Annotated in this window: 39 protein-coding genes and 1 pseudogene; 17 read left to right on the top strand and 23 right to left on the bottom strand. The window is 64.2% G+C overall.

Translation table 11 applies throughout. The features are described 5' to 3' along the window. Positions 1 to 5: 5 nt before the first annotated feature. The 3 genes and pseudogenes from A5906_RS29855 to A5906_RS29865 all read right to left on the bottom strand — a co-directional run bounded on the left by A5906_RS29855 (position 6) and on the right by A5906_RS29865 (position 3104). Positions 6 to 998, bottom strand: a complete 993-nt coding sequence (locus tag A5906_RS29855; RefSeq protein ID WP_080138771.1) for a Bug family tripartite tricarboxylate transporter substrate binding protein — start codon at positions 996 to 998, stop codon at positions 6 to 8. Positions 999 to 1046: 48 nt separating this feature from the next. Further along, positions 1047 to 2301 (bottom strand): annotated as a pseudogene (locus A5906_RS29860) (CaiB/BaiF CoA transferase family protein). A gap of 8 nt (positions 2302 to 2309) precedes the next feature. Continuing rightward, complete coding sequence (locus tag A5906_RS29865; protein WP_080138772.1) at positions 2310 to 3104, bottom strand: enoyl-CoA hydratase/isomerase family protein; 795 nt, start codon at positions 3102 to 3104, stop codon at positions 2310 to 2312. A gap of 110 nt (positions 3105 to 3214) precedes the next feature. On the opposite strand from A5906_RS29865, the gene A5906_RS29870 reads away from it, so the two are divergent. From A5906_RS29870 to A5906_RS29880, 3 genes are all read left to right on the top strand, one after another. Further along, the gene (locus tag A5906_RS29870) at positions 3215 to 3880 is read left to right on the top strand and encodes a GntR family transcriptional regulator (protein WP_080138773.1); all 666 of its coding nucleotides are present in this window, start codon (positions 3215 to 3217) and stop codon (positions 3878 to 3880) included. A gap of 191 nt (positions 3881 to 4071) precedes the next feature. After that, positions 4072 to 5043, top strand: a complete 972-nt coding sequence (locus A5906_RS29875; protein WP_080138774.1) for an MBL fold metallo-hydrolase — start codon at positions 4072 to 4074, stop codon at positions 5041 to 5043. 252 nt (positions 5044 to 5295) lie between these two features. Next, entirely contained in the window at positions 5296 to 6048 is a 753-nt protein-coding gene (locus tag A5906_RS29880) for an SDR family oxidoreductase (RefSeq protein ID WP_080138775.1), read from the top strand. Positions 6049 to 6181: 133 nt separating this feature from the next. Here the strand turns inward: A5906_RS29880 and A5906_RS29885 are convergent, their stop codons facing one another. Together A5906_RS29885 and A5906_RS29890 are read right to left on the bottom strand one after the other, a co-directional pair. Further along, the gene (locus tag A5906_RS29885; protein WP_161495450.1) at positions 6182 to 9334 is read right to left on the bottom strand and encodes an ATP-binding protein; all 3153 of its coding nucleotides are present in this window, start codon (positions 9332 to 9334) and stop codon (positions 6182 to 6184) included. Positions 9335 to 9450: 116 nt separating this feature from the next. After that, complete coding sequence (locus tag A5906_RS29890; protein ID WP_136615569.1) at positions 9451 to 10854, bottom strand: FAD-binding protein; 1404 nt, start codon at positions 10852 to 10854, stop codon at positions 9451 to 9453. 326 nt (positions 10855 to 11180) lie between these two features. Between A5906_RS29890 and A5906_RS29895 the strand changes: the two genes are divergently transcribed. Both A5906_RS29895 and A5906_RS29900 read left to right on the top strand, forming a co-directional pair. Beyond that, the gene (locus A5906_RS29895) at positions 11181 to 12995 is read left to right on the top strand and encodes a peroxidase family protein (protein WP_080138778.1); all 1815 of its coding nucleotides are present in this window, start codon (positions 11181 to 11183) and stop codon (positions 12993 to 12995) included. Positions 12996 to 12998: 3 nt separating this feature from the next. Beyond that, the gene (locus A5906_RS29900; protein WP_080138779.1) at positions 12999 to 13898 is read left to right on the top strand and encodes a hypothetical protein; all 900 of its coding nucleotides are present in this window, start codon (positions 12999 to 13001) and stop codon (positions 13896 to 13898) included. 37 nt (positions 13899 to 13935) lie between these two features. On the opposite strand, the gene A5906_RS29905 is transcribed toward A5906_RS29900, so the two are convergent. Continuing rightward, positions 13936 to 14664, bottom strand: coding sequence for a haloacid dehalogenase type II (locus tag A5906_RS29905; RefSeq protein WP_080138780.1), 729 nt, complete (start codon positions 14662 to 14664; stop codon positions 13936 to 13938). Between the two features lie 154 nt (positions 14665 to 14818). Here A5906_RS29905 and A5906_RS29910 point away from each other — a divergent pair, with 154 nt between their 5' ends. Then, a complete protein-coding gene (locus A5906_RS29910) occupies positions 14819 to 16006 on the top strand; it encodes a hypothetical protein (RefSeq protein WP_080138781.1) in 1188 nt (395 codons plus the stop codon). A gap of 76 nt (positions 16007 to 16082) precedes the next feature. Here the strand turns inward: A5906_RS29910 and glpX are convergent, their stop codons facing one another. The 4 genes from glpX to A5906_RS29930 form a co-directional block, all read right to left on the bottom strand. Further along, the gene (gene glpX / locus A5906_RS29915) at positions 16083 to 17084 is read right to left on the bottom strand and encodes a class II fructose-bisphosphatase (protein ID WP_080138782.1); all 1002 of its coding nucleotides are present in this window, start codon (positions 17082 to 17084) and stop codon (positions 16083 to 16085) included. Positions 17085 to 17221: 137 nt separating this feature from the next. Next, a complete protein-coding gene (locus A5906_RS29920) occupies positions 17222 to 18538 on the bottom strand; it encodes a homoserine dehydrogenase (RefSeq protein WP_080138783.1) in 1317 nt (438 codons plus the stop codon). A gap of 29 nt (positions 18539 to 18567) precedes the next feature. Further along, positions 18568 to 19788: an LL-diaminopimelate aminotransferase gene (locus A5906_RS29925; RefSeq protein WP_080138784.1), complete on the bottom strand. Its 1221-nt coding sequence runs from the start codon at positions 19786 to 19788 to the stop codon at positions 18568 to 18570. Between the two features lie 214 nt (positions 19789 to 20002). Then, positions 20003 to 20278, bottom strand: coding sequence for a hypothetical protein (locus A5906_RS29930; protein WP_080138785.1), 276 nt, complete (start codon positions 20276 to 20278; stop codon positions 20003 to 20005). Between the two features lie 254 nt (positions 20279 to 20532). On the opposite strand from A5906_RS29930, the gene A5906_RS29935 reads away from it, so the two are divergent. The 3 genes from A5906_RS29935 (at position 20533) to A5906_RS29945 (ending at position 23642) form a co-directional block, all read left to right on the top strand. After that, entirely contained in the window at positions 20533 to 22356 is a 1824-nt protein-coding gene (locus tag A5906_RS29935) for a PHA/PHB synthase family protein (protein WP_080138786.1), read from the top strand. A gap of 64 nt (positions 22357 to 22420) precedes the next feature. Then, complete coding sequence (locus A5906_RS29940) at positions 22421 to 22819, top strand: MAPEG family protein (RefSeq protein WP_080138787.1); 399 nt, start codon at positions 22421 to 22423, stop codon at positions 22817 to 22819. Positions 22820 to 23318: 499 nt separating this feature from the next. Continuing rightward, positions 23319 to 23642 carry a hypothetical protein gene (locus A5906_RS29945; RefSeq protein WP_136615570.1) on the top strand — a complete coding sequence of 108 codons (324 nt, stop codon included), beginning with the start codon at positions 23319 to 23321 and terminating at the stop codon, positions 23640 to 23642. 61 nt (positions 23643 to 23703) lie between these two features. Here A5906_RS29945 and argC read toward each other — a convergent pair whose 3' ends face one another. The 3 genes from argC to A5906_RS29960 form a co-directional block, all read right to left on the bottom strand. Beyond that, positions 23704 to 24687: an N-acetyl-gamma-glutamyl-phosphate reductase gene (argC, locus tag A5906_RS29950; protein WP_080138789.1), complete on the bottom strand. Its 984-nt coding sequence runs from the start codon at positions 24685 to 24687 to the stop codon at positions 23704 to 23706. Continuing rightward, complete coding sequence (locus A5906_RS29955; protein ID WP_080138790.1) at positions 24684 to 25352, bottom strand: FMN-binding negative transcriptional regulator; 669 nt, start codon at positions 25350 to 25352, stop codon at positions 24684 to 24686. The genes argC and A5906_RS29955 overlap by 4 nt, the downstream gene beginning before the upstream one ends. Positions 25353 to 25575: 223 nt before the next feature. After that, a complete protein-coding gene (locus tag A5906_RS29960; protein WP_080138791.1) occupies positions 25576 to 26106 on the bottom strand; it encodes a DedA family protein in 531 nt (176 codons plus the stop codon). 272 nt (positions 26107 to 26378) lie between these two features. On the opposite strand from A5906_RS29960, the gene parE reads away from it, so the two are divergent. The 4 genes from parE (at position 26379) to A5906_RS29980 (ending at position 30907) form a co-directional block, all read left to right on the top strand. After that, positions 26379 to 28424: a DNA topoisomerase IV subunit B gene (gene parE / locus A5906_RS29965; protein WP_080138792.1), complete on the top strand. Its 2046-nt coding sequence runs from the start codon at positions 26379 to 26381 to the stop codon at positions 28422 to 28424. 400 nt (positions 28425 to 28824) lie between these two features. Beyond that, positions 28825 to 29616, top strand: a complete 792-nt coding sequence (locus A5906_RS29970) for an outer membrane protein (RefSeq protein WP_080138793.1) — start codon at positions 28825 to 28827, stop codon at positions 29614 to 29616. Between the two features lie 314 nt (positions 29617 to 29930). Continuing rightward, complete coding sequence (locus tag A5906_RS29975) at positions 29931 to 30116, top strand: hypothetical protein (RefSeq protein ID WP_018641722.1); 186 nt, start codon at positions 29931 to 29933, stop codon at positions 30114 to 30116. A 20-nt stretch (positions 30117 to 30136) separates the two neighbouring features. Further along, entirely contained in the window at positions 30137 to 30907 is a 771-nt protein-coding gene (locus A5906_RS29980) for an SDR family NAD(P)-dependent oxidoreductase (protein ID WP_080138794.1), read from the top strand. 97 nt (positions 30908 to 31004) lie between these two features. Here the strand turns inward: A5906_RS29980 and A5906_RS29985 are convergent, their stop codons facing one another. After that, entirely contained in the window at positions 31005 to 31766 is a 762-nt protein-coding gene (locus tag A5906_RS29985; protein WP_080138795.1) for an outer membrane protein, read from the bottom strand. A 178-nt stretch (positions 31767 to 31944) separates the two neighbouring features. Beyond that, a complete protein-coding gene (locus A5906_RS29990) occupies positions 31945 to 33180 on the bottom strand; it encodes an FAD-dependent oxidoreductase (RefSeq protein WP_080138796.1) in 1236 nt (411 codons plus the stop codon). 119 nt (positions 33181 to 33299) lie between these two features. On the opposite strand from A5906_RS29990, the gene A5906_RS29995 reads away from it, so the two are divergent. Continuing rightward, entirely contained in the window at positions 33300 to 33584 is a 285-nt protein-coding gene (locus A5906_RS29995) for a hypothetical protein (RefSeq protein WP_080138797.1), read from the top strand. A 133-nt stretch (positions 33585 to 33717) separates the two neighbouring features. Here the strand turns inward: A5906_RS29995 and A5906_RS30000 are convergent, their stop codons facing one another. Then, positions 33718 to 35232 carry a caspase family protein gene (locus tag A5906_RS30000; protein ID WP_080138798.1) on the bottom strand — a complete coding sequence of 505 codons (1515 nt, stop codon included), beginning with the start codon at positions 35230 to 35232 and terminating at the stop codon, positions 33718 to 33720. Between the two features lie 199 nt (positions 35233 to 35431). Between A5906_RS30000 and A5906_RS30005 the strand changes: the two genes are divergently transcribed. The 3 genes from A5906_RS30005 (at position 35432) to A5906_RS30015 (ending at position 39437) form a co-directional block, all read left to right on the top strand. After that, positions 35432 to 36397, top strand: coding sequence for an AraC family transcriptional regulator (locus A5906_RS30005; RefSeq protein WP_080138799.1), 966 nt, complete (start codon positions 35432 to 35434; stop codon positions 36395 to 36397). Positions 36398 to 36697: 300 nt separating this feature from the next. Then, entirely contained in the window at positions 36698 to 38206 is a 1509-nt protein-coding gene (locus A5906_RS30010; protein ID WP_080138800.1) for a DEAD/DEAH box helicase, read from the top strand. 163 nt (positions 38207 to 38369) lie between these two features. Next, a complete protein-coding gene (locus tag A5906_RS30015) occupies positions 38370 to 39437 on the top strand; it encodes a GGDEF domain-containing protein (protein ID WP_080138801.1) in 1068 nt (355 codons plus the stop codon). 96 nt (positions 39438 to 39533) lie between these two features. On the opposite strand, the gene A5906_RS30020 is transcribed toward A5906_RS30015, so the two are convergent. The 7 genes from A5906_RS30020 to sufB form a co-directional block, all read right to left on the bottom strand. Further along, complete coding sequence (locus tag A5906_RS30020) at positions 39534 to 39968, bottom strand: TfoX/Sxy family protein (RefSeq protein WP_080138802.1); 435 nt, start codon at positions 39966 to 39968, stop codon at positions 39534 to 39536. 181 nt (positions 39969 to 40149) lie between these two features. Beyond that, the gene (locus tag A5906_RS30025; RefSeq protein ID WP_080138803.1) at positions 40150 to 40548 is read right to left on the bottom strand and encodes a HesB/IscA family protein; all 399 of its coding nucleotides are present in this window, start codon (positions 40546 to 40548) and stop codon (positions 40150 to 40152) included. A gap of 64 nt (positions 40549 to 40612) precedes the next feature. Next, complete coding sequence (locus A5906_RS30030; protein WP_063683732.1) at positions 40613 to 40984, bottom strand: SUF system Fe-S cluster assembly protein; 372 nt, start codon at positions 40982 to 40984, stop codon at positions 40613 to 40615. Next, complete coding sequence (locus tag A5906_RS30035; protein ID WP_080138804.1) at positions 40981 to 42228, bottom strand: cysteine desulfurase; 1248 nt, start codon at positions 42226 to 42228, stop codon at positions 40981 to 40983. Before A5906_RS30035 ends, A5906_RS30030 begins: the two co-directional genes overlap by 4 nt. After that, positions 42225 to 43547, bottom strand: a complete 1323-nt coding sequence (sufD, locus tag A5906_RS30040) for a Fe-S cluster assembly protein SufD (RefSeq protein ID WP_080138805.1) — start codon at positions 43545 to 43547, stop codon at positions 42225 to 42227. The genes A5906_RS30035 and sufD overlap by 4 nt, the downstream gene beginning before the upstream one ends. 12 nt (positions 43548 to 43559) lie before the next feature. After that, the gene (sufC, locus tag A5906_RS30045) at positions 43560 to 44309 is read right to left on the bottom strand and encodes a Fe-S cluster assembly ATPase SufC (protein ID WP_080138806.1); all 750 of its coding nucleotides are present in this window, start codon (positions 44307 to 44309) and stop codon (positions 43560 to 43562) included. 61 nt (positions 44310 to 44370) lie between these two features. Next, the coding region (gene sufB, locus A5906_RS30050; protein WP_080136157.1) for a Fe-S cluster assembly protein SufB at positions 44371 to 45717 on the bottom strand (1347 nt) is incomplete at its 5' end.

Raw genomic sequence — 45717 nt, forward strand, 5'->3', positions numbered from 1 at the left:
CCGCCTCACTTGACGAGCCAGCCCTGCTCGCCCGCGACCTGCTTGACGTGATCGAGGTCCTCCTTGATGAACCTGTCGAACTCGGCACCGGTCAGGAAGGTGTCGACCTGGGAGGTCTTTTCGATGTAGTCCTTCCACTCCGGCGTTGCCTGCACCTTCTTCATCAGATCGACATAGAACGCGGCCTGCTCCGGCGTGACCTTGCCGGGCAGCCATACCGTGCGCGGCTGCTCATATTGCTTGATGTCGAGGCCCTGCTCGACGCAGGTCGGAACATCGCTCCAGCCTTCGGTCGCGGTGACCTTGGGCCCTTGCGGCAACCGCTTGGGGCTGAACACGCAAAGCGGCCGCTGCGTGCCGCCGCGCCACTGGCCGATGCTTTCGCTGGGGTTGTTGACGTGGGAATCGAGATGTCCGCCAGCGAGCTGCACCGCGGTTTCGGCACCGCTCTTGAAGGGAATGTAGGTCAGCTTGACCTTGCCGGCCTTCTCGATCATGCGCGTCAGCACCTCGTCGGTGTCCTTGGACTGCGCGCCGCCCATCCTGAATTCGCCCGATGCGGCCGCCTTCAGATAATCGCCCGCATTCTTGTAGGGCGCATCCTGCTTGACCCAGAGCAGGAACTCGTCCTGCGCCATCGCAGCGATCGGGGTGAGATCGGTGTAGTTGAAAGCGACCTTGGAGACGAGCGGCTGCTGCCAGGCATTCGAGGTGCCGAAGATCACCTTGTAGGGATCGCCTGCGGAGGCCTTGCCGTAGACATAGCCTTCCGCGCCGCTGCCGCCGCCCTTGTTGACGACGACGATCGGTTGCTCCGTCAGCTTGTGCTTGGTGATGATGTTCTGCACCGCGCGCGCGAGATTGTCGGTGCCGCCGCCGGGCCCGGCGGTGGCGACGAACTCGATCGGCTTTTGCGGTTGCCAGGCGGCGAGCGCCGGCATGGTGCCGGCGAGCACGGTCGCGGCTGCGGAGAACAGAAATGTTGACGTCCGACCCATGTTTTCCTCCAGCTGATTTTCTTTTGTTCTTGTCGTATCGACGTCCGGTCAGGCGACGCGTTCCTCGCGCTCCCATGGCCGCCGCAACGATCGCGCCTTCTTTTTCGAGCGCTTCGATTTGTGTCTGGTCGAACCCGTACTCGGCCAGCACTTCGCGCGTATGCTCACCATAGAGGGGCGCGCCGGACAGCACTTTGCCTGGGGTCTCCGAAAACTTCACGGGAAGCCCGATCGTCTTCACGGGGCCGAGCGTGGAGTGATCGACCTCGACGACCATCTCACGCGCCAGCGTCTGCGGGTCGCTGAGCGCCTCCAGCATGTCGTGAACGGGCCCGCACGGCACACCCTTCTCGTCCAGCGCCGCCAGCCAATGCGCCCGCGACCTGGTGCGGAAGCGCTCGCTGAGGACCGTCTCGAGCTCCTTCAGGTTCGCCATGCGGTCGGAGCCGGTGACGAAGCGCGGATCGGCGGCGAGCTCGCTCGCGTCGAGCGCTTCCAGCATCAGCAGCCAATGCTTCTTGTTGGCGCCGCCGACCACGAGCCAGCCGTCGGAGGCCTCGAAGGCCTGGTACGGCGCGTTGAGCGGATGGGCCGAGCCCATCGCGCGCGGCGCGGTGCCCGCGGCGAGCGCGATAGTGGATTGCCAATAGGTCTGCACCAGCGCGGCCTCGTAGAGCGAGGTCTCGACCCACTGCCCTTCGCCGGTCTTGAGGCGATGGGTGTAGGCGGCCAAAATGCCCATGCTTGCGAGCAGACCCGCGGTGATGTCCGACAGCGGCGGACCGCATTTGACGGGCGGTCCATCCGGGCGCTCGCCGGTGAAGCTCATGATCCCGCTCATCGCCTGTGCGACGAGGTCAAAGCCTCGGCGGTCCTTGTAGGGACCGGTGCGGCCGAAGCCGGACAGTGAGCAGTAGATCAGCGCTGGATATTGCTTGTGCAGCTCCTCATAGCCGAAGCCGAGGCGCTCCATGGCGCCGGGCGCAAAATTCTCGACCAGCACGTCGGCCTCCGCGACCAGCCGGCGCAGCACCTGCTTGCCGCCGTCGGTCTTGAGATCCAGCACGATGCCGCGCTTGTTGCGGTTCATCATCAGGAAGGAGGCCGCCTCCTCGCCGATCTTCGGCGGCACGGAGTGACGGGTGTCGTCGCCGTTGGGTGATTTCTCGATCTTGATGACGTCGGCGCCCATGTCGGCGAGCATCAGGGTGCAGGTCGGCCCCGCCATCACATGGGTGAGATCGACGACCTTGAGGCCGGCCAGCGGTCCCGAACGGCGAGAGATGGATTGCGAATGTTGCATCGGGCGTCCTATTGGCCGCGCCATTGCGGCGCGCGCTTGTTGAGGAAAGCATCGAGCCCTTCGCGAAAATCCTGGCTCGTGTAGCACATCAGGATGAGGTCTTCGCCTTCGTCCGGGGTCAGCCGCCTTTGCAGGCGGGCGACCGCCTGCTTGGTCGCGTTGAGCGTCAGCGGCGCATGGCTGGCGAGCAGCCGGGCAACCTCCTCACTGCGCCTGTCGAGTGCTGGGATGTCATCGACGACCTCCCCGAGCAGCCCGATGCCGGCGGCTTCGGCGGCCTCGACCAGGCGCGCAGTGAAGATCAGATCCTTGACGCGGGCGGCGCCGATCAGCGCGGTGAGACGGCTGACATTGGACATCGACAGGCAGTTGCCGAGCGTCCTGGCGATGGGAAAACCGATTTTCGCGCTTTGCGTGCCGATGCGGAGGTCGCAGGCTGCGGCGATGCCGGCGCCGCCGCCGGTGCAGAAGCCGTTGATCGCGGCAATGGTCGGCACGCGGCATTGCTCCAGCGTGGTGAGCACCCGATCGATCCGGTTCTCGTAATCGATCGCGTCCTGCGGCGTCTTGAACTCGCGGAACTGGTTGATGTCGGTGCCGGCGGCGAAGGCCTTGTCGCCGGCCCCGCGCAGCACCAGGACCTTGATCGATTGATCATCGTTGGCTTCCTTGCAGATCGCCGCGAGGCGTTCGTACATGGCGAAGGTGAAGGCGTTGCGCGCCTGCGGGCGGTTGAAGGTGATCCGCCCGATGCCGTCGTTGCATTCAAAAACGAGGTCGTCCGCCTCCGCTGCCAGGTCCATTTCCTCTTGTTTTTTACATTTTTGAATGCAAAATTTGGGATAAGCAAGCTGGAACTTGCAGATTTCGACTAGTTACCGCGTTTTTGCATTCAAACGGGAGCGGCGGTGCCATGCTTCACGAGGACGTCGTCGGCCGTATCCGCGCCATCCTGCTCGACGGTGAGATCCCGCCGGGCGCGCGGATTCCCGAGCGCGAGCTGTGCGAACGGCTGCAGATCTCGCGCACGCCGCTGCGCGAGGCGCTGAAGGTGCTCGCCGCCGAAGGCCTCGTGCAGCTCCTGCCCCATCGCGGCTCGCGCGCGGCAAAACTGACCGACAAGGACATGCGCGACCTGTTCGAGGTCTGCCAGGGCCTCGAAGCGCTCGCCGGCGAACTCGCCTGCGAGCGCATCAGCGACGCCGAGATCGGTGCGATCGCAGCGGCCCATGACGAGATGGTGCGGCATTATCGCGAGGGCGATCTGATCCAGTATTATCGCGGCAATCGCGCCATCCACGAAGCCATCGTCGCCGCCGCCGGAAACCCCGCGCTGGCCGGGCTCTATACGTCGGTGACCGCGCGCATCCGCCGCGCGCGCTACGTCACCCCGATGACGCCGCAGCGCTGGGCGCTCGCCGTGAAGGAGCACGAGGCGATCCTGAACGCGCTGCAGCGGCGCGACGGCGCCGGCCTCTCGCATATTCTGCGTGCGCATCTGCGCCACAAGCGCGAGGAGGTTCTGCAGGCCGGCTTCGCCGAGATGGAAGCGAGCGACCTCGGCTTGCGGATCGCATAAGATTTTTGCAGCGACGATCCAGGGAACACAATCGCGACACAATCGCTGATTGTTCCTTGCTCATTCCACCATCACCGCCAATCCGTTTCCTCTTGCGAGCCTGTCCGAACCGGCGCAGCATCGCGCGGCCGGCCCAAGGCCGCATCACGCGCGAACAATCGTGCGGATCAAAACAGAAAATGGAGGAACGAATGACACTTGATGTCTCACGCCGGTCCCTGCTCGCGCTCGGTGCCGGCCTTGGTGCCAGCGCACTGCTTGGCAGCAGCGCGATGGCACGCGCGCCGAAGCTCGGCACCCAGACGCCCTACTGGCATCGCTTCATTCTCGGCGATGCCGAAGTGACCGTCGTCTCCGACGGACCGCTGCCGCTCGGCGATCCGTCCGGCACCTTCACCGGCGTTCCCAAGGAAGAGGTGAAGAAGATGCTGGCGGACAATTTCCTGTCGCCTGACAACGTCGTACTCGAGCAGAACTCGCCGATCGTGAACACCGGCGACAAGCTGATCCTGTTCGACACCGGCATGGGCTCATCCAAGATGTTCGGCTCCAGCACCGGGCGACAGCAGAAGAGCATGACCGAGGCGGGCATCAAGCCGGGGGATATCGACGCCGTGGTCTGCTCGCACGCCCATATCGACCATATCGGCGGGATCGTGGATGACGGCGGCAAGCCGCTGTTCCCGAACGCGCAGATCTACATCTCGCAGACCGATTTCGACTTCTGGACCGACGAAGGCAAGCTGGGGAGCGCGGCCAAGGACTTCGTCGTGCACGCCCGCAAGAACCTGCTGCCGGTCCGCGACCGCATCGTGTTCTTCAAGGACGGCCAGGAATTCCTGCCCGGCGTGCAGGCGATCGCGGCGCCCGGCCATACCGTCGGCCACACCATCTTCATGGTCTCCTCGGCCGGCAAGTCGTTCGCTTTCCTCGGCGACCTCTCGCACCATTCGGTGCTGCTGCTGGAGCGGCCGCGGATGGAATTCTCCTACGACACCGACCCAAAGCAGGCGGCGGAATCGCGCGTAAAACTGCTGACCATGCTGGCGGCGAACAAGACGCCGGTGATGTCCTATCACTTCGCCTGGCCCGGCTACGGCCATGTCGCCAAGGCCGGTGAAGGGTTCCACTATTATCCCGAACCGATGCAGATGACGCTGTAGCCGGCGACATCACGCCCGGGTCGCTCATGTGCGGCCCGGGCGCGTTACCTGATCCGCGTGCGCGACTAGGGGAATGGTCCCTGACCAATTCCCCTCGTCGAGCATTTTCCGGAGCATTTTTCGGCAAGGCAGGCCCGTTCCAGGCAAGAGCCCGCCCCATTGCTCGGCTAAGTCTCCGCTCGCATCATTCATCGCCGCGAGAGCGCAACGCCCCTTGCGCACTCCGGCTCGAAAATGCCGAGGAGACATGCCATGAAGATCGTCGTGATCGGCGGTACCGGTTTGATCGGATCCAAGCTCGTGGCGAAGCTGAAGCAGCAGGGTCATGAAGCCGTGGCCGCCTCGCCGAAATCGGGCGTGAATGCCGTCACCGGAGAAGGTCTCGCGGCCGCGCTGGCCGGCGCCGACGTCGTGGTCGACGTTGCCAACGCACCGTCCTGGGAACCCGCTGCCGTGCTCGAATTCTTCCAGCGTTCGAGCCAGAACCTCGCGGCGGCAGAAGCCGCAGCCGGCGTGACGCATCACGTCGCGTTGTCGATCGTCGGCACAGATCGCTCGCCCGACATCGCCTATTTCCGGGCCAAGCTGGCGCAGGAGGGCATCGTCAAGGCCTCGTCAGTGCCCTACTCGATCGTGCGCGCCACCCAGTTCTTCGAATTCCTCGGCGCCATTGGCGACGCGGGAGCGATCGACGGCAAGATCGTCGTTCCATCGGCGGCGTTCCAGCCGATCGCATCCGACGACGTGGTCGCTTGCCTCGCGGAGGTCGCGGCCGGACGGCCGCTGAACGGCACGATCGATATCGCAGGACCTGAAAAGGCGCCGTTCAACGAGTTCGTTGCGCGCCGCCTGAAAGCAGCCGGCGACAGCCGCCCCGTGGTGGGTGACGCCAAGGCCGGATATTACGGCTCCCCCATCGACGACACCTCGCTGGTCCCGCTCGGCGAGGCCAGGCTCGGGACAACGCCGCTCGTCGCATGGCTCGCGAAAGTGAGCCAGCCGTAGGCCGCCAAACCTCGGCGCGATGCAATTTCGCATTCGCCCGATTGTCCTTGCCGATGCGACATCACTGCTTCGAGGATCAGGCCGGCCGACGCGCGTCGAGGGCGGCGCGCCGGTCGATCCAGGATCTGAGCGCTCAGCTGCGCGAGCGGTCCTCGAGCTCGCGCAACAGCCGTTTGGCATCCGAGCGATCGCCGCCGTCAGGTTGGCCGGTGAAGAACTGCAATTCTTGCTGCAGCAGTGCACGTGCACGGTCCGTCTCGCCCCTGGCGGCGAGCAGGCTCGCCAGCCCCTCGGCGGCGCGCAAGCCAAATCCCCGCTGACCGCGCCGATGGGCGAGCGCCATGGCCAGCTCGAAATTCTGCTCTGCAAGCGCGACGTCGTTGATTTGCGCATGGGAAGCAAACCGCCCTTCCAGACGCAGGCACTCGACCTCGTACCAATAGTTGCCGCCCCGTCCGAAGACATCGCGCACCTGATCGAGGCAACGCCGGGCGTCCGCCAGCCTGTCGGCACGGATATAGGCCTCTGCCAGCCAGCAAAGATAGGTCGGCAGCCAGTACACGAGGTGCGCCGTCTGCAGGAAGTCGCGCTGCTTCTCCAGCACATCGATGCCCTCCGCGAGGCGACCGCTTTCGACGTCAGCCCAGCCGAGAAATGTCCGCGCCACCGAGACCCAGAGCGGCAGTTCCCGCCTGATCGCGCCCTCGAGCGTCCGCTGTGCGAGCGCCCGAACCGTCTTCACGTCCCGCTCCAGCGTATAGAGCATGCAGACATGGGCGAAGGCGTAGCCGAGGGTATGGGCATGGGACAATTGCTGCGCGTGCTCGAGTGCCTCCCGGCCGTGCGTGATCGCATCGGTGACCCGGCCGACCAGCCAGCTGCAGATGCACAGGTTGGACAGGCTCGTGATCTGCACGTCGGTGCCGTATGTCACGGCCGTCGCACGGTCTGCGACAGCATCGTAGAGCTTGGCCGCGCGTTCGAGATGGACGCACGCCTGCTCGGTCTCCCCGTCGAGCAGCGACGTGCCGAGCAGCCGATGGCCGACCATCCGATCGGCCCTCGTTCCCTTTTGCTCGGCGAGCGCAAGAAAGTCGCGCGCCAGCGTACCGGCCTCCCGCACATTGCTTGCAACGCGCAGGTAGGACCATCTTGCGTACAGCGCCGGGAAGATGCGCGGATCGTTGTCGAGGGCGCGGCAGAGTTCGATCGCACGGCTGCTCACGTCAGCGACCGCGTCGGCGCCGAATCCCTGCAGCGCGATCGTCGGTCCGATCAACGCGATCTGGGCGTTCAGCTCCAGATTGTCCCGTTCGAGCCCCGCGGGAAGCCTCCTGATCTCCTCCAGCGCCATGTTGAGATCGGCGATTGCCTCCAGATTTGCCGAGCGCTCTGCGGCCTGCTGGGCCGCTTTGAGCCACATCTGCGCCGCTCGGGAGGTGCGCCCGGCCTCGGACAGGTGCTGCGCGAGATACCCCGGTTCGGTGCTGGCAACCTCCGGCAGATGGAGCTCGATCTCCTCGGCCACGCGGTCGTGAAGCTCCCGCCTCTGCCGTTTGAGAAGCGAATAATAGGCGACGTCCCGGACCAGGGCATGTTTGAAGGAGTAGACCTTTTCGTCCTCATCGCGCTCGAGCCCGATCAGTCCGGAGGCTCGCAGCCGCTCGAGGGCGGGTTCGAGGGCGTCCTGGAGATCGCCCGCAACTGCGGCGAGAAGCCGGTGCGAAAAGCTTCGGCCAATCACAGAGGCGAGCTGCGCGACCGCCTTGGCATTGCCAAGCCGCTCCAGACGCAGCATCAGGGAATCATAGAGCGCCGATGGCACCTCGGAAGGTCCGCTGGCGCCGGCCCTGCTGACGCCGGGGTCGACCTGCCCGGTCTCGAGAGCCGCCGCCGCCAACTCTTCCACGAACAGCGGCACACCATCCGATCGCGCGACGATCTGCTGGAGCAACTGGCTTGGCAGCTGCTTGTCGCGGACCACCGAGCCGGCGAGATCGCGGCAGTGCTCGTCGTCGAGACGCTGAAGCACGATGCGCTGGATCATCGGCGACACGTTACCGATGACGGATGCCCGGCTGGTGACCACCAGGAGGTTCCGCGTGCCCCCGATCTGGCCGGCAATGCGCTCGACGATCTCGATCGTCGACGGATCGGCCCAGTGAAAATCCTCGATCAGGATCAGGCTGGCATCGCCGCGTGTCTGCGAGATCAGCAGCCGCACCGCCGCATCGCGCGTCTTGCGACGCTGCTCATGCGCGTCGGGAATGGTCGGACCTGACACAGCCGGCACCGGCAGACCGAGCATCTGACTGATCAGCGTCAACTGCTCCTCGTCGCCGCCGGATGTCGCGGCCATGAAATCACGCAGACGCGCCGAGTTCACCTCGGCGTCTTCATCCCTGCCAATGCCGACACGCTGCTCGAGCGCTCTGATGATCGGGTATAGCGGGGTATTCTGATGGGGGCCGGAGGCCTGGATTGCCAGGATCAGGTCGTCCGGCAGCGCGGCCCTTTCGATCAGCTCCAATGCCAGGCGTGACTTGCCGATGCCGGGCTCCCCGGTGATCTCCACCGTACGTCCCTGCCCGGCCTTCGCCAGCTCCCATGCCTGCAGCAACTGGTCCAGTTCGGCGACCCTGTCGACGAGACGCGAGGCATTGCGATGGCGGGCGCGGTGGCCGGCGCCGTCTTCCGACGCCTCGCCTGCGACGAGAAAGACCTCGACCTTCCGCGACAATCCCTTGAGTGAGCGCATGCCCAGCGGCTGCAGGGCGAATCTGCCGCGCAGCAGGCGCTTGGTCTCGCCGCTGATCACGAGTGAATCGGGCTCGCCCATTTCCAGCAACCGGAACGCGATATTGGGCGTATCGCCGACGATCTCGGTTGCATCGTGCACGTGGCCCGGCCCCGCCCTGCCGATCACCGCTACTCCCGTATGCACGCCGATCCGGACCCGAAGCGGCTCCTGGATCGCCGCGGTCGCGCGCTCGCTCAGTTCGCGAAGCGCCCGCAACAGCAGCAGGCCGGAGCGTACCGCGCTCTCGGCCTCGTTTTCCGATGCGAGCGGATAACCGAACTCGGCACGAATGCCGTCCCCAATATAGTTGACGACGCTGCCCCCGGCATTCCTGATGCACTGCGAGCTGATCGCCTGAAATTCCAACAATATCTCGCGCAAATCCTCGATGTCGCAGCGCTCCGAGAGGCCCGTCGAATCGACGACGTCACAGAACAAGACCGTGAGCTGACGGCGTTCGGTTGCTCTGTCGCGAGGATCGTCCATCACTCGTCCCGGAATTCTGACATTGTTCGGCGTTTTCGATCGGGCGCCGATACCTTCTTCCTGGGGTGACAAGATTGCGTCATTCTTCCCAAACAAGTCCATAACGCGTTCAGCGACTATCCGTCAGCCACACTGTCTCGATTACTCGGGGCGAGCTCAGGGCTGAGCAGATCCGCGAAGAACGGATTCAGCATACGCCCGTTCGGATCCTTTCGTCTGACCTGGTCAGAGAACTCCGTCCATCTCGCACGATACGCCGCCGTGACATGGTGCCTCGTGATGAACGGGCTCTGGTTCAGCAGAGGAATGCCATTCCTCTTGGATGCAAACTCATTGAACTCCTCCAAAAACCGATCCCACGCCGGCCTGTCCGTATAGGCGTGAATGGGATCGACTGAAAAAACATCCCCGTCATGCGAGTAGGACAGCAACGAATGTTCGTCCTTCCGGATGAAGTAGGAGCCAAGCGCCATGTTGCAGCGGAAGTCGTGCTCCCTGAAATACTTTTCGCTGAAGTCCACGTAGTCGCGCAGCACCTGCAGCCATTCACCGCGCGGAAATGCCCAGAATGTGAATGCATAGCGCGCCGATGGCCGCGTCTGGCTGTAGTCGATCGTCTTGTCGGGATTGTAGAGGGTCGCGCCGCCGACAAGGTGCAGGAACGACATCAACAGCTTGTTGCCCACGAACCAGGTGTCGAGCGTTGCATCCCTGAGAGGCTTGCTCGGAATGCTGCTGTCGATGAACCTGCCGACGCGGGCTTCTCCAAAATTCCAGAGAGTGCGGCGGCTGGCGGCGAACAGCGATCCGAACGGTCCAACCCGGTCGATCGGGTGGCGCGTCTGGAAATGCGCCTTCCGGCCGACTGTCCAGCAGATCAGCCCCCGCGACGCATCGATGATCCCGTCCACCTCCTTCTCGGTCAGCTCTCCGATCGGTCGCGGTAAATAGCGGAAATGGATCGCCTCCAGCGGCTTGATCCGAAACGTCACCTCGTAGATGACGCCGGACAAGCCGTAACTCGAACGCATGAAGTACATCAGACCCGGGTCGTTTTCCTCCGATGCTTCTGCGAGCTCCCCGCTGGGCGTCACCCATTTGATCGCCGTGATGTACGAGCCGACCTGGCCAAACTCGCCGCCATCCAGTCCGTCCTTGGTGTGGCAGCAGGCCGCCGCCCCCAGCGTCATATTCCCGATCTCGATATTGGTCATAAACTGGAGGTTCATCGCCCGCAGCGCCCGAGATGCGACGATGAACTGCAGGCCCGCCTCGGCTGTGAACGTCATGTCATGGGGATCGATCCTGATGATGCGGCTCATCCCGGACATGTCGATGATCGTCCCGTCCGAGGATGCGCAAGGCGTCAAGGAATGATAGCTGCCCATGGCCCGGACCGGGCTTGGGTAGCGGCCAGCATCCTTGAGGATCGCTCTAATCTCGTCGACGGAGCGCGGCGACACCAGTTGCGCGGGAGAGCTCGTGATCCCGCCATCGTAATTGTGAACCGTACTGCCCATCTGCGTCACCCCCTTGACGGCGAAACACGCAACTCAAGATGGCTCTTCTGTCCTGCCGACGCCGGTGTCGGCCTGGTCCTCGCGAGGTTGAAGCGCGTTGCCGCGCAGCCTCGCCTCGCTCACGCAAATTCAGCCGGGCCGCCTGATGCACCCCACGGCTGCCGGGCATCCTATCCGAGCAAACATTCAACCGACAGGGGAAAGTGTACGACCTGACGACCACGGCCTCCGGCAAGTCGCGTTGGCAAGCGGGCATTTTGGTGGTATGGAAGTGCATTTACTGGTTGCAAGTCTAAATGATTTCACGCGTTTGTTTGGGAGCGTCAATGTCCCGCGAGAACGATGGCTTTGTCTACCATCGTGGCCTGCTCCAAGCGGTCCTGGACGTCGTCTATCGGGTCGTCAACTTTTTCGTCAGATGGGACCACCTGCCGACCCTGCTCGGATCAGCCAATCTTTCGGTGTTCCGCGAACGGCTGCGGGAGCACAACCTCCACCACGCCGGCTACGGCACTGCACCACCCGGCTGGAAGACCGGCAATGACCGCTGGCGTTCCGCCGACGGCTCGTTCAACAGCCTCGACCACCCGCGCATGGGCATGGCGGGTGCCCGGTTCGGACGAAATTTCCCGCTGCCGGAATGCGTGCCAGACAGCGGAGACAACTTGCTCGAACCAAGCCCGCGGGTGATTTCGCAGGTATTGCTGGCCCGCGACACCTTCATTCCCGCGACCAGCCTCAATCTGCTGGCCGCCGCCTGGATCCAGTTCGAAACGCACAACTGGTTCAGCCATGGGCTGCCCCGGCCGGAAAACGCGTTCAAGATCCCGCTGGAGCCGGGCGATACTTGGCCTGACCCGGTCGACGGCTGCATGCAGATCCGGCGCACGGTTCCTGACAACACGCCGCGAGAACCATGGCTCGGCGCGACACCCACGTTCTGCAACATCAACTCACATTGGTGGGACGCGGGACAGATCTACGGCAGCAATCGCGAAAGACAGATGGAAATCCGGTCCAAGGCCGACGGAAAGATCAAGGTCGGCGACGATGGAATGCTTCCTCCAGATCCAGATCATCAAGGCGCCGATCTCACCGGTTTCAACGACAATTGGTGGGTCGGGCTCAGCCTGCTGCACAATCTCTTCGCACGCGAGCACAATGTCATCTGCGATGGCCTGAAGACGCGGTATCCGAGCTGGAATGACGAGGAGCTGTTCCAGCGCGCGCGCCTGATCAATGCGGCCCTGATCGCGAAGATCCACACCATCGAATGGACGCCGGGCATCCTCGGCCATCCTGCGCTGGACTTCGGCATGCACGCCAACTGGTCGGGGATACCGAACCGGGTGCTGCGGGCGGTGCTCGGAAAGAACAGCGAAGCCGCCTATGGCATCATCGGTTCTCCGACGGACCAGCACAGCGCGCCCTATGCGATGACCGAGGAATTCACCGCGGTCTACCGCCTGCACCCGCTGATTCCGGACGACGTTGACCTACGACGGCTCGACGTCGCGGGGGTCGAACATTGCAAGCTGGTGGATATGCAGGGAGGCGCCTCCCGCAAATTCATGAAGAGCCACGGCTTCGTCAATCTGCTGTACTCGTTCGGCACGGTCCATCCCGGCGCCATTCGCCTGCATAATTACCCGAACTTCCTTCGCCAGTTCACAAAGGAGGGTCAACCGCTGCTCGACATGGCGGCGATCGACATCATGCGCGACCGCGAGCGCGGCGTGCCGCGCTACAACCGCTTTCGCGAGCTGGTCGGCAAGAAACGGGTCAGGACATTCGAGGAAATCACCAGCATTCCCGGCGCGGCAAAGAAGATGCGCGCGATCTACAAGGGCGACGTCGACCGCGTTGATCTGATGGTCGGACTGTTGGCCGAGGACCTGCCGGACGGCTTCGGCTTCAGCGACACCGCCTTCCGTATCTTCATCCTGATGGCCTCGCGACGTCTCAAGAGCGACCGCTTCTTCACCGACGACTACCGGGCGGAGGTCTACACCGACTTCGGTCTGGACTGGGTCCAGAACAACGGAATGAAATCGGTCCTGCTGCGGCATGTGCCGCAGCTCGGCCCAGCGCTCGAGGGCGTCAACAACGCCTTTGCGCCCTGGAACGTGTTGAGGAGCTGAGCCGTGGCCCTCATCATCACCATCCCGGGCCTCGTTCGCCTCGCCATCGTCAGCGATCCGGACGAACTCCGCCGCGTCAACGATGCGGCCGTGGTCGCCCGCCCGCTGTCCGGCCGCGGAGGCCTGTTCAATCGCTCGGTCGCGGCGAAGCTTGCGGTTTTCCGCACGCCCGATGGCGACATCTGGCCGGCGTTTCGTGACCGGCACGATCCGCTGCGCGCGGAGCATCAAAAAGACCTCGAAGGCGTGCTTTCGCATATCGAGCCGTTGTTGCAGCGGATCGCGCCGGAGATCGCCGAGCTCAGCAACTATGTCGGCGGCGGGCGGCTGCGACGCAGCTTGGGCGTAGTCGTTCAGCAGGCTGTCGGCCGGCTGTTCCGTCCCGGCTATGTCGCGAGCGAAGAGTCCTACGAGGCCGCGCGCACGTTGCAGGCATGGTTGGCGGCCTGGCCACTGCGCGCATGGTGGATCAGGTACAGCGGCGCGCTGCAAGCCGCGCTCGATCGAATCGAGGCGGTCTCGGAACGAGACATGGCTTGCGCGCACGCGACCGCGCTCGCCATGGAGAACATCGTCAAATCGATCGAACTGATGCGCGAGCTGGCGCTGCAGGGCGGCAATCTGGCGAAGATCGACCCGAAGGATGCGATGCTTCGCACTTTGCGCGCGCCGGCACACGTGGTCCGCGAGGCGCGCGATGGAGATTTCGTCGATTTGATCCGGCTGCGGTCGCGGACGCTGGTCCTCCTGGCGGTCGAAACGGCCCACCAGCAACGCGCCTCCGATCCGGGATCAGCATTCTTTGCTGGTAGCTGGAATGAGTGCCCCGCGCACGGCCTTGTCCCGGCCTTGCTCAGCAAGGTCTGGCAGGTGGCAAAAGACCAAGCGCAAGGCGGCGCGTGAATGCGCCGCGGAAGAGTCGTCGGCAAGCGCCGTGAGATCAGCAGCCGAGCTTGTCTGCGATCCCGCCAAAATCCTTCGCCACGATGTCCCAGTTGCCGGTCGCCTCGAAGTCAACCTTCTGCAGCGGCCCGTACTCCGTCGGCCGCGCAACGAAGGCCGTCCTGAGCCCGTGCTTCTGGGCGGCGGCGAGATCGCCGTTGTGGGCGGCGACCATCATCACCTGTTCCGGCTTGAGGCCGAGCAGGCGCGCGGCGCCGAGATAGGTTTCGGGATCGGGCTTGTAGTGCTCGAACAGCTCGGCCGACATGATGAGATCCCACGGCAGGCCGGCAAACTTAGCCATGTTGGTGAGCAGTGCGACATTGCCGTTCGAGAGCGGCGAGATCACGAATTTCGTCTTCAGGCGCGTCAGGCCGGCGACACTGTCGGGCCAGGGATTGAGGCGGTGCCAGCCCTTGGTGAGGTGATCGAGATCGGCGTCGGTGAGGCCCTTGATTGCGAACCTCTCGACCAGCTGCTCCAGCGAGCGGCGGTGCAGATCATCGAGCATGACATAGCCGCGCTCGGGATGCTTGCGCACCTCGTCCATGGAGGCCATGTACATGCCGCGCCAGCCGTCGACCAGTGCAGTCCAGTCGGCACTGATGCCGCGCTGCCCGCTCCACCACATGAAGTCGGTGATGAGGCTGGTGCGCCAGTCCACAACAGTACCGAACACGTCGAAGACGAGGGCTTTGACGGCGGAAAGGTCGGATGTTGTGGTCATGCTCTGCTCCGCTATTCACTGCGCCCAATACGCATGAGTTATGGCTTTAAAGCATGATCGTTTCCATGCAACAATAGCGATAGTCCGGCACAGCAAGCACGTCAAAGACGAACGAGGTGACGGGCCTCGACCGGTTGGAGGCAACGCAGCTGCTATGACCAATCCTGTCGCCTTTGTGCTGCTCGACGATGCCCGCCTTCCAGCCACGGAGGTCCTGATCGAGGCGTTACGCCGCCGACATCCCGGCTTGCTATGGGGCCCAGCCGCGGCAAAAATGCAATCCGACAACGCGAGGCTCATCCGCGCGGGCGATCATCTCATAGCCATCGCCTTGATTTCGGCGCCGATGCCGTTCGAACAGCAGCTTTGGCAGCAAGCCTCCTGGATATGGCCGGACGCGTTCCAAGCGGTGAGGCGACACCGCGCTCACCTGATGGTCTCGTCGATGGGCTCTGCCGTGGATGAGGCAGAAACAGCCGAGCTGAGCACGATCGAAAGCACACGTCTCACGACGGCCGTCGTCGGCGGCCTGGTCGAGTCGCAACCAGGCTGTCTCGGGGTCGCCTGGAGTGGAAAAATCGGCCGCTCCCCCGAGATGTGGCTGGAGCAGTCACGCAGCGCGTTTGCCCCTTATCCAGATCAACCGTTCGCATTGTGGATGGAGATCGTCCCCTACCGTTCGGGCAAGACCATAGGCGCCTTTACGGTCGGATTGTCCGCGTTCACTGGACGAGAGATCGAGTTCGAGGTGGATGGGCTCGATCAACACACCGTCGCCATTCGTGTCGCACAGCTTTCAGCATACCTTATCGGAAACGGCTCGGACGATGGCCCCGAGAGCGGCGCGGTGTTCGAGCCCGACTCCGAGATCGATCATCGCGTTGCGGTGCTTCACCGCAATTCGCGCTTCAACATCGGGCCGGTCATCTCATTCTCATCCCTCGATGATCGATGCGGGAGAATCAGGACCTTTCCGATCATTCCCGCCGCAATCGCCCGAAATCATCCGTTGCTGGTCATGCTGGGCAAAGTCGGGCTTTTCGATCCGGCACAGGCCGAGAACCAAATCAGGCTCAGGCCGGATCACTACCAATCGGAGGTCCGCCTCGAGAGCTTCGATCGAGGCATCTCGCAAGCGCTGTCGGGCATGATCGCGACCGACAAGTATGCCGAGGCCGACACGAACGCGCGCCGCGCGCTCGCGAGCGGAGACATGGCATCTGCGAGGTCCAGTCTCCAGCCCTGGGCCGAGGAAGTCGGCCAGCTTCAGACGGCCGCCAAGCTCGGCCTGACCTTGTGCGACTTGTTCCTGTTCATGCCCGCGCCGCTCCGCAGCCCGTAGCAGACAGACGATGGATCAAGTCCGCGGCGGGGCGTCCGACTGAACTAGGCGGATCGCACGCGAAACGGTCGCGACATCAATCCAAATGGAACTTGGCGAGCTCGCGGTGCTCGGCCTTGATGTAGCGCACGGTGCCGGTGACGGAGCGCATCACCACCGTCTCGGTCTCGATCACGCCGTCCTTGCGGAATTTGACGCCCGACAGCAGCGAGCCCGTGGTGACACCGGTGGCGGCGAACAGGCAGTCGCCGCGCGCCATGTCCTCGATGCCGTAGATCATCTTGGGATCGTTGACGCCCATCTTGGCGGCGCGCTCGCGCTTCTCGTCGGAATCGAGGATCAGGCGGCACTGCATCTGGCCGCCGATGCAGCGCAACGCCACGGCCGCGAGCACGCCTTCCGGCGCACCGCCGGTGCCGAGATACATGTCGACGCCGGTGTTGTCGGGGTCGGCGCAGTGGATCACGCCGGCGACGTCGCCGTCGGTGATGAGGCGCACGGCAGCTCCCGTCGAGCGCACGCTCTCGATGATACTGGCATGGCGCGGACGGTCGAGCACGAGAACGGTGATGCCTTCAGGCTTGACGCCCTTGGCCTTGGCGAGGCGGCGGACGTTGTCAGCAGGCGAAGCATCGAGCTCGACGACACCCTTGTCGTAGCCGGGGCCGATCGCAAGCTTCTGCATGTAGACGTCGGGGGCATGCAGCAGCGTGCCGCCGTCGGCCATCGCCATGGTGGCGATCGAGCCCGGCATGTTCTTGGCGCACAGCGTGGTGCCTTCGAGCGGATCGACGGCGATATCGACCTGAGGGCCGGCCTTGAGGCCGACCTGCTCGCCGATATAAAGCATCGGCGCCTCGTCGCGCTCGCCCTCGCCGATCACGATGGTGCCCTGGATCGGCAGCTTGTTCAGCTCGCGCCGCATGGCGTCGACCGCGGCCTGGTCGGCCGCCTTTTCGTTGCCGTGCCCGCGCAACCGCGCCGACGACACCGCCGCCCGCTCCGTCACCCGCACGATCTCCAGCGTGAGAATGCGCTCGAGCAAGGCGTGCGGGGGGACTTCAATATGGGTCGACATCGGCTAACTCCTTCGAAGACGTTTGGGACGGAAATCTCCGTCCGCATCAACTCGTAACACCCACAGTTCGTTCGAACCGTGTCATTGTTTGAGCATGACCTTTCCGGAAAACCGCTTCACACTTGTCCGGTCATGCTCTAGTTCTTCTCAATCCTTATGACCTGCGGCCGTCCGCGGATCACCTTGTCCTTCTGCACGGCGGCGAGCGCGCGGCGCACCGCGTCCTCATGCGTCGCGTAGGTGATCAGGATGACGGGCACAGGCACCGCCTTGCCGTCGGCACTCGCAGCGCCGCCATTGGGATGACGCTGCACGATCGACTCGATCGATATCTTCTGTTCCGCAAGCCGGGTCGCGATCGCGGCGGCAGTGCCGGGGAAATCGCGCGCCAGCAGGCGGATGTAATAGCCGCCTTCATGCCGCTCCATCGGCGCCTTCGCGGTATCGCGCAGTTGCGCGATCGGCCGGCCGAACGGATTGGCCCGGATGCCGCGCGCAACGTCCGCGATGTCGGCGACGACGGCGGATGCCGTCGCAGCACCGCCGGCGCCAGGGCCGACCAGCGTGATCGGCGGAATGCCCTCGCCATCGATCGTGACCGCGTTGGTGACACCCATCACCTGCGCGATCGAGGAGGATTTCGGCACCATGGTCGGATGCACGCGCTGCTCGATGCCCTTGGCGGTGCGAACGGCAACGCCGAGCAGCTTGACGCGGTAACCGAGCTCGGCGGCCGCGCGCAGATCTTCCGGCGCGATGGAGGAGATGCCTTCGACATACACCGCGCTTTGAGCAACTTTCGTGCCGAAAGCGAGGCTGGCGAGAATGGCGAGTTTTTGCGCGGTGTCGTGGCCGTCGACGTCGAAGGACGGATCGGCCTCGGCATAACCGAGCCGCTGTGCGTCCTTCAGGCACTCGGCAAAGGAGAGGCCCTCCTGCTCCATCCGGGTCAGGATGTAATTGCAGGTGCCGTTGAGGATGCCATAGACGCGGTTGATGCCGGTTCCGGCAAGACCTTCGCGTAACGTCTTGATGACGGGAATGGCGGCGCCGACGGCTGCCTCGAAATTCAGCGCGCCGCCGTGCTTTTCGGCGGCCTTCGCCAGCTTGATGCCGTGCTTGGCGAGCAGGGCCTTGTTGGCGGTGACGACGGACTTGCCGGCAGCGAGCGCAGCTTCAACCGCGGAGAGCGCGGGGTCGCCCGCGCCGCCCATCAGTTCGACGAAGCAGTCGACCTCGGGATGGGTGGCGAGCGCAAGCGGATCCTTGGCCCATTCGACGCCGCGAAGGTCAATGCTGCGCTTCTTGCCCTTCGAGCGCGCGGTGACGGCGACGACGCGAATGCCGCGCCCGCTGCGCCCCGTGAGCACACGCGCTTGCGTTTCAATCAGACGGACGACTTCGGCACCCACGGTGCCGAGCCCCGCTATGCCCACTTTCAGGGGTGCGACCATGATGCTTTCAGAAAACCTGTCGAAGAGAACTAGCGCCGGTTGGCGAGCGGAACGACGTTGTGCAACGTTTCGATGCCGCTTTCAAGGAAGCGGCGCACGCCGCGCGCGGCCTGCCTGATCCGTTGCTCGTTTTCCACCATGGCGATGCGGACATATCCTTCACCATGCTCGCCGAAGCCGACGCCTGGCGACACCGCAACGCCGGATTTCTCCACCATCAAGGTCGCGAACTGCATGCTGCCGACGCCGCGGAAGGCTTCCGGCAACGGCACCCAGGCGAACATCGATGCCTCCGGCGGCGGAATTTCCCACCCCGCCCGGCCGAATGATTCCACCAGCGCATCGCGGCGCTTGCGATAGGTGTCGCGCATCTCCTTGATACAATCGTCCGGGCCGTTCAATGCGGCGGTCGCGGCGACCTGCACCGGCGTGAAGGCGCCGTAGTCGAGATAGGATTTGACGCGAGCGAGCGCTGCGATGACACGCTCATTGCCGACCGCAAAGCCCATGCGCCAGCCGGCCATCGAGTAGGTCTTCGACATCGAGGTGAACTCGACCGTAACGTCCATCGCGCCCGGCACCTGCAGCACCGAGGGCGGCGGGTTGCTCTCGTCGAAATAGACCTCGGCATAGGCGAGGTCGGACAGGATCAGGATCTCGTGCTTTTTCGCGAAGGCGACGAGGTCCTTGTAGAAGTCCAGGCTCGCGACATAGGCGGTCGGGTTCGAGGGATAGCAGACGACCAGCGCCAGGGGCTTCGGGATCGAATGCACGATCGCCCGCTCCGCCGCCTCGAAGAATTGCGGGGTCGGCTCGGAGGGGACCGAGCGGATCACGCCGCCCGCCATCAAAAAGCCGAATGCGTGAATCGGGTAGCTCGGGTTCGGACAGAGGATGACGTCGCCCGGCGCGGTGATCGCCTGCGCCACGTTGGCAAAGCCTTCCTTGGAGCCGAGTGTCGCCACCACCTGGGTGTCGGGATTGAGCTTCACGCCGAAGCGGCGGGCGTAATAGGCGGCCTGGGCCCGACGCAGCCCGGGAATGCCGCGGGAGGCCGAATAGCGGTCGGTGCGCGGCTTGCCGAGCGTTTCCTTGAGCTTCTCCAGCACATGCGGCGGCGCCGGCAGATCCGGATTGCCCATGCCGAGGTCGATGATGTCGGCCCCGGCATTCCGCGCGGCCGCCTTGGCCCGATTGACCTGCTCGAATACGTAAGGCGGAAGGCGGCGGATGCGGTAAAATTCTTCCATGGCTCTCTGGGCTCCGGGCAACCGGTCAGGACAGAATCGACTGGCCACAAGCGCCGATCGCAAAGGCGCCCGCTTCTGCCGCAAAATGGCTCAAAATCAAATGCTTAGAGCATTTTTCGGCGACAGAGGCTGAAGTCGTTCGCCCTGACTCACGGCTGAACTGAGGTCTTTTAGCACGGCAAGACGGGGGCGCCAGCGATTACCTTGCACGGCCTCATTTGGCGTCTTTGGCGGCAACGGCCTGGCGGTCGCGCGCGGCGGCGAGCTCCGCCTCGATCTTGGCCCGCTGGTCCGGCGGGATGACCGCCTGATCGCGCTCCGGCGGCAGGTCATGCACCGGCAAATAGGTGCCGGGCTCCTTTGGATGGGCCTGCGCATCCGCAGGCGTGAGATCCGCGAGCTGACTCGAGCAGCCGCCCAGCGCGAGCGCTGCCATCAGCAGCGCGCCACGGATCGGCAGCGACTTTTGCAGGTCCCATAACGCCAACACTTGGGAAATCCCCTACACGTCCCAAAGCACGGCCCCGGGGCAAACCTACCCGACCCCGTGCCCAAGCTCAAACCATTGCTGCCCAAATGGTCCGAGCGAGAAAACAGCCCGGCACTACCAAGCCGGGCGGTGCGGCCTGATTATGACGGAACCAAGAAAACTTGTCGCAGTGCAGCACATCTTCGCGCGTGTTTAACGCCAAACCTGCGAGCTTCGCGGTGACGAATACGGAATGAATCGTTACTGTTCTGCCCATGAGTACCGCCACGACCGACAAGCCCGGCTCCGGGACAGCCAAGTCCGAGACGAAGTTCGATGCGGAAGCCTTCGCGATGAATGTCGCGCGGGCGATGGAAAGCGGCGGCAAGGCGCTGGCTGCCTACCTCAAGCCGCGCGAGAGCGGCGAGGTGCAGGACCGGCCGCCGGCCGAGCTTGCCGAGGTCGTCAAGACCTTCACCTCGGTCGCCGAGTACTGGCTGTCGGACTCGTCCCGCTCGTCGGACATCCAAACCAAGCTCGCCAAGGACTATCTCGACCTCTGGGGCTCGGCGGCGCGCCGCATGGCCGGCCAGGACGTCGAGCCGGCGATCGCGCCCTCGCCGCGCGACAAGCGCTTCGCCGATCCGGAATGGAAGTCGAACCAGTTCTTCGATTTCGTGATGCAGCTCTATCTGCTCACGACCAAATGGGCGCAAGAGCTGGTGCGCGACGCCGACGGCCTCGATCCGCATACCCGCCGCAAGGCCGAGTTCTACGTGCAGCAGGTCACCAATGCGATCTCGCCGTCGAACTTCGTCCTGACCAATCCGGAAGTGCTGCGCGAGACGGTGGCGAGCAGCGGCGAGAACCTGGCGCGCGGCCTGAAGATGCTGGCCGAGGACATCGCAGCCGGCAAGGGCATGCTGAAGATCCGCCAGTCCAACCCGGACAACCTCGTCGTGGGCGTCAACATGGCGACGACGCCGGGCAAGGTGATCTACCAGAACGAGATGATGCAGCTGATCCAGTATTCGCCGACCACGGAGAAGGTGCTGCGCACCCCGCTCCTGATCGTGCCGCCCTGGATCAACAAGTTCTACATCCTCGATCTCAAGCCGGAGAAATCCTACATCAAGTGGTGCGTCGACCAGGGCATCACCGTGTTCGTGATCTCATGGGTCAATCCCGACAAGCGGCTCGGCAACAAGAGCTGGGAAGACTACATGAAGGAAGGCCCGCTCACGGCGATGGACGTGATCGAGAAGATCACCGGCGAGATGAAGGTGCACACCGCCGGCTATTGCGTCGGCGGCACCATGCTCGCGACCACGCTGGCCTGGCTTGCCGAGAAGCGCCGCCAGCGCGTGAGCTCGGCGACGTTCTTCGCGGCGCAGGTCGACTTTACCCATGCGGGCGATCTCCTCGTGTTCGTCGACGAGGACCAGATCGCAGCCCTCGAGCACGACATGAAGACGGCCGGCGTGCTCGAAGGCTCGAAGATGGCGATGGCCTTCAACATGCTGCGCTCCAACGACCTGATCTGGTCCTACGTCGTCAGCAACTACCTGAAGGGCCAGCAGCCGAGCGCGTTCGACCTGTTGCACTGGAATTCGGACGCGACGCGCATGACGGCGTCGAACCATTCGTACTACTTGCGCAACTGCTATCTGGAGAACCGGCTCTCGACCGGCACGATGGTGCTCGACAACACCCTGCTCGACCTCTCCAAGGTGAAGGTGCCCGTCTACAACCTCGCCACCCGCGAGGACCATATCGCCCCGGCCGAGTCGGTGCTGTACGGCTCGCAGTTCTTCGGCGGCCCCGTGAAATACGTGCTGTCCGGATCAGGCCACATCGCAGGTGTTGTCAATCCGCCCGCCTCGAACAAGTACCAGTACTGGACCAACGACAACATCAAGGACGTCACCGTCGCCGAATGGATGAAGGGTGCGGTCGAGCACAAGGGCTCATGGTGGCCGGACTGGCGCGAATGGCTGGGCAGCCTCGATCCCGAGGAAGTCCCGGCGCGCAACGTCGGCAGCGAGGCTCTGCCCCCGATCGAGGACGCGCCCGGCAGCTATGTCAGGGTTCGCGCATAGCGGACGCTGCCGTGCTCTTGTATAGACTCGCTCTCAACTCAGCGACGACAGAGGGGACCGGACTATGACGCGCGAATTGTTCTGGCTGACACTGACGGTGATCCTGACCGGGATCCTCTGGATTCCCTACACCATCAACCGCTGCCAGGTGCGCGGGCTCACTGGCGCCATGGCCAACCCCTCGCGCGGCGACAAGCCTCAGGCCGAGTGGGCCAACCGCCTGATGTTCGCGCATGACAACGCGGTCGAGAACCTCGTGCTGTTCGCGCCGCTGGTGCTGATCCTGAACGCGATCGACTATTCCTCGAAATGGACCGTGCTCGCCTGCGCCGTCTATTTCTGGGCCCGCGTCGCCCACCTGATCGTGTACGCGCTCGGCATCCCGGTGTTTCGCACCCTCGCCTTCACCGTCGGCTTCCTCGCGCAGGCCGTGCTGGTGCTGGCGATCTTCAAGGTGGTCTGACCTCGCCCGGAGGCGGGCTCATGCCCAGCTGCTCCAGCCCGGATTTTTACCGGTTTCAGGAGCGGCGTCGAGGTTCGCCGTCGACAAGCACTCACCAGGCGTAACGGACGACCCCCGTCCCTGCGTAGCTGCGCATGACGCTGGAAAACTCGCCTTCGAATTTGCCGGCGACTGAAAAGACCAATGAGTGTCGCGATGAATTGTCGAGCATACCTCCGTCCGTCGCCCCGCATCCCGGAATCCGCCTTCCGCAAACATCCAAATGCCCGGCTCAGCCGGACCGAAAAGAATTGTTTTCGGACCTATCACACGCGGGTCACGCGCTCGCTCAACGCGCATTGATCTGACGCTTGCCGTCTGGCCGCGCGCAGTTTCACGCTGTCTTGAGACATGGGGGCAGGCACGAGCTGTACGCTCGCGCAATCCCGAGATAGTGTCGCGTGCTGGCGGCAAGCGAAGCGAGGAAGCCGTGATGCGGATCCTTTTGCCGATCATCGCGATGATCGCGCTCACCGGAGCTTGCAGCGAGGCCGGCGCGCAGGCGCGATGCCCTGAGTTGATCCGCCTGCGTAGCGCGGCGGTCGAGGCCTCAAAGCCGATAACGCGCGCTTTGATGTCGAGCCGCTGCGATGCTTATATTAGCGCGTCCCTCGCCTGGAGCGCCGTGGTCGACTATGCGCGCGACCATCAGGACGTATGCGATGTTTCCAATCGCCTGCTGAGCGACCTCGAGAAATATCATCTTGATAGCGTGACCGCCCGCATCAACGTGTGTGCCGGCCGGCCTGTTCGGCCGTTCCCGGCCGACGTCGTTCTCCAATGAGGAACGTCGCGCGCGCCGCCGAAGCGGCGCGGCGCTGCGTCCAGGGCATGACAGCGCGCCCCTACTCCTCCGGCAGACCCAGCATCAGCCGCATGTTCTGCACGGCTGCGCCCGAGGCGCCCTTGCCGAGATTGTCGAGCCGCGCGACCAGCACCGCCTGGTGATATTTGTCGCTGGCGAAGACGTAGAGCTCGAGCATGTTGGTCTCGTTGAGCGCTTCCGGCTCGAGCCGGCCGCCCTTGCTCGCCTCGTTCTGCAGCGGCATCACCTTGACGTACTTTGAACCGGCATATCGCTTGGCCAGCGCGGCCTGAAGGTCGGCACCGCCCGGCTTGCCCGGCAGCGTGTCGAGCTGGAGCGGCACCGAGACCAGCATGCCCTGCCGGTAGTTGCCGACCGAGGGGATGAAGATCGGCCGCCGCGTCAGGTTCGAATAGAGCTGCATCTCCGGCAGATGCTTGTGCTCGAAGCCGAGACCGTAGAGTTCGAAGGACGGCGCGCTGCCGTCTTCAAAGCTCGCGATCATCGACTTGCCGCCGCCGGAATAGCCGCTCACCGCGTTCACGGTGACGGGATAGTCCTGCGGCAGCAGGCCGGCATCGACGATCGGACGGAGCAGCGCGATCGCACCGGTCGGATAGCAGCCGGGATTGGAGACCTTCTTCGCCGCCTTGATCTTGCCGGCCTGGTCCGCCGCCAGCTCCGGAAAGCCATAGGCCCAGTCCGGAGCGACCCGGTAGGCGGTCGAGGCATCCAGCACCTTCGGTCCCGCCGCGCCCATGCTGTCGACCAGCGCCACAGTTTCCCTGGCAGCGTCATCGGGCAGGCAGAGGATGACGAGATCCACCTCCTCCATCAGCGCCTTCTTGGCGGCGGGATCCTTGCGCTTGTCGTCAGCAATCGTCTTCACGACGACGTCGTTCTGGAGCTTCAGCCGCTCGTTGATGCCGAGCCCGGTGGTGCCCGAGCCGCCGTCGACGAAGACGGTTGCGGGCTTTTTCGCAGCGCCGGTGGCCGGGGCTTTCGTGGTTTCCGTGAGGCTCATGGTACGCTCCTTTCGAGCTTGTCGGTTTCGGCCGCGAAGGCTTCCGGCCTCACGTCCTGCATCAGTTGCGCGATCTGCCTGGCATCGGCGTCGGCTTGCGCGCCGAGCGCGTTTGCGATTGCCGTATAATCGGCGTCGGACTTGTGCTGGTTGAGCTTGAAGCTGCCCTCGACCTCTTCAACCGTCATGACCAGACCTACGATTCCCTTCTTCATCGCTTCCAGCCGGCCCGCCGTCATCTTGCCCGAGGTCCACGGCTTCTTCGGCAGCAGCCAATTCTCAAACTTGTCGCTGAGCGTATCGACCTGCACCGAGAGCTCCTCGTCTGACAACGGCCGTACCGGCCCGCTCAGGTGCACCGACTGGTACAACCAGGTCGGCACCTGATCCGGCGAGACGTACCAGTCCGGCGATACATAGGCATCGGGGCCGTTGACCGCGAGCATCCAGGCGGCCGCGCCGTCCGCCAGCTTTACCAGCGGATTGTGACGGGCGACATGAAAGGCGGCCTGCGGCGTGCCATCTGCGGCATAGGTCAAATAGAACGGCAACGGCGAAGCGATCGGCTTCCTGCCGTCGAAGGCGCACATGGTGCCGAAGCCGCGCTCTTCGGCGAATTTCAGGCTCGCGGCGCGGTCCTGCTTGAAAAACGGTGGCGTGTACATCGTGGTCTCCTGCTGGGCCTCCTTGGGGGAGCCGCCGGATCAGATCGCGCTGACAGGAGAGAGGATGCCGCGGATCGGGTCCAGCGGCAAAGACGATGATCTCAAACGCGATCGACCGCCCAAACCGCTAAGCTGCGGCGGCGGCGACGAGCGAACAGAATGGTCGCGGCGTTGATCATGGCGCGCGGCTATAAGGCCAGTCGCGGTTCCCGTCAAGGTCCGGTCAGAACAACCGCCAGATCCATTCCATGATCTTCGCGATCACGTCGCCGAACAGCAGCAGTGCGGCCGACCAGATCAGGGCCGACACGAAATTGGCGGCCTGGAAGCTCCAGTACGGCATCTCGAAAATGCCGGCCGCGAGCGGCACCGAGGCACGCAAGGGGCCGAAGAAGCGGCCGATGAAGATGCTGGGTATACCCCAGCTCCGCACAAAGGCCTCGCCCCTGGGCAGCAGCTCCGGATAGCGCGAGAGCGGCCACATCTGGGCGACGTGTTCCTTGTAGCGGTAGCCGAACCAGTAGGAGACCCAGTCGCCCAGCGCGGCGCCAAGGCCGCCGGCGATCCAGACCGGATAGAAGCTGATGCCGCTCACCCCGATCAGCGCGCCGATCGCCACCAGCGCGCCCCAGGCCGGGATCAAGAGCGAGATGAAAGCGAGCGACTCGCCGAAGGCCAGCAGGAACACGATCGGAGCTGCCCAAGCCTGGTGAGCGCGCACGAAATCGGCCAGGGCGTGCGCAAACTGCTCCATTCCGAAATAGCCTTCCCGCCCGCCTCAAGGTGCTGCTCGATGAAAACGACTGGTAAGCCAAGGGCTTGTGTGACATCAAGTCACAAAAGCCGATCCAAACGGGTGCGAGATGTCAAATTGCCGGGAACTAATGGCAGTGGGGTGTAAAATCGCCGGGATTGGCCCGTAACCATGCCACTTGGCCGGCCCGGCGGTAACCTTTCCAAGCCAGAAGTGGCATAGTCCGCTGAACCGATTCGCCGCCCCCGCGGCCCCCAAGCACATCAAGATATATGTCCAAGCAGTTGAAGCCAAAAGCAAAAGACGACTTTTTCGGCGGCGATGAGCCGAAGCCCCGCGCAGCCGCCAAGGCGGCGCCGCGTGGTAGCGGCGGGGAAGCCGACTACACCGCGGCCGACATCGAGGTGCTCGAAGGCCTCGAACCGGTGCGGCGCCGGCCCGGCATGTATATCGGCGGAACCGACGAGAAGGCGCTGCACCACCTGTTCGCCGAAGTCATCGACAACTCGATGGATGAGGCACTCGCGGGCCACGCGACCTTCATCGGAGTTGAGCTCAGCGCCGACGGGTTCCTGACCGTCACCGACAACGGCCGCGGCATCCCCATCGATCCGCACCCGAAATTCCCGAAGAAGTCGGCGCTCGAAGTCATCATGTGCACGCTGCATTCGGGCGGCAAGTTCGACAGCAAGGTCTACGAGACCTCGGGCGGCCTGCACGGCGTCGGCATCTCCGTCGTCAACGCCCTCTCCTCGCGCCTCGAGGTCGAGGTCGCGCGCAGCCAGAAGCTCTATCGCATGAGCTTCGAGCGCGGCCATCCCAAGGGCAAGCTCGAGGATCTGGGCAAGGTCAACAACCGCCGCGGCACGCGCGTGCGCTTCAAGCCCGACACCGACATCTTCGGCGCCAAGGCCGCGTTCAAGCCGCAGCGCCTGTTCAAGATGACGCGCTCGAAGGCCTATCTGTTCGGCGGCGTCGAGATCCGCTGGAACTGCGCGCCCGAGCTGTTGAAGGGCGTCGAGGACGTGCCGGCGGAGGCGACGTTCCATTTCCCTGGCGGCCTGAAGGACTATCTCGCCGCGGCAATCCATGCCGACACGCTGGTGCACCCCGACATCTTCTCGGGCAAGTCGGGCCGCAACGGCGCGCACGGCGCCTGCGAATGGGCCGTGGCGTGGACCGCCGATGCCGACGGCTTCCTGTCGTCCTACACCAACACCGTGCCGACGCCGGACGGCGGCACGCACGAGTCCGGCCTGCGCAGTGCGCTGCTGCGCGGCCTGAAGGATCACGCCGAGCGCGTCGGCCAGGGCAAGCGTGCCGCCTCCGTCACCTCCGAAGACGTGATGGTGGGCGCGGCCGTGATGCTCTCGGTGTTCGTGCGCGAGCCCGAATTCCAGGGGCAGACCAAGGATCGCCTCGCCACCGCCGAAGCGCAGCGCATCGTCGAGCAGGCGATGAAGGATCCGTTCGACCATTGGCTGTCGGGCAATCCGAACATGGCGAACAGGCTGCTCGACTTCGTGATCGACCGCGCCGAGGAGCGCCTGCGCCGCCGCCAGGAGAAGGAGACGGCGCGCAAGACCGCCGGCAAGAAGCTGCGCCTGCCCGGCAAGCTCGCCGACTGCACCGATGCCGGCACCGAAGGCTCCGAGCTCTTCATCGTCGAGGGCGACTCGGCAGGCGGCAGCGCCAAGCAGGCGCGCGACCGCAAGACGCAAGCCGTGCTGCCGCTGCGCGGCAAGATCCTCAACGTCGCCTCCGCCGGCAAGGACAAGCTGACCGCGAACGCGCAGCTCTCCGACCTCGTGCAGGCGATCGGCTGCGGCCAGCTCCTGCACTATCGCGAAGAGGATCTGCGCTATCAGCGCATCATCATCATGACCGACGCCGACGTCGACGGCGCTCACATCGCATCGCTGTTGATCACCTTCTTCTACCGGCAGATGCCGCGGCTGATCGACGAGGGCCATCTTTTCCTCGCGGTGCCGCCGCTCTACAAGCTGACCCACGGCTCCAAGTCGGTCTACGCCCGCGACGACGCGCACAAGGAGGCTCTACTCAAAAGCGAGTTCAACGCCAACGCCAAGGTCGAGGTGAACCGCTTCAAAGGTCTCGGCGAGATGATGCCGGCGCAGCTCAAGGAAACCACCATGGATCCGAGCAAGCGGACGCTGCTCAAGGTGGTGCTGCTCGCCGACGACCGCGACACGACAGCGGATTCGGTGGAACGGCTGATGGGCACCAAGGCCGAAGCCCGCTTCGCCTTCATCTCGGACAAGGCGGAATTTGCTAGCGAGGAGCTGCTGGACGTCTGACGCCCGCGCGCTCCCGTCAAAAGGCCCCGGCTCCCGTCCGGGGCTTTTTTGATTTGGGGGGTATTGGCCACCGGCGAATCGTGCCGGGCGGCGACTGCGACTCGGCCAGCGAGTCAGCGGCACCAAGGCGAAGGCAGGACTGCCTGCATTTCGGACGAAACCGAATTTGCTAACGAAAGCTTACCTCGTCCCGCACTCCGATATTCCAGCAACACTTTGATTTTACGACTGTTTTCCGAAAGCCGGTGCAACCGCTCTCAAACCCCGCCGACCGGCGTTTTCCGGCGACTGTGCCTGCCCGGCAACAGCATTTCGGCAGGAAACGTCTATAGTCCGGGCATCAGATGACACGAACTTCAGTGCGCTCGCGCTGCTACAGACCAAGGTTGGGGATTTTATCATGAAGAAGATTGTGCTGGCTCTGACCGCGGTTGCGGCGATGACGGGTTCGGCTTCGGCGGCTGACCTCGCGGCCCGTCCTTACGTGAAGGCTCCGGTGGCTGCTCCGGTTGCCAGCTGGACCGGCTTCTACGTGTTCGGCGGCGGCGGCGGCGGTCTGTCGAACTCCGACCAGCGCATTCAGACCACGGCCACCGCGCTCCCGCTGACCATCGACCAGCGCCAGGGTGGCTCGGGCTGGTTCGGCACCGTCGGTCTCGGCTACGACTGGCAGTTCAGCGGCACCTGGGTCGCCGGCGTGTTCGCTGACGGTCAGTTCGGCAGCATCCGCAGCACCGTGCAGGATCCGATCTTCCCGACCGGCCCGATCACTGGTCGCCAGAAGCTGGAAGACTCCTGGGCCGCTGGTGTCCGCCTCGGCTGGCTGGTCGCTCCGAACGTTCTCTCCTACGTCAACGGCGGTTACTCCGGCGCCCACTTCGGCAGCACGACCTTCACGACCTTGGCCGGCACCCCGGCTGGCGTCCACATCAACGGCTACAACCGCAACGGCTGGTTCATCGGCGGCGGCGTCGAGAACAACCTGAACATCTTCGGCATCCAGTCCCCGGGCTGGTTCATGAAGACCGAGTATCGTTCGGCCTTCTACAACGCCAAGACTTCGGACATTCTGACCGACGGAACGAACGCTCTGACCACCCAGAGCATCCGCGCCAACAGCTGGAACCAGACGATCTCGACCTCGCTGGTCTACCGCTTCAACTGGACCGGTCCGGTCGTCGCCAAGTACTGAGCGACCGCGCACTGATCCGAACGCAAGTTCAGACGTCAAAGCCCCGGCATCGCCCGGGGCTTTTTCGTTGTTGAGGGCCGTCAGCGCTATGACCCTCGCCTTCAGCGACCGGCGCGCCCTTCGAAGCCGACTTTCGATCCTGCACCAGTCGTCATCGCTGATCATCTCGCCCGAGGCATCACGCTTCCCGCAGCCCTGCAGCCCGGCCCATTGTATCCGAGCCAAAGCAACGGCTAGTCTTGCGGCAAGCTTTCGGAACCGCGGCAATCGTTGATGCCGCAGACCCGACAGAATCAGACCAACGGGAGGAAAGCATGCGCAGATTTCTGCTAGTCGCAGGCCTGTTTGCGACCGCCGTCGGGCTGCTCTGGATCGGCCAAGGCACAGGCACGGTGCCCTGGCCGCGATCGAGCTTCATGGTCAACCAGTTGCAATGGGCCGGCTATGGCGCAGCCATGGCCGGCTTCGGACTGGTCCTGATCTGGCAGAGCAACCAATAGAAGAAACCAGGGAATACAGCATGACATCCAACCGCTTCGATCTTCGCGGCAAGGTCGCCGTCGTCACAGGAGGCAATGGCGGCATCGGACTTGGCCTCGCCCACGGACTTGCCGACGCCGGCGCCGATATCGCCGTGGTCGGACGCAACGAAACCAAGTCGGCCGCGGCCGTTGCCGATCTCGAGCAGCGGGGCGTGAAGGCGATTGCGGTTGCCACCGACGTGACCGACAGGGCGGCCGTCGCCGCCATGATCGACCGCGTCGTCAAGGAATTCGGCCGCATCGACATCCTCATCAACAATGCCGGCATGAGCATCCGCAAGCCGCCTCACGAGCTCGAGCTCGACGAGTGGAACAAGGTGATCGACACCAACCTCACCAGCGCCTTCGTGTGCTCGAAGCTCGCCTATCCAGCGCTGAAAGCGTCCGGCAACGGCAAGGTAATCAATATCGGCTCGATGATGTCGATCTTCGGCGCGAGCTTTGCGACCGCCTATGCAGCGAGCAAGGGCGGCATCGTGCAGTACACGCGCGCCTGCGCCAATGCCTGGGCCCCCGACAACATCCAGGTGAACGCCATCCTGCCGGGCTGGATCGACACCGACCTCACCCGAGGCGCGCGGCAGCAGGTGGCCGGATTGCACGAGCGCGTCCTGGCGCGCACACCTGCGGGCCGCTGGGGCGACATCGACGACTTCGCCGGCATCGCGGTGTTCCTCGCCTCGCCGGCGTCCAACTTCGTTACGGGCACCGCGATCCCGGTCGACGGCGGGTTTTCGGTGATGGCCTGAAGGGGCGCGTACGCTGCGCGCAAAAAGAAGCCCCGGCATGGCCGGGGCTTTGAATTTGGCAGTGATCGTCTTCTTTTGCTGATTGGTCGTTCGTTGCTCAGTAGCGCGCGATGACCGGCGCGTCGAACTTGTAGCTCGCGCGTACGACGGCCCACTGGATGTCGCGCGGCTTGGCATCGAAGGTGTAGTTACCCGAGAGGCCGCCGAGCTGATAGGTCTGGCTGCCGAAGGCCGCGTAATTGTATTCGAGGCCGACGATCCAGTTGCGGGTGACGCCGTATTCCCAGCCGGCGCCGACGGTCCAGCCATTGGCCCAGTGAGTCTGACCGCCGGTAGTCGTCACGACCGGGTCGGTGACCGAGAGCCGGTTGTTGACGCCCGCGTAGCCGCCCTTGATGTAGAAGAGGTTGTTCTGCACGGCAAAGCCGGCACGACCGACCACCGTCACCAGCACGTTGGCTCGCCAGGAGAACACGTCGTTCGCAGGGCCAAAGACGGTGTTCCTGAACGAACCCTGGTTGTCGAGGCCGGAGATCGTGCCTTCCATGCCGAACACGTAATTGTTCGCCTGCCAGTTGTAGCCGATCTGGGCACCGCCCATGACGCCCGAATTGCGCTGACGAAAGCCCTGGCCCGGGACGAGGTCGCCGAACGTCGAGAAGTTGCCGTTGTTGATGAACTGCTCATTGGTCCATGCGCCGCCGATGTGGCCGCCGACATAGAAACCGGTCCAGTTGAACAGCGGCTCGACATAGGCCGGCGCCTTCGTGTAGCGCGCACCGAGATCGGCGGCGGACGCAGCACCAGTCGAAACCAGAGCGGTCGTGCAGGCGAAGGCAGCAATCAACTTGTTACGCATGGTACACCCCGTGTCCTTTGATGGGCGCACGGTCACACGCAACCCTTACTCAAATTTGAATCAAGAAAGTTAAGACGCGGGATCGGCGATCCGCGCGCTTTGAATCCGCCCTCGCTGTTGCACGCGCGCAACGCGCCACGCGCGATTTAACGCCGCATTATCCCTACCGATTGCTCTGCTACGATGCCGCCGCGGCCTTCGACTGCACGTGCTCGGGCCGCACACCGAGCGCGATCAACCGCGCCGGGATGCCCTGGAGCCATGGCAGCGCGGTGATCAGGCGAACGATCAGCGGCACCTTCAGCGGCCGCTCGCCGCCCTGCAACGCGCCGCTGATGATGTTGTTCTGCACGACCACCTGCATGCGTTGCGTCATCCGCACCGGAAATTCGCGCCGGCGGCGTACGGCGTCGAGCTCATCCTCGGACGGACAGCCGCGCCCAAGCTTGTCCGCGAGCAGATTGGCGGTCGCCACCGCATCCTGTACGGCCAGATTGACGCCGACACCGCCGACCGGCGACATCGCATGGGCGGCATCGCCAATGAGCAGCAGGCCCGGCCGCGTCCAGCGCTTCAGGCGATTGATCGCGACGGTGAGCAGCTTGACGTCATCGAAGCTCTTCACGTCGGCAATGCCGGACCGGAGGACCGGCGCCATGCGCACGACGTCGTCGAGCAACGCCTGCAATCCCCTCGCCTTCACCGCATCATGCTGTCCCTTGGCGATGACATAGGCGCATTGCCAGTAGTCACCGCGATCGAAGGTGATCATCATCTTGCCGGGCTCGATGCGCGCAAACAGGTTCTCGGTTTCGTCAGCCTTGCGGCCGGCGCGGAACCACAGCACGTCCATCGGCGCGCCGATCTCCTCGACCTCGAGGCCGGCGCGCTCGCGCACCGTCGAATGCCGGCCGTCGCAGGCGACGGTGAGATCGGCCTCGATGTCGATGGCACCGTCCGGCGTCTTCGCCCGGACGCCGGCGATGGTGTCGCCGCGGCGGATCAGATCGACGGCCTCGGTGTTCATCATGACCTTGAGCGAGGCAAAGCGCCGGCCCGCCTCGCGCAGGAAATTGAGGAAGTCCCATTGCGGCATGAAGGCGATGAACGGGTACTTGGTGTGCAGCCGGCTGAGATCGGCGATCCGCACCGGCGTACCGCCGAACAGTCCATCCATCTTCTGCAACCGCTGATGCGGCAGCTCTAGGAACCCGTCGATCAGGCCGAGCTCATCCATCACCTGAAGCGTCGAGGGATGCACGGTGTCGCCGCGAAAGTCCCGAAAGAAATCCGCATGCCTCTCCAGCACGACGACGTCGATGCCGGCGCGCCCGAGCAGATAGCCGAGCATCATGCCGGCCGGACCGCCGCCGACGATGCAACACCGCACTTTTACGGAGGAACTCGGGTTCAAGGGCCGCCCTCATTTACGAGTTAAGCTTTCTGTGCAGTGCAGCAAGCAAGTTTAATTTGCCGCGGTTGCGAATGCCCGTTAGCGTTTCTGCAAAATTCGATTTGCTTCAGGAAATTGCAGTGCAGACGATCCTTATACTGCTCGGCGTCTGGATCCTGATCAACGTGCTTTTCGTCGTGGTCATGATCCCGCCCCGCAAGCCGCGGACCCCCGATCCGGGCCCGACCGGTACGCTTGCGCCGGTGCCCATTAACCAGAACGGCTACCCATTCGAGGAGCAGGAAAAGCTCCTGCTGCGCCACGTCGTCATCTCGATTGCGATGGGCGCATTCTTCTCGCTGACGCCTCCGTTGATCGAGGCCTTCGAGTCCATCAAGCGCTTCATCCGGAGGCGGCGCGCCTAAAGCGCGATGAAATTGCGATCAATCGTCATCGCGCTGTATGTTATTGCTTGAGCATGATCTTTTCGGAAAACCGCTTCGCACGTTTCCGGATCACACTCTAGCGGACGTGCCCTCGACACGTCCCCCTGAATGATCAATTGTTGCTGCGGTTCGCGCTGCGAAAGCTCTTGATCTCCGAGACGCTGCCGTCGCGATAGGTCAGCTCCACCGAGACGAACTGCGTGGCCGGTGCCAGCTTCATGTAGAGCGGCATGCCGGCGCTGATCGCGCTGGGGTCACGCATGTCGCAATTCGGCATCTTCAGCACCTGATTGGGCACGGCGGTGTCGATGCCGATGCGCACTTCGCGGATGGCGCAGCGATACGACACGAGGTGCGTGTAATAGACCAGCAGGCCGTTGAACTCGCGGAATGACAGCCAGCTCGTCGAGGTCATGTCGAGGATCTTGCGCTGGTCGCGGATCAGTGCGGCCTCGGGATCGAACCTGATCGGGAACGGACCCTGCATGTCGCCCGACTGGTCGACGTAGCGGACCTCGATGGTGCCGGCTTGCGCATCCGGCGGCAGTTCGATCGACGGGTTCGGCATCCGCTTGCGCGTGCGCGGATCGAGCGTGTCGATGAATCCGGTCTCGCGGAAATCGCCCTTACCTGCCATACGCCAGGAAATACCGAGCGTCGGGTCGGCGAAGGAGAACACCACGCTCCAGCCGCCATTGTGGCGCGAAAAGCTCGCGATCGGCGCGTTGGTGGTTTCCTCCTTCGGCACGCGCGGGACAGAGACCGGCGGCAGCGCCGCGAGCTTCTGCGCCGGCGGATCGGCCGGGCGCGCGGCGGCGTCTTTCGTGATGCCGCTCAGGAAGACGTCGTCGACCATCTGGTCGAAATAGACCGGCACCTGGCGGTGCTTGACGGTGTCGGCCATTTCGCTGACGAGCCGGCGGGTGCGCTGGGCCACCTGCACGAGGTTCTCGCCGGGCTGCAGCAGCTCCCTGGCGAAGGTGCGCGTGAACACCGAATTGGGATTGGCGTCGTCGTTGGAGAGGCGATCGAGCGCGGTCTGGCGGGGACCGGCCGAGAACACCGAGAACACGCCCTCAGGCAGTTGAACCATCGGCGCAAGCCCGCCGCCGCCGGCGACCGCGCGCGTGCCGGCGCGCTCGAACGGATTGTTGCGACAGGCATCGAACACCAGGATGGAGGTCCGCGCCTTCTTGTTCTGGAGGCGCTCGACAATGCGGTCGGCCAGGATCGAGGCGTCGCGCACCAGCTCTTCCTGCCCTTCGGTCGCCGCCGGCACGTCGGTCGGCAGCAGATAGTTCTGGCCCGCGATCTCGAAGCCGTGACCGGCGTAGAAGAAGAACGCGGTGTCGCCGGGCTCGATCGTCCGGTCGAAGGCAAGCAACGTCTCGGAGAATTGCTGGCGGTTCTGGTTCTCGGCGACCATCACCTGGAAGCCGAGCTGCTTCAGCGTATCGCCCATGGTGCGGGCGTCGTTGACGGCCTTGAGCAGCTTGGGAACGTTCCTGTAATCGTTGTTGCCGACGACCAGCGCGACGCGCTTCTCGGCCTGCGCGGGAGCTGCCAGGCCGCTCAAGCTCAACGCGAGGCCGAGGGCTGCAAAAATTCTGAAAAGCCGACGCGTCATCGAAAAAACCCGTTGCAGAATGGCCCATGACGGCTCCCCTCGAACGGTCGTTCATTGGAGCCTTCCCCGTTGATGTGATAGTCGGCCCAGCCATATCGGGGGTTCAACCCATCCAGGTTCGGGTTCCATCATCTCGCTATGGCAGATTCCCGCGGAATCTGCTTTTTCTTGGGCAATTGCGCTGCAAGCGGGGGCTGCCGTGTATCGCTGGTGTACGGACGAGGTGGAGCCGCATGACCGCTTCGACTATTGGCGCGAAGTCCGGTCCAAGGGCCTGTTCGGCGTCACCGCCGAGCTCGAGCGCGAGCGACGGACGGACTTCTACGGTGAATTCTCGCTCCGCCAGCTCGGCGGCGCCGGCCTCGTCGAGCTGAAGGCCTCTCCCTACACGGTCGAGCGCAGCACCTCCGACATCGCCTACGCGCCCAGCGACAGCATCTGCGTCTACCAGCAGCTCGGCAGCGGCGGCTGGTTCGGCGGCATGCGCGGAAGCGACTTTTCGATCGCCAATGGCAGCTTCGCCACCAGCCATACTGACCTGCCCTACCGCACCACGCCGCTCGGCGCCGGCGGCTTCCACCTGCGCATCCTGAAGGTCCCGGTGAGCTCCCTCCCCACGCAGGACAAGCGGGTGCGCGAGCTTGTGCCCCGGACCTTCGGCGATCCTACCCTCACGCCGCTGCTGAGTGCGTGCTTTGCCGATCTCGGCAAAGCCGCGGTGGACGCCGAGGGGGCGCTGGATGCGGCCTCCCTCGTCCAGGCTCTCGCGCATCTGGCGCTGATCGAGCGTGGCATCGTGCGGCCCGGCAGCCGGCTTGGACAGGCCGCGCTGCGGACCGCCCGCCTGTCGCAGGCGCGACACCTGATCTCGCGCCATTTGCAGGACCCGGCTCTCGACCCGGCGATGGTGGCCGGCCAGCTCGGCGTGTCCGTCCGGCACCTGCACATGCTGTTCGAGGCCGCCGAGAAGAGTTTTTCGCTGACCGTGACCGACGAGCGCCTCAAGCAGAGCCGCCGCCTGATGCTTGAGGCGCCGGAACGGCGGATCGCCGACATCGCGGCCTCCTGCGGTTTCGAGAGCCTTGCGACCTACTACCGGGTCTTCAACGCCGCCTACGGCATGGCCCCCGGCGACTTCCGGACCCAGGGGTCCGAAGGGCATTAGCCGGTCCCCCGGGCGACCCGTGCCCGCGCATGGCGGGGGCGGAAAACCCCAGCCGCGCCCGGGATTTGGCTAAAAACCTCAGGTTTTTTAGGGCCTTCCCGCGCCTGCTCCATTGACTTTGGCCAATTCCTGCCTATGTTCCGGTGCGACGCAGCTCGGATCGAAGAGCGATTCCTGAGCCTTGCGCTTTGTTCGCGTGAGTCAGCACCCCCAGCTTCCTAGAGAGCGCGCCGTTTCGGGGTGGAACGCGACCAGCCTTATTACCCTCGATTCCGAACGGCGGTTTCGACCAGAGGCTCAATGTCCTTTTCAAATCTCGGACTGTCCGAAAAAGTCCTCGCCGCAGTGGCGGCCACCGGTTACACCAACCCCACCCCCATTCAGGAACAGGCGATCCCCCACGTCCTCGCGCGCAAGGACGTGCTCGGCATCGCCCAGACCGGCACCGGCAAGACCGCGGCCTTCGTGCTGCCGATGCTCACCATCCTCGAAAAGGGCCGCGCCCGGGCGCGCATGCCGCGCACGTTGATCCTGGAGCCGACCCGCGAGCTCGCGGCACAGGTGAAGGAAAACTTCGACCGCTACGGCGCTGGCCAGAAACTCAACGTCGCCCTCCTGATCGGCGGCGTCTCCTTCGGCGACCAGGACGCCAAGCTGATGCGCGGCGTCGACGTGCTCATCGCAACCCCGGGCCGCCTGCTCGACCATACCGAACGCGGCGGCCTCCTGCTCACCGGCGTCGAGCTGCTCGTGATCGACGAGGCCGACCGCATGCTGGACATGGGCTTCATTCCCGACATCGAGCGCATCTGCAAGCTCGTCCCCTTCACCCGCCAGACCCTGTTCTTCACCGCAACCATGCCGCCGGAAATCCGGCGCATCACCGAAGCCTTCCTGCACAATCCGCAGAAGGTCGAAGTCTCCCGCCCCGCCACCACCGCCGTCACCGTCACGCAGGCCCAGGTGCCCGCCGGACGCGAAGCGCACGAGAAGCGCGAATTGCTTCGCCGCCTGCTGCGCGAGGCCAAGGACCTCAAGAATGCGATCATCTTCTGCAATCGCAAGCGCGAGGTCGCGATCGTTCACAAATCGCTCCAGAAGCACGGCTTCAGCGTCGGCGCACTACATGGCGACATGGACCAGCCGGCCCGCATGGCCGCGCTCGACCAGTTCCGCAAGGGCGAGCTGCCGCTCCTCGTCGCCTCTGACGTCGCCGCGCGCGGCCTCGACATTCCCGAGGTCAGCCACGTCTTCAATTTCGACGTTCCCCACCACGCCGATGACTACGTCCACCGCATCGGCCGCACCGGCCGCGCCGGCCGCACCGGCACCGCGATCTCGATCGTGACGCCGCTCGACCAGAAGTCGATGGCGGCGATCGAGAAGCTGATCGGCCAGAGCATTCCGCGCGCCGAGGGCGACTACGAAGTCCACACTGAGGCCTCCGATACGGCCGAGCGTCCGCGCGAGCAGCGCGGCCGTGAGCGTTCACGTGGAGGGCGCGGCAAGCCGCAGCGCGGCGAGCGGCGCGGTCACGACCGTGAGCGCAGCCACGAGCCGCGCGAGGCGCGTGGCGATCCAAGACATTCTTCTGAAGCAAGACATTCTTCCGAAGCACGGCACGCGTCCGACGGAAAGCGCGCGTCAGAGCCGCGTCACGCCTCCCGCCCGCAGGCCAATACCTCGCATGTGCCGTCGATCGGCCGTCCCGAGCCGCGCCGCCAGCGCGAGGCCGACACCGAGCCGGGCGATCATTCGCACCTGCCGGCGTTCCTGTTGCGGCCGGTTCGCTCCCCCGCCGGCGCCTGAAGCGCGATACGCTTCAGGCTGGTTGAAACAGGCTGCTGCACACTTTTTCAGACGCATTCGTGAACGTATATTTACGGGGTGTTCACGATCGTCCATTAGCCTGCGAACATAATTTAAGCATTGCTGCGGTCGACGGCGCTCCGACCGCTGTGGGGTATGTTCTGTGGTCAAGGTTCTCGACGAACACGAACGCACGATGGCGTTCGCCGAAGTGGCGCTCGGTCAGATCCGATCGCTTCGACAGACTGCAATTCCCCGCAATTACGAGATCTGGTACGTCTACGCCACCGGCTACAACGCACCGCTCAACAAGATCATCAACGAGACGCTGGCTCGTCACGGCAAGCTGACCGAAGCCGATCTCGAGCAGATCTACGAGACCTATCTCTCACACATCAAGACCACCGACCGCATCGACAAGGTCGGCGCGCGCGTCATCGGCGAGATCGACGACGTGATGCGCGTCCTGGGCGATGCGCTCGGGATGACCGGCTCCTACGATGCCAGCCTGTCGGGCGCCTCCGAAAAGCTGGCGTCGGCCAAGAGCCGCGACCAGATCAAGGCGATCGTCGAGACGCTGCTGCGTTCGACCAGCGAGATGCGCGAGACCAACAAGGCGCTGGAGGACCGGCTGACGCTGTCGAAGAACGAGATCAGCAATCTCCAGCAGAGCCTCGAGGCGATCCGCGCCGAGAGTCTGACCGACCCGCTCACCGGCCTCGGCAACCGCAAATATTTCGACCGCATGATCGGCATGGCCGTGCAGAGCGCACTCGCCTCGGGCGAGCCGCTCTCGCTGCTGCTGTTCGACATCGATCACTTCAAGTCGTTCAACGATTCCTACGGCCATCTCACCGGCGACCAGGTGCTGCGGCTCGTCGGCCTGTCGCTGAAGCAGACCATCAAGGGCCAGGACATCACCGCCCGTTACGGCGGCGAGGAGTTCGCGGTGGTGCTGCCCAACACCGCGCTGCGCCAGGCCCTCACCGTCGCTGATCACATCCGCCGCGCAGTGATGGCGAAGGAATTGAAGAAGAAGTCGACCGGCGAGATTCTTGGCCGCGTCACCATCTCCGTCGGCGTCTCCATGCTCAAGCCGGGCGACGACACCGACGCATTGATCGAACGTGCGGACGCCTGCCTCTACGCCGCCAAGCGCAACGGCCGCAACCGCGTGATCTGCGAAGCCGATCCCGAATTCGCGATCGAGAGCCATAGCCGGGTGGCGTAGACTTTCATCAACTGCCCTAGGGTGAGCAAAGGCGCAAAGCGCCGTGCCCACCAGCAATGCTGCGACATTGGTGGGCACGCTTCGCTTTGCCCAACCCTACAGCACCGTCTTCTTGGTCGCTTTCTTGGCCGGACGCTTCGTCTTGGCAGCGAGTTTCTTCGCCGCCGCCTTTTTCGCAGGCTTTTTCGCCGCCGCCTTCCTCGGCCGCTTCTTCACCCTGGCGCGCTGCGCGGCGGCGAGTGCCGCCCTCGCCCATTGTGCGAGCTCCGTGGAATCGTCGAACAGGCGTGCGGGCAGCTCCCAGTAGGAGTTGACCACCACGGTCTTGGCGCGGGTCGAATATTGAAACGGTTTTGAGCCTTCCGCCTCAAAGTCCGGGATCGTCAACTCGTCGGCACGCAAGAACAGGCCGGCGCGCAGCGACAGCGCGAAGTTGATGCCATCGGCTGAGACGCCGTAGCCGGAAAACATTTTTCGGATGGTGACGGGGCCGAAATCGGCGAACAGGTCGATCAGGAATTCGCGGTCCATGCGCACGCTCTCTCCCACCGTCGTCCAGGCGAACGCCAGGACCCATTATCCCGGGGAGGAGTTTAGCGAAAACTGCCCGTCGTACCAGCGTCGATACTGAGCCGCCCATCACCGCGAGATCACGCGGTATGGATCCTGGCGTTCGCCAGGGCGATGGCTGATTAAAACGCGAAAGCCGGGCTTACCCGTCGATCTTGGCCGGACGCAGTTCGACCGACTCGCCGCAGCCGCAGGCGGAGACCTGGTTGGGGTTGTTGAAGACGAACTGGGCCTGCATCTTGTCGGCCTTATAGTCCATCTCGGTGCCGAGCAGGAAGAGCACGGCCTTGGGATCGACCAGGATCTTGACGCCCTTGTCCTCGACGACCTCGTCGGTCGGGCGGATCTCGTGGGCGTATTCGACCGTGTAGGACTGGCCGGCGCAGCCGCCGTTCTTCACGCCGACGCGCAAGCCCACAATCTCCGAGTCCGCGCGCTGGGTCAGCTCGGTGATGCGCTGGGCAGCGGCATCCGTCAGCCGCATCACCTGCGGGCGCGGCCGCCGCGGCTTCGGAGTGGATGCTGGTGTTGCCTGTGTCATGTCAGTGATGTGGTCCGTTACGGCGCGAATTCAATGCCAGGGGGTCAAAGCAAGAGTGTACGCGTCACCACATGTTGAGCACGAGGCGGGCCTCGTCGCTCATGCGCTCGGGCGACCACGGTGGCTCCCAGACCACCTTGACGTCGACCACGCCGACGCCGGGGACGCTCGCGACCGCGTTCTCGACCATGGTCGGCAGCTCGCCGGCGGCCGGACAGTTCGGCGTCGTCAGCGTCATCTGGACGTCGACGGAGCGGTCGTCCTTGATCTCGACCTTGTAGATGAGGCCGAGCTCGTAGATGTCGGCCGGGATTTCCGGGTCGAACACGGTCTTCAGCCCGGCAATGATCTCAGTGGTGAGACGCTCGGTCTCCTCCGGCGGCAGCGCCGAATGGGTCTCCATCGGATTGGCTTTGATTTCGGCCGTGTCACTCATGCGAACAAATCCCGCGCCTTCAGCAGCGCCTGTGCCAGATGATCGACTTCTTCCCGCGTATTATACATGCCGAACGAGGCCCGGCAGGTGGCCGTCACATTGAACCGCTCTAAAAGCGGCATGACGCAGTGGGTGCCGGCGCGGACCGCGATGCCCTGGCGGTCGATCACGGTGGCGACGTCGTGGGCATGCGCGCCCTTGAGCTCGAACGAGATCACCGGGCCCTTGCCGCGCGCCGTGCCGATCAGCCGCAGCGAGTTGATCTCGCGCAGCTTCTCCTGGGCGTAGGCCGTCAGGTCGGCCTCGTGCGCGGCAATGCGCTCCTTGCCGATCGAATTGACGTAGTCGATGGCGGCGCCAAGACCCACGGCCTCGACGATCGCGGGCGTGCCCGCCTCGAACTTGTGCGGGGGATCGCCATAGGTGACGACCTCGCGGGAGACCTCGCGGATCATCTCGCCGCCGCCGTTGAAGGGGCGCATCGCGACGAGTTGGTCGTACTTGGCCCAGAGCACGCCGATGCCGGTCGGACCATAGACCTTGTGGCCGGTGAAGACGTAGAAGTCGCAGCCGATGTCCTGGACGTCCACCGGCAGATGCACGGCGCCCTGGCTGCCGTCCACCAGCACCGGGATGCCGCGGGCATGGGCGATCCTGACGACGTCCTTGACCGGCACGATGGTGCCGAGCGCGTTCGACATCTGCGTGATCGCGACCAGCTTGGTCTTCGCCGTCAGCAGCTTCTCGAACTCATCGATCAGGAAATTGCCCTCGTCGTCGACCGGGGCCCATTTGATCACGGCACCCTGGCGTTCCCGCAGGAAATGCCACGGCACGATGTTGGAGTGGTGCTCCATGATCGAGATGACGATCTCGTCGCCGTCCCGGATGTTCGGGCCACCCCACGACGACGCCACCAGATTGATCGCCTCGGTCGCGTTGCGGGTAAAGATCACTTCCTCAGTGCGCGAGGCATTGATGAACTGCGCCACCTTGGCGCGGCCGCCCTCATAGGCTTCCGTCGCAGCGTTCGCCAGGTAGTGCAGGCCGCGATGCACGTTGGCATATTCGCTCGTATAGGCCTGCGTCATGCGGTCGAGCACGGCACTCGGCTTCTGCGCCGACGCGGCGTTGTCGAGATAGACCAGCGGTTTGCCATAGACCTGCATGGCGAGCGCCGGAAAGTCCTGGCGCACGCGCGCGACGTCATAGGCACCGTTCTTGACCGCGGGATGCGTGCTCATGACCGACGCTCCAGCCAGCGCTCGGCGATGCCGATCACGTGCTCACGCAGATTGTCGTCGGCGATCTGCTCGATCGCCTCACCGACAAAGGCCTGGATCAGCAGCGCCTGGGCCTGCTTCTCCGGCAAGCCGCGCGCCTTCAGATAGAACAAGAGGCTGTCGTCCAGCGCGCCGGCGGTGGCGCCGTGGCCGCAGGAAACGTCGTCGGCGAAGATTTCCAGCTCGGGCTTGTTGTCCGCCTCGGCTTCGTCCGAGAGCAGCAGCGCACGGGTCATCATCTTGCCGTCGGTCTTCTGCGCGTCGGGGCGGACGATGATACGGCCCTGGAACACCGAATGGGCGCGATCGTCGATCACCGCGCGAAAAGTCTCGCGGCTGACGCAGTTCGGCACGGCATGGTCGACGACAAGCGTGGTGTCGCCATGCTCGGTCTTCTGCAGCAGGTTCACGCCATTGGCCGAGAGCTCGCTGCCCTCGCCCGCCAGCGTGATGAAGCCCTGCAGGCGGCTGACGGCAGCGCCGGTGGTCATGTTGAAGAAGTTCAGCTTGGTATTGGCACCGACGGTAACGAACTGCGAGGTGACGTTCACCGCATCAGGCGCATCGTCCATCAGACGGATATGCGCAACGTCGGCGTCATCGCCGATCCAGAGGACCACCGCATCGTTGACCTGGTAGCCACTCGCCTTTCCGGCTGCGACGAAGCTCTCGACGATCGTGGCGCGCACGCCCTTGCCAATCCGCAGATGCGAACGGGTGAACGCGGACGCACCAGCCGCCGTCGCGACATGAATGACCTGGATCGGCGCGGACAAGTGGGTGCCGTCGGCCACCGAGACCACCACGCCATCCGTCGCCATCGCCGCATTGAGCGAGATCACCGCATCGATCGCGGCGGTTTGGAGGAGATCGCCGGCGGCGTGATTGGCCTCGTTCGCCAGGACCTCGCGCACCGTCTTGACGCTCACCTCGGACGCGAGTGTCTTCACGTCGGAGAGATCGGCCACGAACACACCGTCGACCAGCACCAGCTTGCGGGCGCCAGCGATCGCATGCGCCTTCACGGCTTCCGCAGCGCGCTTCAGCGCGGCCGCATCGGGCGCCGCTGCCAGCGGCAGTACCTCGCCGACCAGCGCGCGCAGATCGGTGTATTTCCACTCCTCGATCCGGCGGTGCGGCAGGCCGAGACGCTCATAGGTCTCGAATGCCTCCCGGCGCACTGCTCCCACGGCCGACGAACCCGGCAAGCGGCCTTCGGCGCTGGCGAAGAGATCGCTCACCGCGCGGCCGTTCCCGGTCTTTGCCACAGCAACGTTCATCTCCAAAAATCCTTACGCGTCCTCGAACTGGGCGTAGCCGGACGCCTCCAGCTCCAGCGCCAGATCCTTAGCGCCGCTCTTCACGACCCGACCGCGCGACATCACGTGCACGAAATCAGGCACGATGTAGTTCAGCAGCCGCTGATAGTGGGTGATGACGACCATCGCGCGCTTGGGCGAGCGCAGTGCGTTGACGCCGTCGGCCGCAATGCGAAGCGCGTCGATGTCGAGGCCGGAATCCATCTCGTCGAGGATGCACAGGCTCGGCTCGAACAGCGCCATCTGCAGCACCTCGTTGCGCTTCTTCTCGCCGCCGGAGAAGCCGACATTGACGCCGCGCTTGAGCATGTCCTGCGGAATGTTCAGCGACTTCGAGACCTCGCGGACCTTCTTCAGGAAGTCGGGGGTCGAATATTCACCCTCGCCGCGCGCCTTACGCTGCGCGTTCAGCGCGGTACGCAGGAACGTCATGGTGGCGACGCCGGGGATCTCGACCGGATACTGGAACGCCAGGAACACGCCCTTGGCGGCGCGCTCGTCCGGGTCCATCTCCAGGAGGTCCTCGCCCTTGAACAGGATCTGGCCGTCGGTGACCTCGTAGCCGGGCTTGCCGGCAATGACGTGTGAGAGCGTCGACTTGCCGGAGCCGTTCGGCCCCATGATCGCGTGCACCTCGCCCTCGTTCACGGTCAGCGTCAGCCCGTGGAGGATCTCACGCTCCTCGACACGAACCTTGAGGTCTTTTACTTCAAGCAAAGCCATCTTGGTATCCAGTCTATTCAATTGATGTTGGAGCGCGAGGTGCGCACCGCGAGGATCGGTGTTAACCGACCGACCCTTCGAGCGAGATCGAGATCAGCTTCTGCGCTTCCACCGCGAATTCCATCGGCAGCTGCTGCAGCACGTCCTTGACGAAGCCGTTGACGACGAGGCCGACAGCCTCTTCCTGGCTGAGGCCACGCTGGATGCAGTAGAACAGGACGTCCTCGGAGATCTTCGAGGTCGTCGCCTCATGCTCGAACGTCGCGGACGAGTTCTTCGCCTCGATGTACGGCACGGTGTGCGCGCCGCATTTGTCGCCGATCAGCAAGGAATCGCAGGCGGTGAAGTTGCGTGCCCCGGTGGCTTTCCGGTGCGCCGTGACGAGACCGCGATAGGTGTTCTGCGACTTGCCGGCGGCGATGCCCTTGGAGATGATGCGGCTCGACGTGTTCTTGCCGAGATGGATCATCTTGGTGCCGCTATCGACCTGCTGGAAGCCGTTCGAGATCGCGATCGAGTAGAACTCGCCGCGGGAGTTGTCGCCACGCAGGATGCAGCTCGGATATTTCCAGGTGATTGCCGAACCCGTCTCGACCTGGGTCCAGGAGATCTTGGAGTTGGCGCCGCGGCAGTCGCCACGCTTGGTGACGAAATTGTAGATGCCGCCCTTGCCTTCCGAATTGCCGGGATACCAGTTCTGCACCGTCGAATATTTGATCTCGGCATCGTCATGCGCGACGAGCTCGACCACGGCCGCGTGCAGCTGATTCTCGTCGCGCTGCGGCGCTGTGCAGCCCTCGAGATAGGAGACGTAGGAGCCCTTGTCGGCGATGATCAGCGTGCGCTCGAACTGGCCGGTGTTGCGCTCGTTGATGCGGAAATAGGTCGACAGCTCCATCGGGCAGCGCACGCCCGGCGGCACGTAGACGAACGAGCCGTCCGAGAACACCGCCGAGTTCAGCGTCGCGTAGAAATTGTCCGAAGTCGGAACCACCGAGCCGAGATACTTCTGCACCAGCTCAGGGTGCTCGCGGATCGCCTCCGAGATCGGCATGAAGATCACGCCGGCCTTCTTCAGCTCCGCCTTGAACGTGGTCGCAACCGAGACCGAATCGAAGACAGCATCGACCGCGATCTTGCGGCGCGCCGGATCTTCCTCGCCCACCTTCGGCTCGACGCCTTCGAGCATGGCGACTTCCCGCAAGGGAATGCCGAGCTTCTCGTAGGTCTTCAGGATCTCCGGATCGATCTCGTCGAGCGAGGAGACCGCCTTCTTCGGCTTCGGCGCCGCGTAATAATAGAGATCCTGGAAGTCGATCTTGGGATAGTCGACACGGGCCCAGGTCGGCTCGGTCATGGTCAGCCAGCGCCGATAGGCCTCAAGCCGCCACTGGAGCATCCAGTCGGG

Origin of the sequence: Bradyrhizobium sacchari (genome assembly GCF_002068095.1) — a bacterium.
Lineage (GTDB): Bacteria > Pseudomonadota > Alphaproteobacteria > Rhizobiales > Xanthobacteraceae > Bradyrhizobium > Bradyrhizobium sacchari.

Bases quoted from the DNA above. Each gene is read 5' to 3' on its own strand.
- A5906_RS29855 (WP_080138771.1), bottom strand. From the start codon at position 998: ATGGGTCGGACGTCAACATTTCTGTTCTCCGCAGCCGCGACCGTGCTC.
- A5906_RS29865 (WP_080138772.1), bottom strand. From the start codon at position 3,104: ATGGACCTGGCAGCGGAGGCGGACGACCTCGTTTTTGAATGCAACGAC.
- A5906_RS29870 (WP_080138773.1), top strand. From the start codon at position 3,215: ATGCTTCACGAGGACGTCGTCGGCCGTATCCGCGCCATCCTGCTCGAC.
- A5906_RS29875 (WP_080138774.1), top strand. From the start codon at position 4,072: ATGACACTTGATGTCTCACGCCGGTCCCTGCTCGCGCTCGGTGCCGGC.
- A5906_RS29880 (WP_080138775.1), top strand. From the start codon at position 5,296: ATGAAGATCGTCGTGATCGGCGGTACCGGTTTGATCGGATCCAAGCTC.
- A5906_RS29885 (WP_161495450.1), bottom strand. From the start codon at position 9,334: ATGGACGATCCTCGCGACAGAGCAACCGAACGCCGTCAGCTCACGGTC.
- A5906_RS29890 (WP_136615569.1), bottom strand. From the start codon at position 10,854: ATGGGCAGTACGGTTCACAATTACGATGGCGGGATCACGAGCTCTCCC.
- A5906_RS29895 (WP_080138778.1), top strand. From the start codon at position 11,181: ATGTCCCGCGAGAACGATGGCTTTGTCTACCATCGTGGCCTGCTCCAA.
- A5906_RS29905 (WP_080138780.1), bottom strand. From the start codon at position 14,664: ATGACCACAACATCCGACCTTTCCGCCGTCAAAGCCCTCGTCTTCGAC.
- A5906_RS29910 (WP_080138781.1), top strand. From the start codon at position 14,819: ATGACCAATCCTGTCGCCTTTGTGCTGCTCGACGATGCCCGCCTTCCA.
- glpX (WP_080138782.1), bottom strand. From the start codon at position 17,084: ATGTCGACCCATATTGAAGTCCCCCCGCACGCCTTGCTCGAGCGCATT.
- A5906_RS29920 (WP_080138783.1), bottom strand. From the start codon at position 18,538: ATGGTCGCACCCCTGAAAGTGGGCATAGCGGGGCTCGGCACCGTGGGT.
- A5906_RS29925 (WP_080138784.1), bottom strand. From the start codon at position 19,788: ATGGAAGAATTTTACCGCATCCGCCGCCTTCCGCCTTACGTATTCGAG.
- A5906_RS29935 (WP_080138786.1), top strand. From the start codon at position 20,533: ATGAGTACCGCCACGACCGACAAGCCCGGCTCCGGGACAGCCAAGTCC.
- A5906_RS29940 (WP_080138787.1), top strand. From the start codon at position 22,421: ATGACGCGCGAATTGTTCTGGCTGACACTGACGGTGATCCTGACCGGG.
- A5906_RS29945 (WP_136615570.1), top strand. From the start codon at position 23,319: ATGATCGCGCTCACCGGAGCTTGCAGCGAGGCCGGCGCGCAGGCGCGA.
- argC (WP_080138789.1), bottom strand. From the start codon at position 24,687: ATGAGCCTCACGGAAACCACGAAAGCCCCGGCCACCGGCGCTGCGAAA.
- A5906_RS29955 (WP_080138790.1), bottom strand. From the start codon at position 25,352: ATGTACACGCCACCGTTTTTCAAGCAGGACCGCGCCGCGAGCCTGAAA.
- A5906_RS29960 (WP_080138791.1), bottom strand. From the start codon at position 26,106: ATGGAGCAGTTTGCGCACGCCCTGGCCGATTTCGTGCGCGCTCACCAG.
- parE (WP_080138792.1), top strand. From the start codon at position 26,379: ATGTCCAAGCAGTTGAAGCCAAAAGCAAAAGACGACTTTTTCGGCGGC.
- A5906_RS29970 (WP_080138793.1), top strand. From the start codon at position 28,825: ATGAAGAAGATTGTGCTGGCTCTGACCGCGGTTGCGGCGATGACGGGT.
- A5906_RS29975 (WP_018641722.1), top strand. From the start codon at position 29,931: ATGCGCAGATTTCTGCTAGTCGCAGGCCTGTTTGCGACCGCCGTCGGG.
- A5906_RS29980 (WP_080138794.1), top strand. From the start codon at position 30,137: ATGACATCCAACCGCTTCGATCTTCGCGGCAAGGTCGCCGTCGTCACA.
- A5906_RS29985 (WP_080138795.1), bottom strand. From the start codon at position 31,766: ATGCGTAACAAGTTGATTGCTGCCTTCGCCTGCACGACCGCTCTGGTT.
- A5906_RS30000 (WP_080138798.1), bottom strand. From the start codon at position 35,232: ATGACGCGTCGGCTTTTCAGAATTTTTGCAGCCCTCGGCCTCGCGTTG.
- A5906_RS30010 (WP_080138800.1), top strand. From the start codon at position 36,698: ATGTCCTTTTCAAATCTCGGACTGTCCGAAAAAGTCCTCGCCGCAGTG.
- A5906_RS30020 (WP_080138802.1), bottom strand. From the start codon at position 39,968: ATGGACCGCGAATTCCTGATCGACCTGTTCGCCGATTTCGGCCCCGTC.
- A5906_RS30025 (WP_080138803.1), bottom strand. From the start codon at position 40,548: ATGACACAGGCAACACCAGCATCCACTCCGAAGCCGCGGCGGCCGCGC.
- A5906_RS30030 (WP_063683732.1), bottom strand. From the start codon at position 40,984: ATGAGTGACACGGCCGAAATCAAAGCCAATCCGATGGAGACCCATTCG.
- A5906_RS30035 (WP_080138804.1), bottom strand. From the start codon at position 42,228: ATGAGCACGCATCCCGCGGTCAAGAACGGTGCCTATGACGTCGCGCGC.
- sufD (WP_080138805.1), bottom strand. From the start codon at position 43,547: ATGAACGTTGCTGTGGCAAAGACCGGGAACGGCCGCGCGGTGAGCGAT.
- sufC (WP_080138806.1), bottom strand. From the start codon at position 44,309: ATGGCTTTGCTTGAAGTAAAAGACCTCAAGGTTCGTGTCGAGGAGCGT.